Here is a 54,190-nt window from a genome sequence, read left to right as displayed (position 1 = left end):
GTGCTGCCGTCATCTGCCAATGGCCTGCGCCAGCCGGTACACGTGCAGGACCTGGCCGATGCGGCGGTGCAGGTGTTGTCCTCGCCGGCAACGGCGGGGCAGGCCTACGCATTGGGTGGTGGCGAAGTGCTGGGGTACAGCGAGATGGTGCGGCGGGTGCTCGCCGCGCTGCAGCCGCAACCGCGCCTGCTGCGCGTCCCTGCGCCATTGTTCCGCTTGGCGCTGCGTGGCGCCCATGCTGCAGGCCGCTTGCGTGGCATGAACGCGGCAGCGCTGGTGCGCATGCAGGAGCCGCTGGCGTTCGACATCGAACCGGCACGCCGGGATTTCGGCTACACGCCACGCCCGTTTCTGATCGAGCCGGGCATGGTCACCGCGCCGGGAAGCACGCCATCGTGATCCGAAAGCCCGGCAACGCTGGGTTTGCCCGGGCTATGGAGCAGTCGTGGCTCAGTAATGCCAACCAAACTGCCGGAACAACTTGGCCAGCACCCAGATCGGACCGATCAACAGATAGGTCAGATCGGTGAGGAAACTGGGGCGGCGGCCTTCGATCTTGTGGCCGATGAACTGTGCGATCCACGCCAGCACGAACACGCCGATGGCGATGCGCAGCAGCATCGGAATGCCGAGGCGGTCTTCCAGCAGCCGGCAGACGCAGCCGGCCACGAAGAACAGGATCAGCATGCCGATGCCCAGCGGGCGCGATAGACGGTTGTAGTAGGCCCAGGTGCCGAACATCGCCAGCGCGGCCCAGATGCCATGCTGGAACCACGGCAGCAGCGGTGGAATGCACCACAGCAGGGCGATCACGGACCACAGGATGGCCGGTACCGCGACCACATGTATGGCCTGGTTGGTGCTGTTGCGGTGGTCGCCGGAATAACTCGCGAAATAGCGGTCGACCGGTCGCGCGGTGCTCATGTCCATCGTCCCCTCCCGGGTTGGCTGACAGAGCATAACGCGGCTTCCCTACGGACGCGCACGGTGGCCCGGGCGCGTCCGTGAAGGGTGGGGCGTGCGGGCGTCAGTCGACGCTGATGCCGGCCAGCTTTTCCAGTGCCTCGGCGTACTTGGCGCGGGTGCGCTCGATCACTTCCGACGGCAGCTCCGGGCCCGGGGCGGTCTTGCCCCAGTCCAGCGTTTCCAGGTAATCCCGGATGAACTGTTTGTCATAGCTCGGCGGGCTGATGCCCACCTGGTACTCGTCGGCCGGCCAGTAACGCGAGGAATCCGGCGTCAGCATCTCGTCCATGATGTACAGGCGGCCATCGGCGTCGGTGCCGAACTCGAACTTGGTGTCGGCCAGCAGGATGCCGCGCTCGGCCGCGTATTCGGCGGCGAACTTGTAGATGCGCAGGGTGGCGTCGCGCACCTTTTCGGCCAGGTCCGCGCCCACTGCCTTGACCATCGCGTCGAAGTCGATGTTCTCGTCGTGGTCACCCACCGCCGCCTTGGTGGACGGAGTGAAGATCGCTTCCGGCAGCTTTTCGGCCTGCTGCAGGTTGTTGGGTAGCGGAATGCCGCTGACCTTGCCGGTGCGCTGGTAGTCCTTCCAGCCGCTACCAATCAGGTAGCCGCGGGCGATGGCCTCCACCGGAACCGGCTTGAGCTTCTTGGTCACCACCGCGCGCTTGGCGTACAGCGCCGGGTCCACACCGTCGGGCAGCACGCTGGCGACGTCGATGCCGGTGAGGTGGTTGGGCATCAGGTGCGCGGTCTTGGCGAACCAGAAGTTGGACACCTGGCACAGCATCTCGCCCTTGCCCGGGATCGGGTCGGGCAGCACCACGTCGAAGGCCGACAGGCGGTCGGTGGCAACGATAAGCAGGTATTCGCCCGGGGGGGTGCCGGCAGGCAGACGTTCGCGCGGGATATCGAACACATCACGCACCTTGCCGCGGTGGCGCAAGGGCAGGCCGGGAAGATCGGATTGCAACAGCGTGGTTGGCACGGGCACTCCTGGGACTTGGCTGTGAAGCCGCCGGCGTGGAGGACCCGTGGGGCCCGCGGCTGGTCGGCGGGCGGCCTAGTGTAAAGCCGGATTGGGCCGCTGTGGCATAAAATGCAAGGCCCTCCTGCCAAGACCCATTCACCTGCCCATGCGCTGGTACGGAAAATTACTTGGTTTTATCGCCGGCGCCCTGCTTTTCAGGCCCAATCCGCTGTTCGGGGCGGTCATCGGCCTGCTCCTGGGGCATGCGTTCGACAACGACTGGTTCCGCCTGGGCAAGGACCTGCCTTACCGCGAGCTGGGGGTCACCCGCGACGCCACCGACGCGGAAATCGACCTGGCCTACCGCCGTCTGATGTCCCAGTACCACCCCGACAAAGTGGCTGGCGCCGCGCCCGAGCTGCGCGCCCAGGCCGAAAAGAAGGCCCGGCAGATCAACGCCGCCTACGACCGCATCAAAACTCTGCGCAAACGCTGAAGGCCCTGCCATGTCCAACTGCATCATCGCCCCGTCCATCCTGTCGGCCAACTTCGCCAAGCTGGGTGAAGAGGTCGACAACGTCCTCGCTGCCGGCGCCGATTGGGTCCATTTCGATGTGATGGACAACCATTACGTGCCCAACCTGACGATCGGCCCGATGGTCTGCCAGGCACTGCGCAAGCACGGCGTGACCGCACCGATCGACGTGCACCTGATGGTGGAGCCGGTTGACCGCATTGTCCCGGACTTCGCCGAGGCCGGCGCCAGCCTCATCAGCTTCCATCCGGAAGCCAGCCGCCACGTCCACCGCACCATCCAGCTGATCAAGTCGCACGGCTGCAAGGCCGGCCTGGTGCTGAACCCGGCGACCCCGGTGGAAGTGCTGGACTGGGTGCTGGAAGACCTGGACCTGGTGCTGCTGATGTCGGTGAACCCGGGTTTCGGCGGCCAGGCCTTCATCCCCTCCACGCTGGACAAGCTGCGTGCGGTGCGGTCGATGATCGACAAGCTCGGCAAGCCGATCACGCTGGAAGTGGATGGCGGCGTGAAGGCTGACAACATCGGGGCCATCGCCGCTGCCGGTGCCGACGCCTTCGTCGCCGGTTCGGCGATTTTCAACGCTCCGGACTACGCCGGTGTGATCGCGCAGATGCGTGCCAATGTGGCTGCGGCACGGGGCTGAGTGATGACTGCGCCGGGTATCCACATTCGTCCCGCCAGCGCCGATGACGCAGGCCTGATCCTGCAGTTCATCCGCGAGCTGGCCATCTACGAAAAGGCTGAATCCTCGGTGCAGACCAACGAGGCGGGCATTCGCGCCAGCCTGTTTGGCGCCGATGCAAAGGCGCAGGCGCTGGTATGCGAGCGTGATGGCCGGGCGATTGGTTACGCGGTGTATTTCTACAATTACTCGACGTGGCTGGGCCGCAACGGCATCTATCTGGAAGACCTGTATGTGAGCCCGGAGCACCGCGGCAGTGGTGCCGGCAAGGCACTGCTGCAGCACATCGCCAGGCTCGCGGTGGAGCAGGGTTGCGGGCGTTTTGAGTGGTCGGTGCTGGACTGGAACACGCCGGCCATCGATTTCTACCGTGCCGCCGGCGCGTTGCCGCAGGACGAGTGGACTGTGTATCGCCTGCAGGGCGATGCGCTGCGACGTTTTGCCGAAGCCTGAAACCGCCGGGTAGTGCCGGGCCATGCTCGGCACGAACTTCCCCCGTACTGCTTCAACGCAGCAAAGCCGCGCTCGAGACGGGCAAAAAAAAGCCACAGTGTCGCCACTGCGGCCGGGGAATTCATCGGAGGCTGATCCTGCCTCCATCCATCGTCCCTGCTATGGCCTTTCATTCTCCGGATGCTTGATGACGGTGTCATGACATTCATCCAGCCCGCAGCGAGGGCTTGCTAGGCTGCGCCTCCCCTTGGGAGAAACGCATGGCCAACGCGCACTGGTATCTGGTCCTCAACGGTAAATCCGCAGGCGATGACGCTGTGCGCGAGGCGGTGAGGGTCATGCGCGAGCGGGGGCAGGAACTGTCGGTGCGGGTGACGTGGGAAGACGGTGATGCGGAACGTTACGTGCGCGAGGCCATTGCTGCGAACGCCGTGATGGTCGTTGCCGGCGGTGGTGACGGTACCTTGAGCGAAGTGGCCCAGGCGCTGGCCCATGCCGGACATGACGCGCTCGCATTACCTGCGTTGGCACTGATGCCATTGGGCACCGCCAATGATTTCGCCGCTGCGACCGGTATTCCCGTCGAGCCGCTGCCGGCGTTGCAGCTGGCCGCCCACAACCCGGCAGTGCCCATGGATCTGTTGCAGGTGGAAGGCGATGGTCAGGTGCACTGGTGCGCCAACCTGGCCAGCGGCGGCTTCGGCACGGATGTCACCGTGGAGACCCATGACGGCTTGAAGAAAGTGCTCGGTGGTCTGGCTTATGTCGTGACCGGCATTTCGCGACTGGGGCGGATCGAGCCGGTCAGTGCCCGCATCCATGGTGAGGGCTTCCACTGGGAAGGGAGCTTCATCGCCTTGGGCATCGGCAACGGCCGCCAGGCCGGTGGGGGCCAAGTGCTGTGCCCGGACGCCCTGCTGGACGATGGCCTGTTGGATCTGACCATCGTTCCCGAGCTGGCGGGCGAGTTGATGCCCACGCTCGGCACCCTGTTCAGTGAAGGCAGGCATGCGGCACTGGAGCAGGTGGCTGAACGCGCGCGGCTGGGCGAGCTGTGGATCGAGGCCGAACAGCCGATGACGCTGAACCTGGACGGCGAACCGCTGCAGGCGCGCCGCTTCCACGTGCGCTGCGCGCCAGCACGGGTGCGCATGCATCTGCCGGCCGGGTGCGGCCTGCTGGTCGGCTAGATCGTTGCCGCTGCAAGCAACTGACCATGTTGCAGATGCACACCGCCCGCCGATCTTGCGGTAAAGTTGCCCGGTGCCCATTCTGACGACCAAGCGTTCCCTTTCTTCCGCTCGCCGCTGGTGGCGATGGTGGCCCGTTGCCGTCGTCCGTCCCGCCACCGTCGTTTCCCGGAAGGAAAGCCGTCTTGATCACGCAAGAGCAGTTCCAGCAGCTGGCCGCTGAAGGCCACAGCGCACACCCGCATAATTTCGTACCCGTCGTCCGCGAAGTGCTGTCCGATCTGGACACGCCGCTTTCGGTCTATCTCAAGCTCGCCGACGGCCCCTATACGTATCTGTTCGAATCGGTCGAAGGCGGTGAACGCTTCGGGCGCTATTCGATCATTGGCCTGCCTGCGCGCCGCATCTACAGCTTTCGTGGCCATACGCTGGAAGTCAGCGAGTTGGGTGAGGTGGTCGAGCGTCGTGAGGTAGTCGATCCGCTGGCCGAAGTGGAAGTGCTGCGCAAGCAGTATTCGGTGCCACAGCTGGAAGGCCTGCCCGGTTTCACCGGTGGCCTGGTCGGCTGGTTCGGCTTTGAGTGCATCCAGTACATCGAGCCGCACCTGGGCGCGGGCGACAAGCCCGATGAGCTCGGCACGCCTGACATCCTGCTGATGCTGTCCGAAGAGCTGGCGGTATTCGACAACCTCAAGGGTCGTCTGTACCTGATCGTACATGCCGATCCGGCACAGCCGCAGGCCTGGGCCCGCGCCAACCGTCGCCTGGATGAACTGGCCCACCGGCTGCGTCAGGGCGGTGCCGGTTACCCGCAGGCGCAGGTCTCCGATGCCATCGATGAGCAGGATTTCCAGTCCTCGTTCACCCGCGAGGAGTACCACGCGGTGGTGCGCAAGGCGCAGGAATACGTGCGAGCCGGCGATATCTTCCAGGTCGTGCCAAGCCAGCGTCTGCGCGTGCCGTTCCGTGCGCGGCCGATCGACGTTTACCGCGCGCTGCGTGCGTTGAATCCGTCGCCGTACATGTATTTCATCGACGTTGGCGATACCCAGGTGGTCGGCTCGTCGCCGGAGATCCTCGCGCGCCTGCGCGATGGCGTGGTCACGGTGCGGCCGATCGCAGGCACCCGCCCGCGTGGTGCTACGCCCGAGCTGGACCAGGCACTGGAAGCCGAATTGCTGGCCGACCCGAAGGAACGCGCCGAGCACGTGATGCTGATCGACCTCGGTCGCAACGACGTCGGCCGCATCGCCGAGCCGGGCACGGTGAAGGTGGGCGAGCAGTTCGTGATCGAACGCTACAGTCACGTCATGCATATCGTCAGCGAAGTCACCGGCACCTTGAAGGCCGGGTTGAGCTACAGCGATGTGATGCGTGCGACCTTCCCGGCCGGCACCGTCAGCGGCGCACCGAAGATCCGCGCGCTGGAGATCATCCGCGAGCTGGAGCCGGTCAAGCGCAACGTCTATTCCGGCGCGGTCGGTTACATCGGCTGGAACGGCGATGCCGATACCGCCATCGCCATCCGTACGGCGGTGATCCAGGACGGTCACCTGTACGTGCAGGCGGGTGGTGGCGTCGTCTACGACTCCGACCCCGATGCCGAATGGCAGGAAACCATGAACAAGGGCCGCGCGCTGTTCCGCGCGGTGGCGCAGGCGGCGAAGGGGTTGTGAGCCGCGCGACGTTCGCGTTTGTTGAAATACAGATGTTTTCCTCACCATGACAAGGAGTGCCGCATGAAGCTGTTGAACATGTTGCTGTGGTCATCGTTGCTGGTCGCGGTCGCTCCGCAGGCGTTGGCGCAGGCCAACAGCCTGCCATCGCAGCCACACCTGCTGGTGAAGGGCCAGGCAAAGCAGGAGGTCCTGCCGGATCAGTTCGAGATCAGGGTCAACTTGAGTTCGACCGACAAGGATCCATCCGTTGCCAGGCAACGGGCACAGGCCAATGCGACGCAGGTGCTGTCCGCGTTCAAGGCTCAGCATGCTTTGCTGGACAGCGTGCAGGCATCCGCTTTGGCCGTTGCTCCTGAGTACACCTACACGAACAATGAGCGGGTGTTCGCCGGGACGAAGGTCGCGCGATCCCTGTCAGCCCGATTCGGTTCATTGGACGAAGTGCGTCGTTTGCTGGGTACCTTGAAGACCAGCGAGGAACTGCAGATTTCTGGTATCACCACCATCTTCAGTGGTGAAGCTACGGTGCGTGCCGAGCTGAAACGCCAGGCTGCGGAACAGACACGGGAAGCTGCACGGAAACTGGCCGATTCCTACGGGGTTCGACTGGGTGGCCTGTACACCATTTCCGAAGTTGCTCCCAACTTTGCTTATGGCATTCAGGCAGGCACGTGGCCAGGGGCATATGGGGCTGGCAACCTGCCTCCGATGCCTCCTACTGACGTGCAGATGCCGAGCCCGCGCGCGACCGATGTGGTTGCCGAATCCCTTGAAGCCGGCAGCATCACTCTTTCCGAAAACGTCTACGCAATCTTCCTGATCGCCCAATGAGCCTACTTACATGCTGTTGATGATCGACAACTACGACAGCTTCACCTTCAACCTCGTGCAGTACCTGCAGATGCTGGGTGCCGAGGTGAAGGTGGTGCGCAACGACGCGATGAGCGTCGAGCAGATCGCCGCCCTCAAGCCTTCGCATATCGTGGTTTCGCCCGGCCCGAAGACGCCGAACGAAGCCGGTGTGTCGCTGGAGGTGATCCGCCAGCTTGGCCCGACCATTCCGGTGTTCGGCGTGTGTCTGGGCCACCAGAGCATCGGCCAGGTCTATGGCGGTGATGTGATCCGCGCCAGCAACATCATGCACGGCAAGACCTCGCCGATCCGGCATGAAGGCAAGGGGGTGTTTGCCGGTCTTCCGGACCGCTACGACGCCACCCGCTACCACTCGTTGGTGGTGGACAAGAGCACCTTGCCGGCCGAACTGGAAATCACCGCCTGGACCGAGAACCCGGACGGTTCGATGGAGGAGATCATGGGCCTGCGTCACCGCCAGCATCCGGTGGAAGGCGTGCAGTTCCATCCCGAATCCATCCTCACCCAGCACGGCCACGCGCTGATGAAGAACTTCCTGGATCGCACCTCGTGATCGAGCCGTCGCAGCTGCTGCTGTTCATGCTGGCGGGTTGGGTGCTGAACCTGACCCCGGGTCCGGATGTGCTGTACATCATCAGCCGTTCACTGCGTGGTGGACGTCGTGCCGGTTTCGCTGCCATCGCCGGCATCAGCGCCGGTTGTCTGGTGCATGTAGCGCTGGCCTCACTGGGGCTGGGCATGTTGCTGGCGACTTCGGCCACGCTGTTCAGCGCCATCAAGTGGATCGGCGCGGCCTATCTGCTGTGGGTCGGCGTGCGCCTGCTGCGCAGCAAGGGTGGTCCGGACACCCTGCAGGAGGGCGTGGATGCGACCAGTGGCGGTGCGGGTTCGTGGTGGCAGGTGTTTGCCGGTGGCTTCCTGACCAACGTGCTCAACCCGAAGGTGGTGCTGTTCTTCCTGGCGTTCCTGCCGCAGTTCATCGCGCCTTCGGTGCAGAACAAGCCGCTGGCCTTCGCGATGCTGGGCTTGATATTCACCGTCAACGCTTTGCCGATCACGTCGATGTACGTGCTGCTGGCCGATCGCATGCGCACCAGTCGCTGGGCGGCGCGTGGCATGCAGTGGTTGGACAAGGTGGCCGGTGTGCTGTTCATCGGCTTCGGCGTGCGCTTGGCGATGAGTGCGAGGCCGATGCCGTGAGTGATGCCGATCTGCGCCTGTTCGTGGTGATGCTTGGTGGCCGTCATGCGCGCGCCAATACCGAAGTGCATGACGTGGTGTTCGCGGTTGCACCCACTATCGAGCAGAGCTACGAACAGCTGCGCCAGCAATGGTTCGGCGAACCGACCGGGCTGCATCTGGATTCGTGGATGACCGTGGATGGCGTCGAGCAATGGCAGGTACGTCTGTCCACTGAAGCACCGCCCGCTGATGCGCCGAAGCTCTACTTCGTGAATCTTGGTGGTTACGTTGCCGGTGCGTTCGGCGAAGACCATCGCTATCTGCTGGTGGTCGCCAGCGACACGGTCGAAGCCAAGCGCAAGGCGCTGCAGCAGGCGCAGGCGGAGTGGATCAAGCCGCACCGTGATGCGCTGCTGGAAGTGGACAGCTGCCTGCCACTGGGTCCCATCGGCGGCCTGCATGTGCAGTTGATCCCCGCTGCGCATGCCGGCATCACCAGTCAGAGCGATTACATCGTTATTTCCTGAGTTATCGGAGTTGTCATGACCATCACCGCGCAGGAAGCCCTGCAACGTACCATCGAGCACCGTGAGATCTTCTTCGACGAGATGGTCGATCTGATGCGCCAGATCATGCGCGGCGAAGTCTCGCCGACCATGACGGCTGCCATCCTTACCGGCCTGCGGGTGAAGAAGGAAACCGTCGGCGAGATTGCCGGTGCAGCCACGGTGATGCGCGAGTTCGCGTTGCCGGTTGCCGTTGCCGACAAGACCCACCTGGTCGATATCGTCGGTACCGGTGGCGATGGCTCGCATACCTTCAACATCTCCACCTGCTCGATGTTCGTGGTGGCTGCGGCGGGCGCCAAGGTTGCCAAGCACGGCAACCGCAGTGTGTCGTCCAAGTCCGGCAGTGCCGATGCGGTTGAAGCGCTGGGCGCGGTGATCGAGTTGAACCCGGCGCAGGTGGCGCAGATCATCGAACAGACCGGTATCGGCTTCATGTTCGCGCCGATGCACCATCCGGCAATGAAGGTGGTCGCACCGGTGCGCCGCGAGATGGGCGTGCGCACCATCTTCAACATCCTTGGCCCGCTGACCAACCCCGTCGGTGCCACCAACATCCTGATGGGCGTGTTCCATCCGGATCTGGTCGGTATCCAGGCGCGCGTGCTGCGCGAGCTGGGCGCCGAACGTGCGCTGGTGGTGTGGGGCCGCGACAACATGGATGAAATCTCGCTTGGCGCCGGCACCCTGGTCGGTGAGCTGCGCGACGGCAAGGTGCGCGAGTACGAAATCCATCCGGAGGATTTCGGCATCGCCATGTCCGCCAGCCGCAACCTGAAGGTCGCCAACCCCGAGGAATCCATCGCCATGCTGCGCGGCGTGCTCGACAACGTGGCGGGTCCGGCCAACGATATCGTCGCGCTCAATGCCGGCGCCGCGCTGTACGTTGCAGGCGTGGCCGACAGCATCGCCGACGGCCTGGCACGTGCCCGCGCGGTCATCGCCGACGGCAGCGCCCGCGCCCGCATGGAGCAGTACGTCGCCGCCAGTCGTGTGCTGGCTGCCACCCTTTGACCGTTCACTCCCGATCACCCGCGCAAGCAACGCCCGTCTTCCAGGAAGCAGAACCATGAGCGACATCCTCAACACCATCCTCGCCCGAAAGTTGCAGGAGGTGGCCGAGCGCAGCGCCCGCGTGCCATTGGCTGAACTGAGGGCGCGCGTGGCCGATGCTTCGCCGGTGCGCGGCTTCGCCAATGCACTGCACACGGCCATCGCCAACGGCGACCCGGCGGTGATCGCCGAGGTCAAGAAGGCCAGCCCATCCAAGGGCGTGATCCGTCCGGACTTCCGTCCGGCCGAGATCGCGGTGAGCTATGAATTCGGTGGCGCCAGCTGCCTGTCGGTGCTGACCGACGTGGATTTCTTCCAGGGTGCTGATGCCTATCTGCAGGAAGCACGCGAGGCCTGCACGTTGCCGGTGCTGCGCAAGGATTTCGTCATCGACCCGTACCAGGTGGTCGAAGCGCGCGTGCTGGGTGCGGACTGCATCCTGCTGATCGTCTCGGCGCTGGACGACCGCCAGCTGGCCGAGCTGTCCGACCTGGCCATGCAGCTGGGCATGGACGTGCTGGTCGAAGTGCACGACATCGATGAGCTGGAACGCGCCATCCAGGTGCCGGTGCCGCTGGTGGGCATCAACAACCGCAACCTGCGTACCTTCGAGGTCTCGCTGGACACCACCTTGTCGATGAAGAGCGCAGTGCCGCGCGATCGCCTGCTGGTCACCGAGAGCGGCATTCTGGGCCCGGATGACGTCAGGATCATGCGCGACGCCGGGGTCAATGCCTTCCTGGTGGGTGAGGCCTTCATGCGCGTGGAAGAGCCAGGCGAGGGTCTGCGTCAGCTATTCTTTACTGCATGACCACTTCTTACCCCGTTCCCCGGGACGACGCGCAACTGGTCGTCTTCGATTTCGATCACACCCTGTACGACGGCGATTCGGGCAGCCACCTGTTCGCCTGGCTGATCAAACGCAATCCCCTGCGGATGCTGGCGGCGCTGCTCATCACCCCTTTGTTCGGGCCGCTGGTGGCGATGTTGCCGACCCGCCGTTTCGGTATTTCCGGTTACGTGTGGATTGCCACCTTCGGCCTGCACAAGGCGCGCGAGTTCAACAGCATCATCGACCAGTACGTGCTCAAGCACGAACCCGAAATCCGCAGCAAATTGTTGCCGCATGCATTGGGCGTATTTGCCGCGCATCGCAGGGCCGGTGACCGTGTGGTCGTGGCGACCGGCGCTCCGCCGGAACTGGCCCGCGCCATCCTGGCTTTCGTCGCTCACCAGGGCGTGCCGGTGATCGGCAGTGAGGTCGGCCCGCGGCTGGGCGCGGTGGGCGCCACCCGCCACTGCCACAACGAAGAAAAGATGCGCATGTTGCGCGAGCGCGGTTATTGCGATATCGCGATCGCCTATTCCGACAGCACCGCCGACCTGCCGCTGCTCAAGGCGGCCAGGGCGCCGGTGGTGGTCAACCCCAAGCACTCACGCGTGGAGTACTTCCGCAAGGTGCTGCCGGCTGGTACGCCGATCCTCAACTGGGGCTGCGTCGGACGTGGTGGCGATCCGCTGGCGAACTAATCCAAAGCGGAGCTGGCATCGATCCAGCCGGAGCCGACATCCCTTCTCTCGCTTGCGGGAGAAGGTGCCCGAAGGGCGGATGAGGGGGCTTTTTGACTTGCCTTGGGAGCCTGGCCCTGCAAAAGCTGGGTGGGAAAGACCAAAAGCAAAAGCTGCCCTCACCCCAACCCCTCTCCCGCAGGCGGGAGAGGGCCTTTCAGAGCAAAATCGCCTCAACCCACCCGCAGCTTCATCAGCGCCGTGCCGATCTGGAACAGGCTGATCGACAACACCAGCACGCCCACCGCGATCAGTACCCAGCGTTCCTTCACGCGCTTGACCAGCAGCGCCGCCACCGGCGCGGCCATCATGCCGCCGACCAGCAGGCCGGCGACGATGGACAGGTGCTGCAGGCCCATCGATAGCAGGAAGGTGGCTGAAATCGACAGCGTCACCACGAACTCGGCCGCATTGACCGAGCCGATGGTGGTCCGTGCCAGGCCGCCCCGCGCCAGCAGGGTGGCGGTCGCCACCGGGCCCCAGCCGCCGCCACCGCTGGCGTCCAGCAGGCCGGCGAAGAAGCCCAGCAACGGTACCCGCTTCACTTCCTGGCGCGAGACGAACCGGCCAGCAGCGCGGGCCAGAATGAAGATCGCCAGCACCAGCAGATACAGATAGATGAAGGGCCGCACGACATCGCCGGGCAGCTGGGTCAGCACATAAGCACCGATGGCGCCGCCTATCGCGCCGGGGATGGCCAGGCGCAGGAACAGCCGCCTGTCGACATTGCCGGCGACCAGGTGCGACACGCCCGAAGCACCGGTGGTGAACACCTCGGCGGTATGGATGCTGGCGCTGACGGCCGCGGGTGGCAGGCCCATGCTGAGCAGAACCGAGGACGAAATGAGCCCGAATGCCATGCCCAGCGCGCCATCCACCAGCTGTGCACCCAGCCCGATCAGGATGAACCAATAAAATTCATTGCCAAATTCCATCCGCGCAGCCTGCGGGCAGGGCGCGGTGGGGTCAAGGCAAGCGGTCAGTCTTGATGACCTGGGGGCGAGGCCGCAAGGGCGTCACGTTGCCCGTGAGCAGCGAGCGGGGCGCTGGCTGCTTCAACCTTCCGGGGTGCGCGTGCTGGCGTCAGCGCGTCCCGTACAGAACCACGGTCTTGCCGCGGGCATGCAGGATGCCGTCGACCTGCAGCTTCTTCAGCACGCGGCCGGCCATTTCGCGCGAACAGCCCACCAGGCGGGCGATCTCCTGGCGGGAAACGCGCAACTGGGTGCCCTGCGGATGACTCATCGACTCCGGCTCCTTGGCCAGGTCGTGCAGGGTACGGATGATGCGGTCGGTCACATCCAGGAAGGCCAGGCGGCTGGCCTTGCGGCTGGTGTGCAGCAGGCGGCGCGAAATCTGTGAGCCGATGGCGTACAGCAGCTTCGGCGCGTCTACCGACAGCGGCCCCAGGAACAGCTGGTGCAGCCGCTCGTAGCTGATTTCGGCCAGCTCACACGGCGTTCGGGTGCGCAGGATGACTTCACGTTTTTCGGACTCGATGAATAGGCCCATTTCGCCGACGAACTCGCCAGAACCGAAGTAGCCCAACACAAGTTCGCGGTCGTCATCTTCCTCGGCGATGATGCTGACCGAGCCGCTGATCACGTAATACATGGTCCCGGCAGGGTCGCCCGGGCGGAACACGTCCGTCCGCGCGGGATAGCGCCGGCGGTGGCTGTGGGCCAGAAAACGGTCGATGGTGGCTATATCCAGAGCCAGCGGACTGGAGGCGAGTCGCACGTTGGACACTGTGTTGGCGTTCCCTGAGCTCATGATGGCGTTCACATAAAGAATGAACTTGCTTAACGGGCAAGCTTAACGAGGCCAATCATAAGCGGCAAACCCGGTTGACGGGGGACACGTTTCACAGGGGGGCACTTTGCCCCATACTTCCCCCTTTCCCACCATCTACAGGATCGACCGCCGTGGTCAAGCCGTTGCCTCGCCTGAGGTTGCAAGGATTCAACAACCTCACCAAGGCCTTGAGCTTCAACATCTATGACGTCTGCTATGCGCGTACAGAAGAAGAGCGCCAGCGTTATATCGAGTACATCGACGAAGAGTACAACGCCGATCGTCTCACGCAGATTCTCACTGATGTGGCCGAGATCATCGGCGCCAACATCCTGAACATCGCGCGTCAGGACTACGATCCCCAGGGTGCCTCGGTCACAATTCTCATTTCCGAGGAGCCGGTGATCGACAAGAAGGCTGCGGGCAAGGAGTTGATCTCCGATGCCGTGGTCGCCCACATGGACAAGTCGCACATCACGGTGCACACCTACCCGGAGACCCATCCGCAGGAAGGTATTGCAACGTTCCGTGCCGACATCGACGTGGCCACCTGTGGCGTCATTTCGCCGCTGAAGGCGCTGAACTACCTGATCGAGAGTCTGGAATCGGACATCGTGATCATGGACTACCGCGTGCGTGGCTTTACCCGTGATGTGAAGGGCAAGAAGCATTACATCGATCACAAGATCAACTCGATCCAGAACTTCCTGGCCAAGAACATCAAGTCGCGTTACGAGATGTTCGACGTCAACGTCTATCAGGAAAACATCTTCCACACGAAGATGCACCTGAAGGACTTCGACCTGGACCAGTACCTGTTTGAAGAGAAGGCCAAGAACCTTTCCTTCAAGGAGCGTATGAAGATCGAGGCGCTGCTGCGCCGTGAGATTGAAGAGCTGTTCCACGGCCGCAACCTGGCCGAGTAAGCATCAGCACGGTGGCGGGCCCTGGCCCGCTGCCGTGACAACAGGCGGGACGGCCCGCCCTGCATGCAACGCAGACGTTTGCCGACGGCGGCCCGGTGGAGACATCGGGCCGTCGTCTTTTTTTGGGTTGTAGAGGACGTACGGCAATGCCTTGGATCTACCTGCTGCTGGCAGGCGTGTTTGAAATTGGTTTCGCGTTGGGCCTGAAGTACAGCGAGGGTTTCACCCGCCTGTGGCCCAGTGTGATCACGGTGGTATTTGCCGCCATCAGTCTGTGGTTGCTGACCCAGGCGCTGCGCACTATTCCGGTGGGCACCGGTTATGCGGTGTGGACCGGCATCGGCGCAGTGGGCGTGGCAATCGCCGGTGTGTTTCTATTCGGCGACAGCGCCTCCTGGCCGCGACTGCTGTGCATCGGGCTGATTGTGGCCGGCGTGATGGGCCTGAAGCTGGTCAGCTGACCCGCAGTCCGGCCGTTGCCGAGCGATGCTCGGCAGCGGCTTCAACGATAACGCCTCGGCGGAGCCGGGCTCCGCCTTCTCAGATCCGATAGGCGATGGTCTTCATCGCCTTGGACGCCAGTGCCATCACCGATGGAATCGGGAAGGGCAGCTTGCGTGCGCCCGCATGTTCGGCGTGATCGGCGTGGCGGGCCTCGTCGACCTTCATCACCTTGAGGATCTCGCGGCTGCGCTGGTCGGCTGGCGGCAGAGTTTCCAGGTGTTCGTCCAGGTGAGCCTCCACCTGACGCTCCGTCTCCACCACGAAGCCCAGGTTCCAGCCATCCCCGCGCAGGCCGGCGAGGGTGCCGATGGTGTAGCTGCCGGCGTACCACAGGGGATTGAACAGGCTGGGGCGACTGCCCAGTTCGCGCAGGCGGTCGGCGCACCAGCTCAGGTGGTCGGTTTCCTCCTGCGCGGCTGCCAGCAGGTGCTCGCGGGTGGCCGGGTCGCGGGCCACTGCGGCCTGCCCGAAGTACAGCCCTTGCGCGCAGACCTCACCAACGTGATTGATGCGCATCAGCCCGGCGGCATGCCGGGTTTCCGTCGGCTCCAGCACGACTTCCGGTGTGTCGCCGGCGGGATTGGGGCGGGCGGCTGCGGGATTGCCGAAAACGGTGTCCAACGCACGCTGCGCCTCGGTGAGCAGGTGGTCCAGCGGGGTCTGTACGCGAGCGGTGGTCATGGCGGCAGCAGGGAGTGGGGTGTCCGGATTCTCGCCGCTGGCCCCCGGCCTGCCAAGGCCACCCATTCATGAAGGAGGAGGGCGAGTTGCGCCGACGCTGCTCGCCAAGTACAATTCCGCGCTTCTGTTTCACCTTCACAACGCGTGGCAGAGTTCCGGCAGTCCACCGCCGCAATGAGCCCGACCTACTAGAGTTCTTTATGAGCACTTTCACTGCAAAGAACGAGACCGTCCAGCGCGACTGGTACCTCGTTGACGCCGCCGGCAAGACGCTGGGCCGTCTGTCCACCGAGCTGGCTCGCCGCCTGCGTGGCAAGCACAAGCCGGTCTACACCCCGCATGTTGACACCGGTGATTACCTGGTCGTCATCAATGCCGACAAGATCACTGTTACCGGCAAGAAGCTGAAGGACAAGAAGTACCATCGCTTCACCGGCTACATCGGCAACCTGAAGACTGAGTCTCTGGAGCAGGCGCTTGAGCGTCACCCGGAGCGCGTGATCGAGATCGCCGTCAAGGGCATGCTGCCGAAGGGCCCGCTGGGCCGTCAGATGTACCGCAAGCTCAAGGTCTACGCCGGCACTGAGCATCCGCACGCCGCACAGCAGCCGCAGGTTCTGGATATCTAATCATGGCTATCACTCAAAACTACGGCACTGGCCGCCGCAAGTCCTCCACCGCTCGCGTGTTCCTGCGCAAGGGCGCCGGCAACATCACCGTCAATGGCCGTCCGCTGGACGAGTTCTTTGGCCGTGAGACCGCGCGCATGATCGTGCGTCAGCCGCTGGAACTGACCAAGAACACCGAAACCTTCGACATCCTGGTCACCGCCGCTGGCGGCGGCACCACCGGCCAGGCCGGTGCGATCCGTCTGGGTATCGCGCGTGCGCTGGTTGAATACGACGAAACCCTGAAGTCCGAGCTGCGCAAGGCTGGCTTCATGACCCGTGACGCCCGTGAAGTCGAGCGTAAGAAGGTCGGCCTGCACAAGGCACGTCGCGCCACCCAGTTCTCCAAGCGCTGATCCATCGCGTCTGGCGTGGGATTCTTCGGAATCCCGCTGGGAGGAAAGCAAAAGCCCGGCTTCGGCCGGGCTTTTGTCGTTTCCGGGTGTTGGAGTGTGGTGCTGGGTGGATTTCGGGTGTGGCTTGGCATGTTGTATCGACTTGTCTCGATCTCGCTGCGCGGTACTTCGCGTTGTCCTGTCTCATGTCGGTATTCATGACGTTGATTGCTGGCTCGCGTGATCGTGGTGTGGTTGCAGATGCCGGAGTTCATCAATGCTGTGTGGATGGCAGTTTCCGCTGACCACTGCCGGGGGGATGCATCGCCACGATCACGGTGGTTGTGGAATCGTGTGGAGGTCGTGGTCCCGCCAATAGGGGTCGCTCCGGTATTTGTCTTGCTTCTGTTGCGGTGACACAGGAGCTGAAAAGCCAGAGCGCGACTCCCGCCTGCGTGGGAGTGGCGACGAGAGGCGGTGGCGAGGGCAGTCGGATTGTGGCGGGCGGGTCCGGTCAAGCAGCCCGGAGGTGCTCTGCCTTGCGGCGCGTGAATCGCCTGGGATGAGGCAAAAGAAAAGGCCCGATCTTTCGATCGGGCCTTTCTATGTTTGGCTGCCCCGGATGGATTCGAACCACCGAATGCCTGAGTCAGAGTCAGGTGCCTTACCGCTTGGCGACGGGGCAAAGTAGGCGATTATTATCGCATTTCCCTGAGTGGATGCCAATGTCTGGCAACCGTGGTGGCTATGGGTGGACTCGAACCACCGACCCCAGCATTATGAGTGCTGTGCTCTAACCGGCTGAGCTACATAGCCTCAGGGAGCCGGCAATTCTGGGGATTTGAAGAAGAACTGTCAATAGTTTTTTCTTTGCTTGTGGCCCGGGCAAGGCCATGGCAGAGTCCCTGACAGTAGAAATTTTAGGAGTCCGCATCGTGATCGATCCGGACGGCTATCGACCGAACGTCGGCATTGTGCTGATGCGGGAGGACGGGCAGGTGTTCTGGGCACGACGTGTGCGCCGGGATGGCTGGCAGTTCCCGCAAGGCGGAATGAACACCGACGAGACGCCTGTCGAGGCCATGTACCGCGAGCTGCAGGAAGAAACCGGCCTGCTGCCCGAACACGTCGAAGTCCTAGGGGCGACCCCTGGCTGGCTTCGCTATCGGCTGCCCAGCAGGGCGATCCGCCGCAATGAGCGTCAGGTCTGCATCGGCCAGAAGCAGGTCTGGTTCCTGCTGCGCCTTACCGGTGACGAAGCCCATGTCCGCCTGGATCTTACCGAGACGCCAGAGTTTGATAGCTGGCGTTGGGTGGATTTCTGGTACCCGGTAGAGCATGTGGTGATGTTCAAGCGCGGGGTTTACGCACGCGCATTGAGGCATCTGGCACCGCTCGCACGCGGAATTGCCAGCGCGGATGTGCAGTCGATGCCGGCTGCCGCGCAGGAAGCCTGGTTGCCGGGCAACACCGCCGGGCATGACCGCCCACGCAAGCTGCAGCGGCGACAGGGTGGCTGGCGGAAGCAGAGTTAATAATGATTAACGCTCGAAATTGACAACCATTCGCATTTGCGTTTGAATGCCCTGCAGCCAACTCGGCTGCTTGAAGAGCACCGCACCGTGTACGTCTGTATCTGCAATGGGGTTACCGATCACCAGATCCGTGAAGCCGCGCTTGCCGGTTGTGACAGCGTGGCTGAGCTGACCATGCGCACCGGTTGTGGCTCCAATTGCGGGTCCTGCCTGGACATGGCAGCGGGCCTGCTGGACCAGGCGCGCGCCACCCGCGAGCTGCCGTTGCCTCTGTTGCGGGCCGCCTGAGCCTGCCTGCGCCGCGCCCAGCGGGTGCGGCGGCTAATGATCACGATTCGCGTTCCTTCATTGCCCGCCCGCAAGCGGTAAAGTGCGCCCGTTCCAATTGCGGGAGTGCGCACAATGAAAGGCGACGCCAAGGTCATCGAATTCCTCAACAAGGTCCTCTACAACGAGCTGACCGCGATCAACCAGTACTTCCTGCACGCCAAGATGCTGAAGAACTGGGGGCTGAAGGAATTGGCCGAACATGAGTACAAGGAATCCATCGACGAGATGAAGCACGCCGACGTGCTTTCAGATCGCATCCTGTTCCTTGAAGGCCTGCCGAACTTCCAGGCGCTGGGCAAGCTGCGCATCGGCGAGAACCCCACCGAGATCCTCAAGTGCGATCTGGCGCTGGAGACCGAAGGGGTGACGGTGCTGCGTGATGCGGTGGCGTATGCCGAGTTGATCGGGGATTACGTCAGCCGCGAGCTGTTCGTGAAGATCCTCGACTCCGAGGAAGAACATATCGACTGGCTGGAAACCCAGCTGGATCTGATCGAGCGTATCGGCGAGCCGAACTATCTGCTCACCAAGATCGACGACTGATCAGAAGTACGCCCGGCGCTGCTGCCGCATGTCCCGCAGCGCGGACTGAAATCCGGAAGCCATTCGCGCAGGAGCCGCCGTGCAAACGACGGTTCCTGCGGCGTTTCCTGGTGTCGCAGACTGATCTGCGTCGCGTCGCGTCGCGTCGCTCGGCGACGGCCTCCGCCGCGTGTTGGCGAGACGGCCAGCGCTGCTGCTCAGCCTTGCGGGAGCTGTTCGCCGCGCATGTCGGCTTGATAGCCGAGCAGCACCTGACGCGCGCGGGAGAACTCGGCGATGACCTGCGCCACCATGCTTGCCGGCTGCGCCAGCGTGCCGGTGCGCACCGCGTGCTCCAGCTGCCTGGCTGCTTCGGACAACGCCAGTGCGCCGACATTGGCGCTGGATGACTTGAGGCTGTGCGCTATTTCGCCCAGGCGACGCGGGTCGCTGTTGGCGGTCGCTGCCTGCAGCTGCTGCAACAGGATCGGTGTTTCATCGAGGAACAACTTGATGATCGTGTGCGTATCGTCACCGGCGATCTCCACCAGCTCGTCCAGCACCGTGCGTTCAAGCGTCGGGGCAGTGATGGCAGCAGGTGCTGCCGGAGCGCCGCTGGCAGCGCGTGCGTGGTCAAGGGGAGTGCTCATGGTGGCTACCGTGGGGCTGACAGGCGTTGCAGGTTTGAAAGCCTGCAGACAGGTCTGCAGCTGGCTGCGGGAAATGGGTTTGGAAAGATACTCGTCCATGCCGCTGTCCAGGCAGCGTTGGCGGTCGCCGGCCATGGCATTGGCGGTCATGGCGATGATCGGCAGGCGCGGGCTGCCGCTGTCAGCTTCGTGCTGACGCCAGCGCTGGGTAGCAGCATAGCCGTCGAGCACCGGCATCTGGCAATCCATCAGCACCGCGTCGTAGCGATGCTTGTGCATTTTTTCCAGTGCGATGGCGCCGTTCTCGGCGCGGTCCGGGTTGCAGCCGATGGCGCCGAGCAGCTTCTGCGCGACCAGCAGATTGATCGGGTTGTCTTCCACCACCAGCACCGACATGCCGGTCAGGTCGGCGTCGCCGGGTTTGTCGGTGAGATGGGGGGCATTGGCAGCCTCGACTGCTGCCGGCGATGCCTGGGGAGCCGAGGGCCCGCGGTTGGCGGTCAGGGCATTGCGCAGTTCGCTGTCCGGCAACTGGCGTGGCAACAGGGTGGCGTTCTCGCGCAACACATCGGGAACGGATGCGTCGCCATACAGCCACAGCATGCGCGGCATGTCGTCGTCCATGCGGTTGATGGCGCGCTGCAGTGCCGCGGCGCCGTGGCGCAGCGATCCAAGGTCGCCAATGACAGCGTGCCAGCCGCCGGACAGTGACGGATTGCGCAGGCGCTCAAGCGCCTCCTGCAGGTTGTTGGCGACGCGCGGCTGGTAGCCCCAGGTGGGCAGCACCAGCTCCAGGCGTTGTCGCAGGCGTGGTTCGGGCGTGACCAGCAGTACCTGGCGGGCGTTGCGCAGGTGCTCGGGGCGGTGCAGGTCGCCGATGACCTTCAACAACGGAATCTCGAACCAGAACGTCGAGCCGCGCCCCGGATGCGACTGCACACCGATGCTGCCGCGCATCAGCTCGATGATGCGCTTGCAGATGGCCAGGCCGAGACCGGTGCCGCCGTACAGACGGGTGGTGGAGGCGTCGGCCTGGGTGAAGGATTCGAACACCCGTTCGCCCTGGCTGCCATCCAGGCCGATGCCGGTGTCGCGCACTTCGAAGCGCAGGTGATGCTGCGCCGGTGTTTCGCCCAGCCGCTTGACCCGCACCTGGATGCTGCCGCGCTCGGTGAACTTGATGGCATTGACCAGCAGGTTGCCCAGCACCTGGCGCAGGCGCACCGGGTCGCCGCGCACCGACAGGCGCACGGAAGGGTCGATATGCAGCGAAATGTGCAGGCCCTTGTGCTCGGCGGAGCGCTGCATCAACAGCAACATGCCATCCAGCGTTTCGCGCAGATTGAAGGTGGTGACTTCCAGTTCCAGCCGGTTGGCTTCCAGCTTGGAGTAATCGAGGATGTCATCGACGATGCGGAACAGCTGGCGCGAGCTCTCGGTGGCGGTGGACAGCATGCTGCGCTGTTCCATATCCAGCGGTCCCTGGGCGACCAGCTCCAGCATCGGCAGGATGCCGTTGAGCGGAGTGCGGATCTCATGGCTCATGGTGGCCAGGAACTCGCCCTTGGCCAGCGTGGCGGCTTCGGCAACCTGTTTGGCCTGCAGCAGTTGTTGTTCCAGCCTGCTGTGGCCGACCTCGGCCTGACGCAGCTGCTTGCACTGCAGTTGCAGCTCTTCGCTGTGCAGCTGCAGGGCATGGCTGCGGCGGCGCTCAGCGCTGGCACGCCACGCGGCAAGCAGTGCGGCAAGCACGCTGGCCGAACCGGCAATGGTGCTGGCGACGGCTGGCAGCTGGGGCAGGAACGGCACAGCAACCGCCGTTGCGCCGCACGCTGCCGCCACCAGGGCCCAGTTCCGCGTCCCCCCCGAGACGCTCACTTCAGAGCACCGCGTTCTGGAAGTCGAAATTCAGTTCGTTGCCGGCCCGCTGCACGACGTTGCCCTGGATGAAATCCACACCGCCCATCCACATCGCCGCAGCCGCCTGCGGGTCTTCGATCTGCTGGCCGATGATCTGCAGGTTGGCCCGATGTGCGTGGTCGATGGCGTCGCGGAGTTCGTCGCGCAGCGTCTGGCTGGTGTGGCTGCCGGCATAGCGCGCGGCCATGCGGATGAAGCTCAGCGGCAGTTGGGTGAGCAGGGCATTGGCCTCGTCGCCCGGCTCGAACTGGCTCAGGCAGAACTGCACACCGGCCGGCATCAACTGCGCGCAGAACTGCTGCAGGCTGACGGCATGCACCAGGGCATCGGACAGGCGTACGTCGATCACCAGACCGTTGCCGGCCACCTGGCGCTCCTGCAGTGCCTTGAGCAGCCATTGCGCATACGCGCTGCGCGAAAGCGTGCGCAGCGACTGCGACACGAACAGGCGCAGCGGCGGTTGTGCGAACTGATACAGATGCAGCAGGCCCAGTGCATGCTCCACGACCTGCTGGTCCAGGTCGGCGATGCGGCCGGCTGCTTCGGCGGCCGGAATCACCTGCCCGGCGGAAAGCAGCGTGCCGTCGCTTTGGCGCAGCCGCAGCAGCACCTGGTATTGCGCGGTATCACCACCGGCAACGGCGACGATGGGCTGATACGCCAGCTCAAGCTGACCGTCCAGCAGGGCCAGGTGTTCGTCGTTGAGCGCGGCTTCTTCCGGCGTATATGCAGTGACGCCGTTGTTGCTCAGGCGTGCCTGCAGCGCGGTACGTTCCACCGCTTCCAGTGCGTTGTCCGCGTCGCTGAAACTGCCCGGCAGCGGTGCATGGCCGACGGCGCAACGCAGGAAGACCGATTCATCCTCGCGCGCAGCAAACGGCTGCGCCGACAGGCGCTCGCGGATGCGCTGGGCCAGCGGCTCGACCGCATCGGGCGCAATGCCCCGGGCCAGCAACAGGAAGCTGTTGTCGTTCAGGCGCGCCAGCAGGTGCGGCTCCAGGTTGTCGGCCAGGCGCTGTCCCGCCTGCACCATCAAACGCTCGAAGCTGGCGTAACCGTAGCGTTCACGCAGGCCCAGGGCGCTGGCGATCTCGATGAACATCAGCCCGCCGGGCTGCGGCCCGGTGAGGGTCGCCTGCAGTTGCCGCATCACGTTGTGGCGCGTGGGCAACCCGGTTTCCGGGTTGTTCAACATCGGCCCGTTGTCGATCTTGCCCTGTGCCTGCAGACGGTTGCGCCGGATGCGGTTGGCGACGGCGGCGACCAGATGGCGCGGCCGGATGGGTTTGACCAGTACGTCGTCGGCGCCGCAATCGAGCACTTCAAACTGCCGGTCCGGATCGGCCTCACCGGTGAGGAACACGATGGGCAGCAGTTGCTGATGCGGCTGCTGGCGGATCATCGCGGTCAGGCGCATGCCGTCCAGCCCGGGCATGTGCAGATCCATCAGGATCAGGTCCGGACGATGGGCGCTGATGGCCTGCTGCACGCCTTCGGCCTCCATCTGCACAAACGCCTGCATGCCGGCACCGTGCAGCACGCTCTGTGCGAACAGGGCCTGTGAGCGGTTGTCTTCGACGATCAACACGCGGTACGGCGTGTCGTCGGCGACCGACGGTGCGGCATCGGACGGTGCGCCCGTGCTGGCGGTCTTGAGCTGGGCCTGGACGACCTCGGCCGGCGGCGCATTGCGCACGCTCCAGCGCTGCCAGTAATCGGCAGGCGGGGTTTCCGCGCGGATCGGGCGGGCGCTGGGGTTGAGGGTGTCGGTGCTGGCCATCGGTACTCCCGGTTGACCGGGGATTATGCGTTCAAGGAGCGGGCGGGAGCGAATGGTCGCCGCCGCCCGTGAGCGTGGTTGCGGGGGATGTGGGTGCTGCAAAAAGACGTTTTATGCCGCGCCACAGCGTGCGCCACACCAGCCAGACCACCAGCGCGCCGATGATGCTGGTGCCCAGTACCAGAATAAGCGCCAGCCACGGGTGGGCCAGTGCCAACGCCAGGCCGCCCACCACCAGCCCGTCTTCGACGAGGGACGCCATCCAGTTGCTGGCCGGTTCCGGTGAGGTGTTGAGCAGTGCACGGGTTCCGGCCTTCAGGCCATGGCTTGCCAGCGCGACACCCGCGCCGGCCGCCAGCACCCCCGTGCTCAGTTGGCCGTCGGAGGAAAGCGTGGCCGCAGCGAGGAAGGCGCCGGCAGGCACGCGGGTGAGGGTCTGCAGCAGGTCCCAGATCGAATCCACGCCCGGAATCTTGTCGGCGAAGAATTCGGTGATCGCCAGCGCGCCCGAGGTGCCCAGCACCCACCACGACTCGGTGGCCTGCAGCGCTGGCGGCAGGTCGACCCAGCCCATCAGTCCGGCCACGCCCACGCCGAAGACGGTGAGGTAGACGCGGATGCCGGCCATCCAGGCCAACAGGATGCCGATGACGAAAACATGGGCTTCGGTCATGGGATTGGGCTCCGACGGGGGAACTGTGAGCAGGATCGCAACTATCGAGCATGGTTGCTGTGATTGCCAGATGTGATGACCCCGGAGCGCGGCCGGGGGATGGTCGTTTACACTGGCCCGTCGTTTCAGACGGAGCACAGGCACAGCCCTTGCCGGGCGATGCCGGAGCCTGCCATGACCCACCGATCTGCTTCACGTTTCCAAATCACGCCACGCGGCACCGGCGGTGCCCGCCCGGGCTGGGTGCCTGTCGCCCTCATCGCCGGGGCTTGGTTGTTGTCCCTGTTGCTGGTGGGCTGGCTGGCATCGCGCTATGCCTCGCCCGATGCCGGTGGGCTGCGCGAAAAACTGCGGCAGAGCGAGCAGCTGGTGGAACAGCAGCGCAGCCAGCTGGAAGAGCAACGCCAGCGGCAGGCCACGCTGGAGGCATCTGACAGGATCAGCCGTGCGGCCAACACCGAAGTGCAGGCCTCGCTGGCCGAGCGCGATGAGGAAATCGCCGGGTTGCGTGCCGATGTGGCGTTCTATGAACGTCTGGTGGGCTCGACCAGTCAGCGCAAGGGGCTGAATACGCATTCGGTGGAGTTCTCGCCCGAAGCCGCCGGTACCTGGCATTACAGCGTGGTGCTCACCCAGAACCTGAATCGCGGCGCCATCAGCCAAGGGCAGATGCGCTTCTCGGTCGAGGGCGTGAAAGACGGCAAGCTGACCACGGTCAGCTGGGATGACCTTCACCAGCGCAAATCGGTGCCGGGGCAGGAATATTCGTTCCGATATTTCCAGCAACTGGACGGTAGCGTGATGTTGCCCAGGGATTTCACACCGCAACGTGTGCGAGTCTCCCTGTCCGGGCCTGGGGGGGGCGCGACTCAGACATTTGATTGGAAACTCGCCGGCAACGGCAGAGGGGAGTAGGCATGTTCAAAAGTAAGTCCAAGAGCAGCGGCGAGCTGTCCGTGGATGCCCTGATCGGGTCCCAGGTCGAGATCCGTGGCGACGTGGTGTTCAGCGGTGGCCTGTATGTGGAAGGCCGCATCCTCGGCAAGGTCGTGGCCGCCGAAGGCAGCGAGGCAATGCTGACGCTGGCCGAGCAAGGCCACATCGAGGGCGAGATCCGCGCTGCTGTGGTGGTGCTCAGCGGCCGCATGGATGGCGATGTACACGCTACCGAGCGGGTCGAATTGACCCCGAGTGCACGGGTAAACGGCAACGTTCACTACCAGGTCGTGGAAATGAACGCCGGTGCACAGCTCAATGGCCGCCTGGTGCATACCGCCACCATGGCCGCCCTGCCAGCACCGGACGACAAGGCAACAGATCGGAAATCCAGGAAAGCTGAAGCCGCCGAAGCTTGAAACAGCCTCGGCACGCCCCCATGCTGAGCGCATGAGCACGCTAGTTTCCCTGCCCGGCGCAAAGCCGGCGCCTGATTACCAGTCCCTGGACCGGCCGTTGAACTTCACGGCGGCAGCAGCGGCCAAGGTGCATGAGCTGATCCAGGACGAAGGCAACGACGCCCTGGCATTGCGTGTGTACATCCAGGGCGGCGGCTGTTCGGGCTTCCAGTACGGTTTCGAGTTCGATGAAAACCGCGCTGACGATGATCTGGCCGTGGTCACCAATGAGGTGACCCTGCTGGTGGATCCGTTGAGCCTGCAGTACCTGATGGGGGCCGAGGTGGATTACAGCGAAAGCCTGACCGGGGCGCAGTTCGTGATCCGCAACCCCAATGCCCGTACCACCTGCGGTTGCGGCAGCAGCTTCTCGGTCTGATTCCTGTTTCGTACCAACGCGTTCTACATGCAAGCCAATCTCGAAGAACAGTTCCACGCTGCCATGCTGGGCATCCATGAGCAGGCCGCACGACTCAAGCCGCCGTACCGGGCCACGCGATTCCGGCAGCTGGTCCTGAGCAGTGGTGGCAAAGCGGCCGCTGACCAACTGTTGGCGGCGCCCAACGTGTCCGACGGTTTCACCGAGCTGTTCCTGCGCGGTCGCGAGCAACTCAAGCTCAGCGTCGAGTACCTGGTGCTGCAGGAACCGTGGTGTCCGTTGTTCAGCGACGAGCAGCTGGCCGTGGCGCGCAGGCGGCTTCACGACATGGGTGTCGAGCTTCCCGAAAGCGCAGCCTGAGCATCCACTGCCGGTTGCGTCATTGATGGGTGGCCTTCCGCGCTTGCGATGGACACGCTTTGGCGGCAGGCTCTGACGGATGTCCAATCCTGATCGTTCTTTCTCCGGATACTCCTTCGCCGGCGCGGCACTGAACCGGGCTGACGCGTTGCGTGACGACCCCGATGCCTTGAACCGGCTCTGGCCCGAGGCACAGGTGCTGGTGTTGGATGCTGACGGCACCGCGTTCGCCGATGCCCAGGGCCAGCCTTTCCTGATCCATGGTCGTGAACTGGGCGGTGGCCCGGGTGCGGCGGTGTTCCTGGGGCTGACGGCCGCTGGCCGCGGCTGGTTCGTGGCCGAGGCCAGCACTCTCACCGCACGCGCGCCGAACCGCATCGATCTGCGTCAGGCGGCAGCCACCTGGCCTGCTGAGGTGGCCGATGTGTTCTGTTATGCACGCGGTATGTCGTACTGGCATTCGCGCAACCGCTTCTGTGGCGTCTGCGGCGCGGCGGTGCGTTTTGGCCGGGCTGGCTTCATCGGCCATTGCGACCAGTGCGGCACCGAGCATTACCCGCGTGTCGATCCCGCGGTCATCGTTGCGGTGGAGAACAACAACCGGCTGCTGCTCGGCCGCCAGAGCAACTGGGTGGCGCGTCGTTACTCGGTGCTGGCCGGCTTCGTGGAGCCGGGCGAAACGTTCGAGCAGACCGTGGCCCGCGAGGTGTTCGAGGAGGCCAAGGTGCGGGTGACCGAGGCGCGCTACATGGGTACCCAGCCGTGGCCGTTCCCTGGAGCGTTGATGGTGGGCTTTTTTGCCATCGCCCAGGACGACACGCCGACGGTGAACGGTGAGCTGGAGGACGCGCGCTGGTTCAGCGTCGAAGAAGTGGGCGCTGCGATGCGCCGCGATGCCGACGACGATGGCCAGGGCATTCTGCTGCCACCGCGCATCTCCATCGCGCGGACCCTGATCAGCCACTGGTACCAGGGCAAGACGGCGTGACGATGCGCCACGACGGGCTTCCCCATGAAAGGCGTTGGCAGGGCCTACAATCGCAGGCCGGAGGAAACGCATGTTCACGACCTTGGTAGCAGTGATCGCGGCATTGGTGCTGGGCCATCTGGCCCCGGCGGCGATGGCGTCGCTGCGTGACTGGCGCTGGTACGGGCGTTGGCTGCAATGGTGGCAGGGCCACACCGGCGAGACCACGGGCAGCCGTTATGGGCTGGTCATGGCCATCGCCTTGTGCGTGCTGCTGGTGGCGCTGCTGCAATGGGCACTGGACGGACGCTTGTATGGCTTGCCGTCGTTGCTGTTCGGCATTGTCGTGTTGACCTTGTGCTGGGGGCCGCGTGACCTGGACCGCGATGTCGAGGCCGTGATCGATGCCGACGATGCGAGTGGTCGCGATGTCGCCATTTCCCACCTGCAGGCCGGCGGCGGCAGCATGCGTGAGGATGCGCCTTCGTTGGTCGAGGCGACGGCCGTGGATGCGTTGCGCCGCTGGTTCGCGCCGTTGTTCTGGTTCCTGCTGCTCGGGCCGTTTGGCGCCGTGCTCTACCGTTTGCTGGCGCAATCGCTGCAGGGCCCGCAATCGGCGCTGCTGTCCGATGCGGCGCGGCAGGGCGGTGCGGCCGCTCTGGCCTTGCTGGAATGGCCGGTGGCACAGCTGATGACGCTGTCGATGGCGCTGGTGGGCAATTTCGACACCGTGTTCTCCGCCTGGCGCGCTGCTGGCGGCAACCGTTTGGCCCTGGAGTTGGGCTTCCTCGCCCAGGCCGCACGCGCAAGTGTGGGTGCCGAGCTGGTGGAGGATGCCGACGAGGCTCGCCTGACCGGCATGGAGCCGGTGGACGAACGCTACCCCGAGCTGCGCGATGCGATGAGCCTGGTATGGCGGATGCTGCTGCTGTGGATGACGCTGCTGGCCCTGCTGGTGATAGCCGGCTGGGTGGGCTGAAACAGCTGCGGGAGCATCGGATGGTTGCGTAGGAGCGGCCTCGGCCGCGAAGCCATGGATGCACGGGCCGCTGCGCCGGAGGTCGGGGCTTTATGCCGCTCCAACGAGGAGCGAGGGCCTCAGCTCAACCCGGCGCGAGCAGGGTGAAGGGGAACCACGGCAGGTTGCGGGCGATCCAGTAGCTGGGCAACAGCACCAGCCAGAGTTTGGGCTCCATCACCCAGCGCATCAGCGGCTGCAACCAACGGGGCTGCCAACCTGCCGACCACAGCGTCATCAGCGGGATCAGCCCCAGGACGATCAGGCCCAGCGGGTTCATCGACAGTGCGCCGAGCACGTCACCGTGAACCAGCGCATGCAGGGCGCGGGTGAGCCCGCAGCCGATGCAGTAATGGCCGGTGATGGCGTAGAACATGCACGGCGGGAACGGATTGCCGGCGACGTTGGGATCAAACTTCCACAGCAATGCCACGCCGGCCGGGATGGCGACTGCCATCCCGGCCATTGCAAGCTTGTGGTTCGTTTTGAGCGTGAGCGCCAAGGTCTTACTGGTACTGCTGCAGCATTTCCATGTAGCCGGCGCTGCCAACCGTGGCGAAGTAGATGGCATTGATGATCAGGCCGAGGATGGCCAGACCGGTTGCCACCCAGCACCAGATCTTGGCGTTGTTGGAAGCACGGCGGGCGCCTTCGATATCACCCTGTGCCAACAGCGAATTCACCTTGCTGGAGAACACGATGGCGACGATGCCGACCAGACCCAGCGGGCAGCACAGGCAGGTGGCAAGAACGGTGGCGATGATCGACCACGCCAGGTGGTTGGGGATGCTGCTGGTGGGGTTGATGGTGTTCATCCATTTCTCCGGTTGATTTGCGAAACAGTCAGCGCGACTTGCAGGCATTTGCCGCGGTAAGCGGCGAAATGATCATGGCGGCCACCCAGCACAGCGGCCAGGTGATGAAGCCGATGAAGACAAAGCACAGCAGGATGTTGACGAACGTCAACGCCCAGTAGCCAAACATGAAGATCAGGCCGGTGCCGACATTGCCGGCGTACATGTGGCCGATGCCGAAGACCTGGAACAGGCCCGGAATCACTTCCAGCAGGGCGGCCACGCCGCCGGACTTCTCCGGATGGTGATAGTGGTGCACCACCTGCGGTGCGGCCGGCGCGTTGAAGGCAGGCGGCGACGGTGGTGCGGGTGGCGGCGGTGGCGTTGAACTATCCATGTACTCCCCAGAGGTTGGTGGCGTGCCGCCCGCTTCCCCGGCGACACGCAATGGACGGTAGCCTAGCTACTTGTCCTACTTCTGGAAAGCGTAAATCCCTACGCTTGATCGCCACGCAGTGCTCGCACCAGCGTTTCCAGCTGGGCGGCATCGGTGCTGGCGCCATCCACGGCGGGTGCTGCGACCACCTCGACATGCGCGCGGAAACGACGTGGTACCCGCATCCGTCCCAGCCGTGTATCGCGTCGGCTCCACATGCTCGACCACATGCCCTTGAGCGCCATCGGCACCACCGGCACCGGGCGCCGGGCCAGGATTTTCTCCACGCCGGACTTGAAGGTGGCCATCTCGCCGTCCTTGGTCAGCGCGCCCTCCGGGAAAATGCAGACCAGCTCACCCTCGGCCAATGCCGCATCCACCTCATCGAAGGCGCGCTGCATCAAGGCCGCGTTCTCCTTGGGGCTGGCGATGGGGATGGCCTTGGCGGTGGTGAAGATCCAGCGCATCACCGGGATGTTGAAGATCTTGTAATACATGACGAAGCGCACCGGGCGCGGGATCGTCGCCGACAGGATCAGCGCATCCATGTAGCTGACATGGTTGCACACGATCAGCGCGGCGCCTTCGTCGGGCACGTTGGCTTCCACGCCATGGACCCGCAGCCGGTACAAGGTGCGCACCATCACCCAGCTGAGGAAGCGCATCAGGAATTCGGGAACGATGCTGAAGATGTAGACCGCCACCAGCACATTGCCGATGGCCAATGCCAGGAACAGCTGCGGCACGCTCCAGCCGAGCAGGTTCTGGGTCAGCAGGCCCAGCACCGCGGCCAGCACGATGAAGCCGGAGTTCTGGATGTTGAGCGCGGCGAACACGCGCGACATCTCCGACTTGTCGGTGCGGCTCTGGATCAGCGCGAACAACGGCACCACGAAAAAGCCGGTGAACAGGCCGATACCGAGCAGGTCGATGACGATGCGCCAGCTGCCTGGTTGCTGCAGGAAGCTGAAACCATTCAAGTCACTGATCGTCACCGTGCCGGTGCGGGCGAAATACAGATCCAGCAGGAACGCGCTCATGCCGAATGCGCCCAGCGGCACCAGGCCGATCTCGACAATGCGCCCGGACAGCTTTTCGCACAGCAGCGAACCCACCCCGGTACCCAGCGAGAACAGCGCCAGCGCGAAGATGTACAGCGTCTCGTCGCCTCCCAGGTTGACCACCGCATAGGTCGGCAGCTGCGAGGTCAGCACGGTGCCGAAGAACCAGAACCAGGACACGCCGAGAATGGCGTTGCGCACGGCCTTGTGCTTCTTGGCCATGCGCAGCACCGCCAGCGATTCGGTCAGCGGGTTCCAGTTGATTTTCAGTGCGGGCGCGCCTGCATCCACGCGCGGGATCATGCGTGCGGTGATGTTGCCGAACAGCGCCAGCGCGATGATCGCCACTGCCGCGACCATGGGCCCGTGGCTGCCGGCCAGGGCGAAGATCATGCCGCCGGCGATCATGCCGGTGAGGATGGAAATGGATGTGCCCATCTCGACCAGGCCGTTGCCACCGGTCAGTTCCTCCGGCTTGAGGATCGAGGGCAGCACCGAGTACTTCACCGGGCCGAACAAGGTGGACTGCAGGCCGGTGCAGAACAGTGCGATCAGCAGCACCGGCATGTTCTGGGTGAGGAAGCCGATCGCGGCCAGCGACATGATCACGATTTCCATCGCGGTGGTGATCACGATCAGCCGCTGCTTCTCCAGCTTCTCGGCGATCTGCCCGGCCAGGGCGGAGAACAGGAAGTACGGCAGGATGAACAATGCCGGCGCCAGGTTGGTGTACAGCGTGCGCTCTTCGTCGCTGACGCCCAGATAGAACAGCAGGCCGATGATCGCCTGCCGATAGATGTTGTCGTTGAACGCGCCCAATGCCTGGACGATGAAGAACGGGAGGAAGCGCCGTTGCTTGAGCAGCGCGAATTGATTGTGGCCTGACATCGTGTCTCCTCGGTTCTGCGCGGCACCTTAGCAGACCGCGATCACGCTGCCAGCGGGGGCAGCAGCGCGAGCAGGGCGCGCGCGGCGGGGGTGGGATCGGCCCGCCATACCGCACAGGTACGGAAGTAAAAGGTTTCGGCCAGGGGCCGCACGCTCACGCCTTCCATGCGTTCGGCCATGCTGGCTGGCACTACCGCAACCGCCAGGCCGGCAGCCACCAGTTGCCGCTGGATTTCGCTGTGGGTGACTTCGTACTGCAGCTGTGGGCGGATACCACGGCCGACCAGCGCATCATCGACCATGCGGCGCACACCGGCACCGGCGACCAGTGCCGCCAGCGGGATTCCATCCAGGGCCTCCAGCGGAATGGTCCTGCGCGTGGTCAGTGCGTGATCCGGTGGCATTACCAGCGACAGGCCTTCCTCATGCAGCAACCGATGTTGTGGTGGCAGCGCCAGCTGCGGACCGACGCCGATCAGGGCGATGTCCAGTCGCCCCTCGTCCAGGTCAGCCAGCAGTGCTTCGCTCATGCCCACCCGCAGGTGCACGTCGACAGCGGGATGGGCGGCACGGAAAGTCGCCAGCAGCGCCGGCACATCGACCACGTTGAGCGAGGTGATCTGGCCGATGTTGATGCGGCCACGCACGGTGCCCAGTGCCAGTGCCATTTCCTCCTGCAGGCGGGCGGCCGCCTGCAGGGTAAGTCGGGCATTGCGTAGGAATACCTCGCCAGCGGCGGTAGCCCGCACCCGCCGAGGTCCACGCTCGAACAGGCGGGCCCCAAAGGCGTCCTCCAGCCGGGCCACCTGATGGCTCAGCGCCGACTGCACGGTGTGGCAACGGGCGGCGGCGGCGGTGAAGCTGCCTTCTTCGGCCACGGCGACGACGAATTCAAGCTGGCGCAGGGTGAACATGCCATCACTGAAACAGATGGCATGGATGAAAACAATGCATTTGTGTCATCCCTGCGCCGGGAACAGACTGGCGCCCGGTTTCCTGAATCCCCACTGCCATGTCCCCCAGAACTCCTGCCGCGCACGTCCTTCCCCAGTCGCGGGTACTGCTGCTGGCCATCGCCACCGGCTTGATCGTTGCCAGCAATTACTACGCCCAGCCGTTGTTGCAGTTGCTGGCCGGCGTGTTCGAGGTGAGTGCCGGCCAGGCCGGCTGGGTGGTCACCGTGGCGCAGTTGGCCTATGCCACCGGCCTGCTGTTGATCGTGCCGCTGGGCGACCGCCTGGAGCGGCGTCGGCTGATCGTCGGCCTGTTCGTGCTGGCTGCGGTGGGCCTGGTGATCAGCGCCACCGCCAGCGGTCTGACCCAACTGCTGCTTGGCACCGCCCTGAGCGGGCTGAGTGCGGTGGCGGCGCAGGTGATCATTCCGCACGCCGCGACACTGGCTGCCCCGGAGCAACGCGGGCGGGTGGTCGGCACGATCATGGCCGGCCTGCTGCTGGGCATCCTGCTGGCGCGTACGGCCTCGGGCGTGTTGGCCGGCATTGGTTCGTGGCACACCATCTATTCGGTGGCATGCGTGGCCTTGCTGTTGCTGGCGGTGGCGCTGGCGAAGCTGTTGCCCGCACATCAGCCGACGGCCACGTTGTCGTATCCGCGTCTGATCGGCTCGGTGCTGGCGTTGCTGCGTGACGAGCCGTTGCTGCGTCAGCGTTCGCTGCTGGGCGGGTTGCTGTTTGCCGGCTTCAGCGTGTTCTGGACGCCGCTGGCATTCCTGCTGTCGGGACCGGCCTACGGCTACTCCATCGCCACGATTGGGTTGTTCGGCCTGGTCGGTGCGGCCGGTGCCTTGGCCGCCAGCCGTGCCGGTCGCCTGAGTGACCGCGGCCTTGGCCGCTGGGTGGCCGGTGGCGGTCTGGTGATGCTGTTGCTGTCGTGGCTGGTGTTGGTGTGGGCGCCGGTGTCGCTGCTGGCCCTGGTCCTCGGCGTACTGCTGCTGGACATCGCGGTGCAAGCGGTGCACATCAACAACCAGAGCGTGATCTACCAGCTGGATGAAAGTGCACGCAGCCGCATCACATCGGCCTACATGACCTGCTATTTCATCGGGGGCGCCAGTGGTTCGGCGCTGGGCACCTCGGCGTGGACGCAGTACGGCTGGAATGGCGTATGTGTGTTGGGTGGCTTGCTGGCAGTGCTGGGATTGGTGGTGTTTTTCATGCCGTTGCGAGCGCCGCATCGTTGATGCGGCGTAGGAGCGGCCTTGGTCGCGAAGCCGGTGACGCATCGGTCAGGTGAGAACCTGCAATCGCGGAAAATTCAAACGGTGGTGGCGCCCCAACTCCTTGGCTTATGTGGCTGCTGCAACGGGCATTGCCGGGGTTTGCAGCTGGATTGCTTCAGCGGCGGTGGTTCGCAGTTTCGGAAGCAGCCGCAGCATCAGTGCCAACTGCGTGCGTACCAGTCGTGCTTTCTCGTCGATGTCATCGGGCAGTTGTTCCAGCGCATCGGCCAACGCGATTTCTTCTTCCTGCGGCGATGCGGCTTCGCGTTTGGACAACGCCTCGGCCAGCTCCGACAGCGACTGCTGCAACTGCTGATGACCGGCCGTGATCACCGGGTCTTCGGCCACCGGCGTTGACTGCGCGCGGTGCGCGCCCAGCGCCGACAGATAACCGAGCAGGGTGTTGGACAACGCCAGAAAGCGGAAGCCGCCCTCCAGGTTGCCGCGCGCGTAGCCGGGCTCGCGCAGCATGTGGGCCAGGGCGACGGACAGCGCCACGTCGGCGTTGTGCATGTCGCGTCGGGCAACGCGGTAAGGCAGGTCGTCGCGCATGCCGCTGCGGTACTGGCCCAGCACGGCGTCCAGGTAGGCGGTACTGGTGGCCACCACCTGCGCCATCACCCGGTGCAGGCGACGGCCCTGCCAGTCGGGCAGGATCAGCAGCGAGGCGATGGCGGCGATGGCGCAGCCGATCAGCGTGTCCAGCAGGCGCGGCCAGATCAGCACGAAGCCATCGCCCAGCAGGTTGAAGCACACCAGTGCCATCACCGTGATCGCGGCGGTGGCCAGCAGGTAGCGGTCGGTGCGGTTGAAGAAGAACACCAATGCCGCGGCCAGTGCCACCAGCAGCTGCAGATGGGTGCCGGGGAACAACTGCATCAGCGCCCACGTCGCGCCCAGGCCCACCAGCGTGCCGGCGATGCGCTCGACCAGCCGCCGTCGGGTGGCGCCGAAATGCGGGCGGCAGACGAACAGGATGGTCAGCAGGATCCAATATCCGTTTTCCGGGTGCACCAGTTTGAGCACGACGTAACCGGCAATCAGCGCCAGCGCGATACGCACGCCATGGCGGAACAGCAGCGAGCCCGGTGTCAGCGACTGGCGCAGGCGCGTGGCCATTTCGCGAAGGGTATGTGGCGAGGAATCGCGCAGGCGCGTATCGATGCCTTCCAGCGGGACGTCGGCCAGCGAGGCTTCGGAGAGCTGCCGCTCGATGCTGGACAGGTTGTGCGCCAGCAGCTGCAGCGAGCCGAGCAGACGCAGCCACTGCGGGCGCTGGTGTTCGCGCAGGTAGCGCAGCGATTCGGTCAGATCCTGGCCGGCCTGCAACGCCTGTTCGCCATAGACGAAAGGCTGGCGCAGGCGGATGGCCTGCCCCAACGCCTGGCAGGCCTTGCCCTGCAGCGACAGCAGCCGCCGGCAGCGGTACAGCACGTCGCTGTGGAAGAACGTGTCGGCCAGCGCTTCGTAGGGATAGTGCGAGGAGCTGGCGCGTTCGTGGAAATCCTGCGCCATGTAGTACAGGCGGAAATACAGGCCCGATTGCACGCCGGGCCGACCAGAGCGGCCGAAACGGCTGAGGATGGCGGTCTTGGCGGTGTTCAGGGTTTCGACCACGCGCACGTTCTGCTCGGCCAGCGCCAGCCGTCGCGCTTCCAGGTTGCCGTGCCGCACCGGCTCGAACAGATCGGCCTTGAGCTGCAGGTAATGGCCCAGTTCGAAGAACAGTCGCGCCAGCCGCTCGCGTACCGGACGGTTGGCGAACATCGCCGTCCACAGGATCGACAGCAGGCCGTACCACGCGGCGCCGATCAGCAGGTTGGCGACCTCATGCCACGCCATGTCCGGCGACTTGAGCTGGTCCATCGCCAGCATGGTGTAGATCGCCAGCGTCACCGTGGCCTGGCCGATGGAGGCGTAGCGTTCGCCCAGTGCGCCGAGCAGTGTCAGGCAGAACGCGGTCAATGCCAGTGCGGTGATGAAGGGCAGGGGATAGGCGAACAGCCACACCACCGAAGCGGCAGCCAGGCTGAAACACAGCAGCGACAGCAGTACGGATTTGGTGCGGCCCCACCAGTTGTCGTCGGTCTCGGCGATGGCGCTGGCAATGATCCCCAGGAACAAACCGGGAATCGCACCGATGCGGTCGTAGTACCAGCCGTAGGCCAGCACGCTGGTCAGCGCGATGAAAACGCGCAGGCCATAGCTGGCTTTTTCATGGGCCCAGAGCTGGCCCAGTTGGCGTTCGAGACGGGGCATGCCGGTGGTATGGCCTGATGTGTTCAAGGGAGGACCAGCTTGCGACGCGGTTGTTGCACAGGCAAGCGTGGGCAAGGCGGGGAGTGCATCATTTGAATGCCGCCGCATTGGCCGCGCGCATGAAATCGATGAACACCCGCAGCTTCGGCGCGAGGTGATCGCGCGAAGGGTAGTAAAGATGAAAACCGGCGAACGGAAGCTGCCACGCGTCCAGCACCCGCACCAGCCGGCCGGCATCCAGGTCGGCGCGCACGTTGTGCTCGAACACCTGCTGCAGGCCCAGTCCGGCGCGGGTGGCCTGCAATGCGAGGTGGCTGTCATTGAGCAGCAAGGGGCCGTCGACTTCGATGTAGAAGTCGTGGCCATCGCGGCTGAATTCCCACGGCATGATCCGGCCGTCGCTGTTGCGGTGGGGAATGCAGGCGTGGCCGACCAGCGCCTCGGGGCGATCCGGCACGCCGTGCCGGTGCAGATAGGCCGGGCTGGCGACCACCGCCAACCGCAGCGGCGGCCCCAGTGGCACCGCGATCATGCCGGCAGCCAGCGATTCACCCAGCCGGATCCCCGCGTCGAAACCTTCGGCGACCACGTCAACCATGGCCGGCTGGATCGACAGTTCGACTTTTACCAGCGGATAGCGCGCATGGAACTGGGGCAGGAACGGCAGCAGCAGGTGTTCGGCCGGATAGCGTGGCGTGGTGATGCGTAACTGGCCGGACGGAACGTCGCGGCTTTCTTCCATGGCCTGCAGCGCACTGCCGATGCGTGCCAGTGCCGGCACGGTTTCCTGCAGCAGCCGTTGGCCAGGTTCGGTCAGGCCCACCGTGCGGGTGGTTCGCTGCAACAGGCGCGTGCCCAGCCGGCGCTCCAGGTTGCGGATGGTCTGCGACAGCGCCGACGGCGAAACGCCCAGCTCGATGGCGGCTTGGCGGAAGCTGGCCTGCCGGGCCACGCAGGCGAAGGCGGCCAGCGCAGGCAGCAGAGCGGGGTCGATTGTGCGGTCAGGCTTCATGGTCAGTCCTGATTATGCGGGTTTATCCGGGTAGTGGTGCCGGCCTACAGTGGCCTCCCCTTCGTTGATGGATGCATGCAATGCAGACCCGCCTGTTGGGCCGTGACGGCCCGGTTGTTTCCGCCCTTGGCCTTGGCTGCATGGGCATGAGCGCCTTCTACGGTGGCCGCGGCGATGACGCTGCCTCGATCGCGGTCATCCACCGCGCGCTGGAGCGTGGTGTCACCTTGCTCGATACCGCCGACATGTACGGCCCGCACACCAATGAAGTGCTGGTCGGGCGCGCCATTGCGGATCGTCGCGAGCAGGTGTTCCTGGCGACCAAGTTCGGCGTGCTGCTCAGCCCGGGTGACCCGCAATCGCGTGGTGTCGATGGCCGCCCGGAATACGTGCAGGCTGCCTGCGAGGCGAGTCTGCAGCGGTTGGGCGTGGACCACATCGATCTGTACTACCAGCATCGCGTCGATCCGCAGGTGCCGATCGAAGACACCATCGGTGCGATGGCGCGGCTGGTCGAGCAGGGCAAGGTGCGTTACCTGGGGATGTCCGAAGCGGCACCGGAGACGATCCGACGCGCGCATGCGGTACATCCGATCACCGCCCTGCAGACCGAGTACTCGCTGTGGTCACGCGAGCCCGAACAGAACGGCGTGCTGGCAACGGTGCGCGAGCTGGGCATCGGCTTCGTGCCGTACTCGCCGCTGGGGCGCGGTTTCCTGACCGGTGCGATCCGTAGCCCGGCGGACTTTGAAGAAGGCGATTACCGCAGCAAGTCACCACGTTTCCAAGGTGAGAACTTTGCGCGCAACCTGGCGCTGGTGGAGCAGGTCAATGCGATTGCTGCCGACAAGGGCGTGACGCCCGGGCAGTTGGCATTGGCGTGGGTGCTGGCGCAGGGCGATGATCTGGTGCCGATTCCGGGCACCAAGCGGTTGGCGTATCTGGAAGAGAATCTGGGTGCGCTGGACGTGGTGCTGGATGCCGATGATCTGGCGCGGATTGATGCGGTGTTCCCGGTGGATGCGGCGGCAGGTGCGCGGTATCCGGCGGCGAGCATTGGTAGCGTGCATCGCTGAGGGGGGAAAAGAAGCAGAAGTGATGCAAGCGGCGCGTGACGCGCGATGGATTTCAATGACAAAGGGCGACCGCGAGGCCGCCCTTTGTGTCTCTTTCCGCGGGGATCGTGCATGGCCCAGAAGCCCGCTGGCCCCGGGGCTGGAAACCGTCAGTCCGGGCTATTGGTTTGAATGTTTCAAATGGACAAGCGGATAAGGCCTGCCTTGCCCATCGAGCGGCGACCGGCCCGTGCGCTTGAATCCCATTCTTTCGTAGAAGCCAACGGCCTGGCCGTTCTGCTCATTGACGTCGGTCGTCATGGTTGGATGAAGCGCGAGGCCGTGACGCACCAGCGCGGCACCGATACCCGTTCCGCGACATGCCGGGTCCACGAACAGTGCCTCCATGTGTCCGTTGTCAATGAACATGAAGGCGAGCGGGTAGTCATTGGCATCCACGGCAAGCCAGAGCGGTACTTTGGGCAGAAAGTCGCACACCATCACATCGATGGCGCTGCGATCCTGTGGCGACAGAAAATCATGCGTCGCATCGACTGCGCTCCGCCAGATTTCGACAGCGCGCTCAGCATCGACGGGGCGGGAAGATCTGATGGTGGTCATTGCGGTCTCGTCCCCAACCTCGGTGGAGGTGCGTCCTGTTGTGTCTCTGATGCGATCACAAGTAGACCCTTCAGGACGCCTCCCATCACATGCAGGGTTTACTGTTGCTCACGCGCAATCGCGCGCCAGCCGATGTCGTTGCGGTGGAACTCGTTGGCCCAATGGATCTTCGCAACGCCGGCATAGGCGTGCTGCTGCGCATCGGAAACACTGTCACCCAGCGCTGCCACGCACAGCACACGGCCACCGGCACTGATCACATTGCCGTCGGCATCCAAAGCGGTGCCGGCATGGAACACCTTGGCGCTGCCCGGCACATCGGCCAGGCCGCTGATCACATCACCCACGATCGGCGTTTCCGGGTACGGCTTGGCGGCGAGCACCACGCCCAGTGACGGACGCGGATCCCACTGCGCTTCCACGCCGGCCAGGGCGCCGTCGATGGCCGCTTCCAGCAGGTCGACCAGATCCGACTGCAGGCGCAGCATCACCGGCTGGGTTTCCGGGTCGCCGAAGCGCACGTTGAATTCGATCACCTTCGGTGCGCCATCCGCATCGATCATCAGCCCGGCATACAGGAAGCCGGTGAACGGTACGCCGTCGGCGATCATGCCGGCGACGGTCGGCTCGACCACTTCGCGCATCACCCGCGCATGCACGTCCGGCGTCACCACCGGGGCCGGCGAATACGCGCCCATGCCGCCGGTGTTGGGGCCGGTGTCGCCGTCGCCCACGCGCTTGTGATCCTGGCTGGTGGCCATCGGCAGCGCGATGCGGCCATCGACCATCGAGATGAAGCTGGCTTCCTCGCCGTCGAGGAATTCCTCGATCACCACGCGTGCACCGGCATCGCCGAAGGCGTTGCCGCTGAGCATGTCGTGCACGGCGGCTTCGGCTTCTTCCATCGTCATCGCCACGATCACACCCTTGCCGGCGGCAAGGCCATCGGCCTTGATCACGATGGGCGCGCCCTTCTCATGCAGATAAGCCAGCGCGGCCTCCACCTCGGTGTGCACGGCGTAGTACGCGGTGGGAATACCGTGGCGTGCAAGGAAATCCTTGGCGAATGCCTTGCTGCCTTCCAGCTGCGCGGCAGCGGCGGTCGGCCCGAAGATGCGCAGGCCCGCCGCCCGGAACGTATCCACCACGCCGGCTACCAGCGGCACTTCCGGGCCGACCACGGTCAGGCCGACGGCCTCGTCCTGCGCCAACTTCAGCAGCCCGGCGATATCGGTGACCTTGATCGCGACATTGCGGCACTTGCCTTCGGTGGCGGTGCCGGCATTGCCCGGGGCGACGATCACTTCGCTGACCTTCGCGGACTGGGCCAGCTTCCAGGCCAGGGCGTGTTCGCGGCCGCCGGCGCCGATGACGAGGATTTTCATGGGGTCAGTTCCTGTGGAGCGTTCAATGGGAAATGCAATGGGAAGACTTCAGCGTGACTTCGAAGAACACCGCGCCATTGGCATCGATGAAGCGGCGGCGCACACCACCACCAGCGGCGTAGACGGGCGCCAGCGTCGGGTTCGCGCACAGCTCGGTGATGGCTTCGTCTTCATCGCGGCGCAGGGCTTCAAACACTTCCGGCTTGGCCTTGGCCATGGCCACGGTCGCGTCGGGGGAGCGGATCATCTGCACCAGGTCATCGCCATGGCGGTGCACCGAGTCGATGATCAAACCATCGCGATACGGCGCAGGCAGTTGCTTGCTCATGCTGTCCACGGCGGTGCGCTGTGCGTCGGCAAGCTTGCCGTTGCCACAGCCGACAAGCAGGGCCGCGCAGGTGCCGGCGAGCAGGAGAATCAGAATGTTGCGCATCAGCTGCAGCCCTTTGCGTGAGTGGAAACGGGAATGCGGTAGTGCGTTGTTGCAATCGCGCGGCGTGTCGCCGGCAAGGTGTTGCGTGCTGCCAGATTGATAACGCCCTTGCGCGACATGCGGGCCCTGCAGACAGCTTGCCTGCAGGGCCGCAACGATCGGGAGCGATGTTGCCGATCACCCCGGCCGTCATGGCGCGTGTCAGTGACGGAAGTGACGCACGCCGGTGAACACCATGGCGATGCCGTGCTCATCGGCAGCGGCAATCACCTCGGCGTCGCGCATCGAACCGCCCGGCTGGATCACCGCGGTGATGCCGGCTTCGGCAGCGGCATCCAGGCCGTCACGGAACGGGAAGAACGCGTCGGACGCCATCACCGAGCCCGGCACCACCAGGCCCGCATCGGCGGCCTTGATGCCGGCGATGCGCGCCGAGTACACGCGGCTCATCTGGCCGGCGCCTACGCCAATCGTGCGCTCGTCTTTCGCATAGACGATCGCGTTGGACTTGACGTACTTGGCCACGCGCCAGGCGAACAGCAGGTCGCGCAGTTCGGTATCGCTCGGCGCGCGCTGGGTCACCGTCTTCAGTTCCTGCAGTGACATGCCGCGGTTGTCGGCGCTCTGGATCAGCAGGCCGGAACCCACGCGCTTGGTGTCGTAGTTGTTGCGCCCGTCACCGTTCGGAATGCGCAGCACGCGCACGTTGGCCTTCTTGGTGGCGTATTCCAGCGCGGCCGGCTCGTAGTCCGGGGCGATCAGTACTTCGACGAACTGACGGTCGAGGATGGCCTTGGCCGTCGCAACATCCAGCGTGCGGTTGAAAGCGAGGATGCCGCCGAACGCGCTGGTCGGGTCGGTGTTGTAGGCCATTTCATACGCAGCGCCGACGTCGGCAGCCACGGCCACGCCGCACGGGTTGGCGTGCTTGACGATGACGCAGGCCGGCACGTCGAACTGACGCACGCATTCCCACGCCGCGTCGGCGTCGGCCAGGTTGTTGTAGCTCAGCTCCTTGCCCTGCAGCTGCACGAAGGTGGCCAGCGTGCCCGGCACCGGGTACAGGTCGCGGTAGAACGCGCCGCTCTGGTGCGGGTTTTCGCCGTAGCGCAGGTCCATCACTTTCACGAAGGAGGAATTCATCTGCGCCGGGAATTCAGCACGCTCGGGCACCGCCGCATCGGTTGCGGTCACGGCCGACAGGTAGTTGCTGATCGCCGCGTCGTACTGGGCCACGCGGTTGAACGCAGCGACGGACAACGCGAAGCGCTGTGCCGCTGAGAGTTTGCCGTCGTTGCCATCGAGTTCGGCCAGAAGCGCCGCGTACTGGTCCGGGCTGGTGGCCACGGCCACGCGGGCGAAATTCTTGGCGGCGCTGCGCAGCATTGCCGGACCGCCGATGTCGATGTTCTCCACCGCATCGGCCAGCGTGCAATCGGCCTTGGCGGTGACCGACTCGAACGGATACAGGTTCAGCACCAGCAGGTCGATCGGCGCGATGCCGTGTTCGGCCATCACCGCATCGTCGGTACCGGCACGGCCGAGCAGGCCGCCATGCACCATCGGGTGCAGGGTCTTGACCCGGCCATCCATCATTTCCGGGAAGCCGGTGACGTCGGAGACATCCTTGACCGGCAGGCCGGCGTCGCGGATCGCCTTGGCGGTACCGCCGGTGGACAGCAGCTCGACATTGCGGGCGGCCAGGGCGCGGGCCAGTTCGACCAGACCGGTCTTGTCGGAAACAGACAGCAAGGCCCGGCGGACGGGCAGCAGATCAGCAGACATGGGGGCAGAAGGGGAAGCGGAAGCGGGCCGGTATTGTAGCCGCGTGGTCATATCCCTGCCCGGTGAACCCCGGTGGTGCCGAGTCATGCTCGGCGGGATGTTTCCCGGTTGTGCTTCAGCAGAGCGTGGCTCCGCTTTACAGCCAGGGTGGCTCAGGCCAGTCCGTACTCTTTGAGCTTCTTGCGCAGCGTGGCGCGGTGGATGCCCAGCAGCGCGGCGGCGCGGCTCTGGTTGCCTTCGCAGTGGTTGAGCACTTCCACGAACAACGGGATTTCCATTTCACGCAGGACGATCTCGTAGACATCGTCAGCATCACAGCCGTCCAGGTCACGCAGGTAGCGGCGCACGGACTGTGCGACGTGTTCGCGAAGCGGCGGCTTGGCGGCGCCACGACTGGTGTCAGGACGGGTGGGGGCAGCGTTCAAGGAAATTTCCCGGATTCAACAGAGTCGGGCCCAGTGGCCCGGCGTGGGGGGAGGAGTCTAGCGCGTGGGCCGCCGGCCTGCCACGCCATGCGCACGTGCTTAGTGAAATTCGAAGCTGAAGGCGACCGTTGCTGCAGCCGGTTCATGCAACTGGAACGACACCTGCGCGCTCTGCCCCTGTTCCAGTCGTGCCTGCGGGTCCGCCGTGGGCCCGAGGTACTCGGCCGGTTGGAAAGTGCGGCGGCCGATCACCCGGCCATCGGCATCGGACAAGGACAGACGCAGCGCCGGCCAGGCCTGCGCCCAGCGTGCGTCGTTGCGGAAACTGGCGTGCACCTGCAGCACGCCGGGCTGGCCCGGTGCCGGGCGGATGTCGCGGCTGAGCATGGTGTAGGCCGACGGCTCATGCCATGCCGGCAGCGAACAGCGCAGCACCGTGCACAACGCGCTGACCAGTGGTCGGGTCCCTGCGTCGGCGGCCAACCGTGCCCGGTCGGCGATCAGGATCTGGACACCCAGCAGCAATGCCAGACCCGCTACCAATGCCCACTGCCAACGCGGCGTGACATGCGCGGCAGCGCGGCTTGCACGTGCGCTGCGGCTGAAGCTGGGGGCGGGCCCGGAAGCGGCTTCGCTCTCGGCATCATCTGCAGTGTCGACGGGATCGACGACCTGCTCGCTCGCGGCGTCCCGCGCCACCGGATGGGCGATTTCCAACGGCTCGCTTACCGGCGCCTCCGGCTCGGAGGCAGGCAGCAGTTCTGCCGCTGGCGGTGTTGCCGCCTCATTGGCATCGACTGCAACGGCATCCTCCGGCTTGGGCGCCGGCTTGCCGTGCAGAAAAGTGGCCAGCGAGGGGCGAGAGGGCGTGGTTTCGTCGCTCATGTCAGGCGGTGCCGGGGCGTTGCGCCCATTCAAGCACGGCGCACGCCGGTGATGCGCATCCAGTCGCCGTCCTGTACCGCTTCAAGCTGGTCGAACCAGGCGGCGTAGCGTTCCAGCAGTTCGCCTTCCTGGCCATGCAGGATGCCCGACAGTGCGATGCGGCCACCGGGTGCCACGCGCGCGGCCAGCAGTTCGGCCAGTGCGTCCAGGGCCGAGGCCAGGATGTTGGCGACCACGACCGGGTACGTCGCCACCGGCTCGTCCTGCGGCAGGTAGGCGGCAATCTGCGTGCCGTTGCGCTCGCCGTTGTCGGCGGTGGCGATCAGTGCCTGCGGGTCGTTGTCCACCCCCACCGCGGCGGCCGCGCCCAGCTTGAGTGCGGCCAGGGCGAGGATGCCCGAGCCGCAGCCGAAATCGAGCACGGTCTTGCCGGCCAGTTCGCCGTCGGCGGCAAGCTGGTCCAGCCAGCGCAGGCACAGCGCAGTGGTCGGGTGGGTGCCCGAGCCGAATGCCAGGCCCGGGTCCAGCCGTACGATGGCGGCGTCGGCGGCCTGGGCTTCCTCGGGCAGTTCGTGGTTCCACGGCACGATCCAGGTCCGTTCACCGAAACGCATCGGCTGGAACTGGTCCAGCCAGGCGCGTTCCCAGTCTTCATCTTCGACCGCGCGGAAGCTGGCGTTTGCCCAGTCCAGGCCGGCATCGAAGGCTTCCAGTGCGGCCAGCAACGCCAGCGCGTTGGTGTCGGCCGGGAACAGCGCGGTCAGTACCAGGTCGTTCCACAACGGCGTTTCGCCCACGCCCGGCTCCAGAATCGCGCGCTCGTTGCTGGTGTCAGCGTCGGCGTCGAGCATGGTCACCGCCAGCGCACCCACGTCTTCGAGCGCGTTCTCGTAGCGGGGCTGGGTGGTTTCGGTGCAGCGCAGGGTCAATTCAAGGAAGGGCATGGCGGGGGACAGCAACGGCGGGACAGGGCACGCATCCTAGACGAGGCCGGGCTTGATTGCGCGCCCGCGCGCCCGGATTCATCGTCGTCAAGCGCTTGCTTGCTAGAATCCCCGGATCATCACCCGCCCTTTCGTGCCGGTTACCGATGCTTTCCCTGCTTGCCAGAAAACCCTGGTACCTGTTGGCACTGCCCGCGGCGGTGCTGCTTGCCGTGCTGGGTTTCCGCAGCGGTGGCGGTCTGCATGCAGCCGATAGCCAGGAAATGGCGGCGGCGATGAACGTATCGGTGGAACAGGTTTCCGACGCCACCGGCGCGGCGGCTGACAGCCAGCCGGGCGGGCGCGAACTGAGCGCTGCGGTCGGCCCGGGCCTGCCGCTGGACCTGCGCGCGGCCTTTGAAGGCGGGCGTGGCCTGTTCGAATACGCACGCCAGCTGCGTGCGGCCGCGGCGGCCGGTGATGCCGAGGCGGGCTGGATGGTCAGCCGCATTTATGACTATTGCGGGGTCTATGCCATGGATCCGCAGGGTTACGCGCTGGACAGCGCGACGCTGGCAAGCATGGGTTTGAAGGACGTGCCGGGCCTGACGGCGGCGCGTGAACAGGTCAGCCAGGGATGCGTGGGCTTTACCGCTGCCGATGGTCTGGGACGTGCGCTGATCTTGCAGCAACGGCGCAGCTCGGCCACCGCCGGCAACCTCGCTGCCGAGGCCGCGCTGCTGTCGATGGGCGAGCCGCTGCGCACGGATGCCGCATACCGCCGTGGTCTGGTGGAGCGGGTGTTGAATTCGCAGGACCCGGAGGCGTTTCTGGCCGTGTCCACGGCGATGGGTGTGGCCGCTGCCGGTGACAGCGCCTACAGCGGTCTGGTCGCCGGTGACCAGGCCGCGCAGCTGGCGTGGCAACTGGCGGCCTGCCAACTGGGCCTGGCGTGTGGGCCGGGCAGCGCATTGATGACCGGCTACTGCGCCAATGGCGGGATCTGTTCGCGCGATCCCGACCAGGACTTCGAGACGTTTGTGTACGACGCCGCGGTATCGCGGCAGGGTATGGAAAAAATGAACGAACTAGTCAAAAGCCTGCGCCGGGCGCGGGGAGGTAAACAATGAACTACCGTCGTCTCCTTCATGGAGCAAAATTCTGGATCTGGGTGGTGTTGTTTGTCGCCTACTCGGCAGGTGCCGTGGGCGTCGTGCTGATCGACACCTACGACGACCGTTACCGGGAAATGAGCAAGGTCAAACTGACCTCGGTGAAGTCCGATGCGGATCAGCGTCGCGCCGGTGCCAGCCAGGCGGCAGCCATTTACCGTGCACAGAGCGGCATGCCGTTCTCCACGCTGCAGCCGGGCAGCCGCTTCCAGATCGTCTGGCCGGATGGCTCGGTGGAAACGGTGACCGTGGTGGATCCGTCCTCGCCGCTGGGTACCGAGCCGGTCAAAGGCACCGCGGTGACCGCCGAGTAACGGCGCATCCGCAGGCCTGCCGGCGCGGCGCAAGCCGCCAGACGTGCGCGGCCTGCAGTGCGCCGGCTTCGAGGCAAAGAAGAGCGGGGTTTCCCCGCTTTTTCTTTGGGCGATCGCCAGCGGCTGAAAGATTTCCCGCCGCTGGCCGATACCGAGGCGACTTATCGGGTTTGTGTTGATGGATCTGCAATGTTGATTGCCACCTACGACCAGACGTTGGTCGTGTTTTCGATCGTAGTGGCCGTACTGGCCTCCTATACCGCTCTGGACATGGCCGGCCGCCTGGCAACCGCACAAGGCCGGGTGGCGCGCTGGTGGCTGGTCGGCGGTGCCGCAGCGATGGGCCTGGGCATCTGGTCCATGCATTTCATCGGCATGCTGGCGTTTGATCTGCCGATCCCGCTGGGCTACGACCTGGCCATCACGCTGTGGTCGCTGGCGGTATCGGTGGGCGCATCGGCCTATGCGCTGTGGCTGGTGTCGCGGCCCAGCCTGCCGGGCTGGCAGTTGCTGGCCGGTGCGGTGTTGATGGGCCTGGCCATCGCGGCCATGCATTACCTGGGCATGTCGGCACTGCGCATGCAGCCGGGCATCGACTATCACCTCGGCTGGTTCATCGCTTCCATCGCGCTGGCCATCGCCGCCTCGGGCGCGGCCCTGTGGATTGCCTTCCGCCTGCGCAACGAGCACCGCAGAACGCTGCGCATGCGTGGACTCGCCTCGTTGCTGATGGGGCTGGCCATCGTGGGCATGCATTACACCGGCATGGCCGCCGCGCGTTTCCCCGTGGGCAGCGTGTGCGGCGCGGTACGTACCGGCGGCATCGATACGCAGTGGCTGGCGGTGCTGGTCATCGTCACCACGGTGGCGACGCTGGGCATCGCGCTGATCGCCTCGCTGTTCGACCGTCGCATGCGTGAGCGCACCGGTGTGCTGGCAGACTCGCTGGCCGATGCCAACCAGAAACTGGTGCAGGCCGCACTGCACGACCCGCTGACCCAGTTGCCCAACCGCATGCTGCTGCAGGACCGCATGGAGCAGGCGATCAAGCGCGCGCAGCAGGAAGGCCGCGCGGTGGCGGTCATCTTCTGCGACCTGGATGGTTTCAAGACCATCAACGATGCCTACGGCCATCAGCTGGGTGATCGCCTGCTGATCGCCGTGGCGCGCCGCATCGGTGGCTTGCTGGGGCCGCAGGACACCTTCGCGCGGCTGGGCGGCGATGAGTTCGTCATGGCATTGACGGTGGACAGCCCGGACGATGCGCTGGTGATTGCCGAGCGGGTCGTGGAAGCGGCCGCACAGCCTTTCCTGATCGACACCGCCGAGCTGCAGGTCAGCGCCAGCCTCGGCATCGCGCTGTATCCCAGCGATGCCAGCAACGAGCGCGAGCTGATGGCGCATGCCGACGTGGCCATGTACCACACCAAGCAGCTCGGCCGGAACGGTTACACGTTTTTCACCGCGGCGATGCAGGTCAATGCCAATCGCCAACTACGGTTGCTGCAGGACCTGCGCAAGGCGGTGGAGCGCGGTGAGCTGGTGCTGCATTACCAGCCCAAGTTCGATGCCTCCGAGCAGGGCGTCATCGGCGCCGAAGCATTGCTGCGTTGGCAACACCCCGAGCTTGGCCTGCTGGCGCCGGATGTGTTCATCCCGATTGCCGAGCGCAGCGGCCTGATCCTGTCGATGGGTGACTGGGTGCTGGACCAGGCCTGCCGGCAGCTGCGGCAGTGGCACGACGCGGGTCATGCGCAGTGGTCGATGGCGGTGAACCTGTCGCCGCTGCAGTTCGATTCGCCGGCATTGGTGGCGACGGTGCGCAACATCATCGAACGCCATGGCATCGACGCGCGGTACCTGACGCTTGAGGTCACCGAGACCACGGCGATGAAGGACGTCGATGCCAGCCTGGAAGTGCTGAACAGCCTCACCGCGATGGGCGTCAAGATCGCCATCGACGATTTCGGCACCGGCTACTCCAGCCTGCTGTATCTCAAGCGCATGCCGGCGGCGGAACTGAAGATCGACCGCGCATTCGTGCGCGACCTGGAGAGCAACGAGGAAGATGCGGCCATCGTTTCGTCGATCATCGCCCTGGCCCGCGCGTTGAACATCAAAGTGGTGGCCGAGGGAGTTGAAACCGCCGCGCAGCGCGAGTTCCTGCTGTCGCTGGGGTGCGACACGCTGCAGGGATTTTTCCTGGGGCGTCCTGCAACGGCGGAGGCGTTTGGCAGTTACAGGGATCAGGCGGCAGCGTGAGTGTGCAAGGTCAGGTGATCTGCATTGGCTTCACCTGCGACCACAAACGCCGGACAAAGAAAAAGGCGGGTTTCCCCGCCTTCTTCCATGCCTGTCGCCGCACTTGATCAGGTCAAGGCGATCGACTGGTTCTTGCGCTCGGCCAGACGCTTTTCCAGGTAGTGGATGTTCTGTCCACCGGCCTGGAAGCCCTTGTCACGCATGATGCGCTGCTGCAGGGCGACGTTGGTCTTGATGCCGTCCACGACCATCTCACTCAACGCCACGCGCATGCGCGCGATGGCGGTGTCGCGGTCCGGGCCGTGCACGATCAGCTTGCCGATCATCGAATCGTAGTTCGGCGGCACCTTGTAGCCGGCGTAGATGTGCGTATCCACGCGCACACCCGGGCCACCCGGCGGGTAGAAGCCGGTGATCAGGCCGGGGCTCGGAATGAAGGTTTCCGCGTCCTCGGCGTTGATGCGGCACTCGATGGCATGACCATGCAGCACCACGTCGCTCTGCTTGATGGTCAGCTTCTGGCCCGAGGCGATGCGCAGCTGCTCGGCGACCAGGTCGATGCCGGTCACCATCTCCGTCACCGGATGTTCCACCTGCACGCGGGTGTTCATTTCGATGAAGTAGAACTTGCCGTCCTCGAACAGGAACTCGAACGTGCCGGCGCCGCGGTAGCCGATGCGGATGCAGGCTTCCACGCAGACCTTGCCGATCTGCTCGCGCAGCTCGGCGGTGATGCCCGGTGCCGGTGCTTCTTCCACCACCTTCTGGTGACGGCGCTGCATCGAGCAGTCGCGCTCACCCAGGTGGATGGCGTTGCCCTGGCCATCGGCCAGCACCTGGATTTCCACGTGACGCGGATTCTCCAGGTACTTCTCCATGTAGACCTCGCCATTGCCGAACGCGGCCTTGGCTTCGGACTTGGTGGTTTCGATGGAGGCCTTCAACGAGGCTTCGACATGCACCACGCGCATGCCGCGGCCGCCGCCGCCGCCCGATGCCTTGATGATGACCGGGTAGCCGATCTCACGGGCGATCTTGGTGTTGGCGACGATATCCTCACCCAGCGGGCCGCCCGAGCCGGGCACGCACGGCACGCCGGCAGCCTTCATCGCGCGGATTGCTTCCACCTTGTCGCCCATCAGGCGGATGGTTTCCGCACGCGGGCCGATGAAGATGAAGCCGGACTGCTCCACGCGCTCGGCAAAGTCGGCGTTCTCGGAGAGGAAGCCGTAACCGGGGTGGATGGCCTGGGCGTCGGTGACCTCGGCCGCGGCGATCAGTGCCGGGATGTTGAGGTAGCTTTCCGACGACGGTGCCGGGCCGATGCAGACCGACTCGTCGGCCATGGCCACGTGCTTGAGATTGCGGTCGACGGTGGAGTGCACCGCGACCGTGCGGATGCCAAGGGTGTGGCACGCGCGCAGAATGCGCAGCGCGATTTCACCCCGGTTGGCGATAACGACCTTGTCGAGCATGGCCGGCGCCTCAGGCAATCACGAACAGCGGCTGGTCGAATTCCACCGGGCTGCCGTTCTCGCCAAGGATGGCCACCACGGTGCCGGACACTTCGGCCTCGATCGGGTTGAACATCTTCATCGCCTCGATGATGGCCAGGGTTTCACCGGCCTTGACGGTCTGGCCGACGCTGACGAATGCCGGCTTGTCCGGCGACGAGGACGAGTAGAAGGTGCCGACCATCGGCGCGCGCTGCACGTGGCCTTCCGGCAGGGCGTTGCCCGGCTTGGCGGTGCCGCCGGTGGAGGCTTCGGTCGGGCCGCTCATCGGCATGGCCGGGGCGGCAGCGGCCGGCGCGGCGTAGACCGGTGCCGGTGCGGCGACATAGGTGCCAACCGGATTGCGCGACAGGCGCACCGATTCTTCACCTTCCTTGATCTCGATCTCGGCCAGGTTCGATTCTTCCAGCAGGTCGATGAGCTTCTTGATTTTGCGCAGATCCATGAGGGCCTCTTTCGTTCTATTAAGCGGTAAGGAGAAGGCGCGGTGCGCCCGGGTCAAAGTTCGTAGAAATCGCGCAGCTGCCGCGTACGGTCCTGCGCGTGGGTGGTGAGACAGTGCATCCGCGCGCCGTTGCGCGAGGTGCCATCGGCATGAAAGGCGTACACCGCGTCGCAATCCTTGTCGCGCAGCTGGATCCAGGCGCGCTGCGCGACAACCAGCTGCTGCTCGGCGTCGGTGCAATGCGTGCAGCTGCCGTCTGCGGCCTGCTGCCGCAACTGCTGGCGGGCCTGGCCGTAAGCAGTGTTCAACAAGGCGTCGGCGTCTTCGGCGCGGTCAGATGCGCACAGATCGTGTTCCATCGTGCTGGTAGCGGTCGCGCAATCGATGCCTTCGGCAGCGCGGTCAACGCTGCCGGCCTGTGCCGCCGCAAGCGGCAGGCAGCCCAACGCCAGGGCGGTCAGCCATTGCCGCACGGGCTTCATGCGGCCGCCACCAGGCGCGTCAATGCCGCATCCATGGCGTAGCGGTAGCTGTCGGCGCCAAAGCCGCAGATCACGCCTACCGCCTTGTCGCTGAGATAGCTGTGCTGGCGGAACGGCTCACGGGTGTGCGGGTTGGACAGGTGGATCTCGATGAACGGGATGGCCACCGCTGCCAACGCATCGCGCAGGGCGACCGAGGTATGCGTGAAGGCCGCCGGGTTGATCAGGATGAAAGCGGTTCCATCGCCACGCGCGGCCTGCACACGATCCACCAGCACATGCTCGGCGTTGGATTGCAGGTGCTCGACCTGGTGCCCCGCCTGCTGCGCCTGCGCCGCCAGCGCCGCGTCGATCTGCGGCAGCGTGGTGTGGCCGTAGACATCCGGTTCGCGGGTGCCCAGCAGGTTCAGATTGGGGCCATGGAGGACCAACAGTTTTGCCATGATCCAGCGGTCGGCGGGAAAGGGCGGCAGTGTGAGGGAAGCCGGGAATGCTGTCCAGTTCGACGAAATTAGCCTCGTTTTAATCGTTTGTTTGAATTTTGACGGGGTTCCGGGTTTGTATGTGCGGCAGTGCCTGGGAGCCGGGTGGGGAGGGGCTTTGTCTGGTTGGCAGTTGGGATGGGGCGGTAGGCCGGCAAATGTGGGGCGGCCTGATGCGCGGGTTTTGCCGGGAAATGAGCGAAGTTGGGGAGCAGGGCATTTGCCTTGGCCCCTCTCCCTTTGCGGGAGAGGGGTTGGGAGAGGGTAGATCGAAGCCGGTCTGGTGAAGTTCTCATGGTCCAAACCAAAGCCAAAGCCTCAAAGCCCCCCTCTTCCACCCTCCGGGGCACCTTCTCCCGCAGGGAAGAAGGGGGCGTCCATGCACACTCTTCCCTATTCCGTCACCGGTGCCTTCACCAGCTCTGTCGGCCTCGGCCAGCGCAGCTCTCGCCGAACGCAAACCCCACCAGCCCAGTAATCCACCATTTAATCCACCATTAATAGACGACCGGTCTATTCGGAGTACAGTTCACCCCATGAACCTCTCTCCCAAAGCCCAGGCAACCCGCCAGCACATCCTTGATACCGGCTACCGGCTGGTCCTGCAGAAGGGCTTTGCCGCGCTGGGTCTGCAGGAAATTCTCAAGGCCTGCGCGGTGCCCAAGGGCTCGTTCTATCACTACTTCTCGTCCAAGGAAGCGTTCGGCTGCGAGCTGCTGCAACAGTACGTAGACGACTACGGGCGCAAGCTGGAGCTGCTGCTGGCCGAGGGCGGCAACGGCCAGCAGCGGTTGATGCGCTACTGGGATGCCTGGGCGCGTGACCCGGCCGATCCGGCGCAGGGCTGGGCCGAGGAATGCCTGGTGGTGAAGCTTGCCGCCGAGGTCGCGGACCTGTCCGAGGACATGCGGCGCGTGCTCGACGATGGTGTGCAGCGCCTGCTGCAGCGCATCGCCGCGCTGGTCGAGGAAGGCCGCACCGATGGCTCGCTGCCCGCCGGCAAAGCCGCGCTCGATGTCGCGCGCGTGCTCTATCAGATGTGGCTGGGCGCGGCGCTGCTGTCCAAGCTCAGTCAGGACCGTCTGCCGCTGCGGCAGGCGCGTGAGGCCACCGAACACCTGCTGACGTGCGGCAACACCGCCGCGCGCCTTTCTCCCCCCAACGATTGAAGGTACTGCCATGAAAGTCCTGTTCGTACTGACTTCGCACGACCAGCTCGGCGACACCGGGCGCAAGACCGGTTTCTGGCTGGAGGAGTTCGCCGCACCTTATTACGTGTTCAAGGATGCCGGCGCCGAAATCACCCTGGCATCGCCGGCGGGCGGCCAGCCGCCGCTGGATCCGCACAGCGACGCGCCTGATGCGCAGACACCCGCCACCGAGCGCTTCCGCAAGGACAGCGCCGCGCAGCAGCACCTGGCGACGACGTTGCCGCTGAAGCAGATCGACCCCGCGCAGTTCGACGCGGTGTTCTACCCGGGCGGCCACGGGCCGCTGTGGGATCTGGCGCGTGATGCCGATTCCATCGCGTTGATCGAAACCTTCGACCGCGCCAACAAGCCGCTGGGGCTGGTCTGCCACGCGCCCGGTGCATTGATCGCCGCACGCAGCGCTGACGGCAAACCACTGGTCGCCGGCCGCAAGGTCACCGGCTTCTCCAACAGCGAGGAAGACGCGGTAGGCCTGAGCGCGGTGGTGCCGTTCCTGATCGAAGACGAGTTCGCGCGCCTCGGCGGCAACTACGCCAAGGGGCCGGATTGGCAGTCGTTCGTGCTGACCGACGGTCATCTGGTGACCGGGCAGAACCCGGCCAGCTCTGAAGCCGTCGCCAAGGCCTTGCTCGCGCAGTTGGCCTGAGCATCCGTAATCCCGCAGTCGGCTTGATGGGTGTTGTGCCGAGCGCAACACCCGCAACACCGTCACTTTCATTGAAGCAATCCGCTGGGTAGCCCATGCCACTCCATCGCATCGGCCGCACCCACATTCCCCCAAGGAACCGGTAATGAAAATCTTCTACAAAACCCGCGCCACTTCCACCGGTGGCCGCGCTGGCCGCACCGCACTGGACGACGGCAGCCTCACGCTCGACCTCGCCTTGCCGGGCTCCGGCAAGGCCGGCGCCAACCCCGAGCAGCTGTTCGCACTGGGCTACGCTGCCTGCTTCGACAACGCCTTGCCGGTGGCCGCCAAGAAGCTGCAACTGCAGCCCAGCGGCACGGCAACGTCGGTGGAAGTGGGCATCGGCCAGACCGCCGAAGGCGGCTACGCGCTGGACATCGACCTGCACGTTGAAGTGAAGGGCCTGGACCAGGCCGATGCGCAGCGCCTGGTCGAAGCCGCGCACCACATCTGCCCGTACTCCAATGCCACACGCGGCAACATCGACGTGCGCCTGCACGTCACTGCCGTCTGAACCCTACCGGAGACCATCATGCGCAGCGCCATCCACACCACCTTTGGTGAACCGGCCGACGTGCTGGCATTGGGCGAGAGCCCGGTGCCGCAGCCCGGCGCGGGCGAAGTGCGGATCAAGACGATCCTCGCGCCCATCCACAACCACGACCTGTGGACCATCCGCGGCAAGTACGGTTACAAGCCCACGTTGCCGGCCATCGGCGGCAGTGAAGCGGTGGGCACCGTCGATGCCTTGGGCGAGGGCGTTGAAGGCATCGCCATCGGCCAGCGCGTGATGGCGGCCTCGGTGCACGGCACCTGGGCGGAGCACTTCATCGCACCGGCGCGGATGGTCATCCCCGTGCCGGACGCCATCGCCGACGAAGCGGCAGCGCAGTTGATCGCCATGCCGCTGAGTGCGCTGATGCTGCTGGAATTCCTGCAGGCCGAACCCGGGCAATGGATTGTGCAGAACACCGCCAACGGCGCGGTCGGCAAGACCCTGGCGATGCTCGCCGCCGCGCGCGGCGGCGAGCATCGCCAGGGTCTTGCCGACCGCGCCGTTGGCGGTGTTCTGCCCAATCCATTGCCCGCGTTCGGCCTGCAGGAATTCCAGCCGCACCAGCGCACTCAGCGGCATGCCGATCCACTGCGCTGCCGCTCCGTCGGCGCTGGCGTGCGGCACGGGGAGGACCATCCGCGCCGGTCCGAGCACGTGCTGCGCCCAGGTGACGTGCACCGAGGCCTCCATCACGCGCTGGTCGATG

61 protein-coding genes and 2 tRNA genes (1 of these 63 cut by a window edge) are annotated in these 54,190 nt (G+C 65.0%); 35 read left to right on the top strand and 28 right to left on the bottom strand.

The window, feature by feature from the left end; all coding sequences use genetic code 11:
• Positions 1–399, top strand: the 3' portion of a protein-coding gene (locus ABB26_RS00315; RefSeq protein ID WP_057631558.1) for an NAD-dependent epimerase/dehydratase family protein. The gene continues 507 nt to the left of window position 1, outside the view; 399 of the gene's 906 nt are visible here — the last part of the coding sequence; its start codon lies beyond the left edge, outside the window; the stop codon is at positions 397–399.
• A gap of 51 nt (positions 400–450) precedes the next feature.
• On the opposite strand, the gene ABB26_RS00310 is transcribed toward ABB26_RS00315, so the two are convergent.
• Both ABB26_RS00310 and ABB26_RS00305 read right to left on the bottom strand, forming a co-directional pair.
• Complete coding sequence (locus ABB26_RS00310) at positions 451–930, bottom strand: Mpo1 family 2-hydroxy fatty acid dioxygenase (protein ID WP_057631556.1); 480 nt, start codon at positions 928–930, stop codon at positions 451–453.
• 97 nt (positions 931–1,027) lie between these two features.
• Entirely contained in the window at positions 1,028–1,954 is a 927-nt protein-coding gene (locus ABB26_RS00305; RefSeq protein ID WP_057631554.1) for a phosphoribosylaminoimidazolesuccinocarboxamide synthase, read from the bottom strand.
• A 148-nt stretch (positions 1,955–2,102) separates the two neighbouring features.
• Here ABB26_RS00305 and ABB26_RS00300 point away from each other — a divergent pair, with 148 nt between their 5' ends.
• The 12 genes from ABB26_RS00300 to ABB26_RS00245 all read left to right on the top strand — a co-directional run bounded on the left by ABB26_RS00300 (position 2,103) and on the right by ABB26_RS00245 (position 11,682).
• Entirely contained in the window at positions 2,103–2,432 is a 330-nt protein-coding gene (locus ABB26_RS00300; RefSeq protein WP_057631552.1) for a J domain-containing protein, read from the top strand.
• A 10-nt stretch (positions 2,433–2,442) separates the two neighbouring features.
• The gene (gene rpe, locus ABB26_RS00295) at positions 2,443–3,117 is read left to right on the top strand and encodes a ribulose-phosphate 3-epimerase (protein WP_057631549.1); all 675 of its coding nucleotides are present in this window, start codon (positions 2,443–2,445) and stop codon (positions 3,115–3,117) included.
• A gap of 3 nt (positions 3,118–3,120) precedes the next feature.
• On the top strand, positions 3,121–3,609 hold the full coding sequence (locus ABB26_RS00290; protein WP_057631547.1) for a GNAT family N-acetyltransferase: 489 nt from the start codon (positions 3,121–3,123) through the stop codon (positions 3,607–3,609).
• A gap of 260 nt (positions 3,610–3,869) precedes the next feature.
• Entirely contained in the window at positions 3,870–4,799 is a 930-nt protein-coding gene (yegS, locus tag ABB26_RS00285; RefSeq protein WP_057631545.1) for a lipid kinase YegS, read from the top strand.
• Between the two features lie 185 nt (positions 4,800–4,984).
• On the top strand, positions 4,985–6,475 hold the full coding sequence (gene trpE, locus ABB26_RS00280) for an anthranilate synthase component I (protein ID WP_057631544.1): 1,491 nt from the start codon (positions 4,985–4,987) through the stop codon (positions 6,473–6,475).
• Between the two features lie 63 nt (positions 6,476–6,538).
• Complete coding sequence (locus tag ABB26_RS00275; RefSeq protein WP_057631541.1) at positions 6,539–7,309, top strand: SIMPL domain-containing protein; 771 nt, start codon at positions 6,539–6,541, stop codon at positions 7,307–7,309.
• A gap of 10 nt (positions 7,310–7,319) precedes the next feature.
• The gene (locus tag ABB26_RS00270; protein WP_057631538.1) at positions 7,320–7,904 is read left to right on the top strand and encodes an anthranilate synthase component II; all 585 of its coding nucleotides are present in this window, start codon (positions 7,320–7,322) and stop codon (positions 7,902–7,904) included.
• On the top strand, positions 7,901–8,551 hold the full coding sequence (locus ABB26_RS00265) for a LysE family translocator (RefSeq protein WP_211261925.1): 651 nt from the start codon (positions 7,901–7,903) through the stop codon (positions 8,549–8,551). Before ABB26_RS00270 ends, ABB26_RS00265 begins: the two co-directional genes overlap by 4 nt.
• Positions 8,548–9,060 (top strand): DUF1543 domain-containing protein, encoded by a 513-nt coding sequence (locus tag ABB26_RS00260; RefSeq protein ID WP_245626098.1) that lies wholly within the window; start codon positions 8,548–8,550, stop codon positions 9,058–9,060. Before ABB26_RS00265 ends, ABB26_RS00260 begins: the two co-directional genes overlap by 4 nt.
• A 15-nt stretch (positions 9,061–9,075) precedes the next feature.
• Positions 9,076–10,113, top strand: coding sequence for an anthranilate phosphoribosyltransferase (gene trpD, locus ABB26_RS00255; protein WP_057631537.1), 1,038 nt, complete (start codon positions 9,076–9,078; stop codon positions 10,111–10,113).
• Between the two features lie 55 nt (positions 10,114–10,168).
• On the top strand, positions 10,169–10,963 hold the full coding sequence (trpC, locus tag ABB26_RS00250) for an indole-3-glycerol phosphate synthase TrpC (protein ID WP_057631535.1): 795 nt from the start codon (positions 10,169–10,171) through the stop codon (positions 10,961–10,963).
• Entirely contained in the window at positions 10,960–11,682 is a 723-nt protein-coding gene (locus tag ABB26_RS00245; protein WP_057631533.1) for a haloacid dehalogenase-like hydrolase, read from the top strand. Before trpC ends, ABB26_RS00245 begins: the two co-directional genes overlap by 4 nt.
• Positions 11,683–11,894: 212 nt before the next feature.
• On the opposite strand, the gene ABB26_RS00240 is transcribed toward ABB26_RS00245, so the two are convergent.
• Both ABB26_RS00240 and crp read right to left on the bottom strand, forming a co-directional pair.
• Positions 11,895–12,656 carry a sulfite exporter TauE/SafE family protein gene (locus tag ABB26_RS00240; protein WP_057631532.1) on the bottom strand — a complete coding sequence of 254 codons (762 nt, stop codon included), beginning with the start codon at positions 12,654–12,656 and terminating at the stop codon, positions 11,895–11,897.
• A 148-nt stretch (positions 12,657–12,804) separates the two neighbouring features.
• Positions 12,805–13,494 carry a cAMP-activated global transcriptional regulator CRP gene (gene crp / locus ABB26_RS00235; protein WP_057631588.1) on the bottom strand — a complete coding sequence of 230 codons (690 nt, stop codon included), beginning with the start codon at positions 13,492–13,494 and terminating at the stop codon, positions 12,805–12,807.
• 152 nt (positions 13,495–13,646) lie between these two features.
• Here crp and speD point away from each other — a divergent pair, with 152 nt between their 5' ends.
• Both speD and sugE read left to right on the top strand, forming a co-directional pair.
• Positions 13,647–14,441, top strand: coding sequence for an adenosylmethionine decarboxylase (gene speD, locus ABB26_RS00230; protein WP_057506052.1), 795 nt, complete (start codon positions 13,647–13,649; stop codon positions 14,439–14,441).
• Between the two features lie 146 nt (positions 14,442–14,587).
• Positions 14,588–14,902, top strand: a complete 315-nt coding sequence (sugE, locus tag ABB26_RS00225; protein ID WP_057631530.1) for a quaternary ammonium compound efflux SMR transporter SugE — start codon at positions 14,588–14,590, stop codon at positions 14,900–14,902.
• Positions 14,903–14,981: 79 nt separating this feature from the next.
• Here the strand turns inward: sugE and coq7 are convergent, their stop codons facing one another.
• Positions 14,982–15,626, bottom strand: a complete 645-nt coding sequence (gene coq7 / locus ABB26_RS00220) for a 2-polyprenyl-3-methyl-6-methoxy-1,4-benzoquinone monooxygenase (RefSeq protein ID WP_057631528.1) — start codon at positions 15,624–15,626, stop codon at positions 14,982–14,984.
• Positions 15,627–15,826: 200 nt separating this feature from the next.
• Here coq7 and rplM point away from each other — a divergent pair, with 200 nt between their 5' ends.
• Both rplM and rpsI read left to right on the top strand, forming a co-directional pair.
• Positions 15,827–16,255 (top strand): 50S ribosomal protein L13, encoded by a 429-nt coding sequence (gene rplM / locus ABB26_RS00215; RefSeq protein WP_057626427.1) that lies wholly within the window; start codon positions 15,827–15,829, stop codon positions 16,253–16,255.
• Between the two features lie 2 nt (positions 16,256–16,257).
• Positions 16,258–16,650: a 30S ribosomal protein S9 gene (gene rpsI / locus ABB26_RS00210; protein ID WP_057631526.1), complete on the top strand. Its 393-nt coding sequence runs from the start codon at positions 16,258–16,260 to the stop codon at positions 16,648–16,650.
• A 589-nt stretch (positions 16,651–17,239) separates the two neighbouring features.
• On the opposite strand, the gene ABB26_RS00205 is transcribed toward rpsI, so the two are convergent.
• Both ABB26_RS00205 and ABB26_RS00200 read right to left on the bottom strand, forming a co-directional pair.
• Positions 17,240–17,314, bottom strand: a tRNA-Gln gene (locus ABB26_RS00205).
• 54 nt (positions 17,315–17,368) lie between these two features.
• A tRNA-Met gene (locus tag ABB26_RS00200) sits at positions 17,369–17,445 on the bottom strand.
• A 119-nt stretch (positions 17,446–17,564) separates the two neighbouring features.
• Here ABB26_RS00200 and ABB26_RS00195 point away from each other — a divergent pair.
• The 3 genes from ABB26_RS00195 to bfr all read left to right on the top strand — a co-directional run bounded on the left by ABB26_RS00195 (position 17,565) and on the right by bfr (position 19,037).
• Complete coding sequence (locus ABB26_RS00195; protein WP_152982481.1) at positions 17,565–18,164, top strand: RNA pyrophosphohydrolase; 600 nt, start codon at positions 17,565–17,567, stop codon at positions 18,162–18,164.
• Positions 18,165–18,251: 87 nt separating this feature from the next.
• A complete protein-coding gene (locus ABB26_RS00190) occupies positions 18,252–18,452 on the top strand; it encodes a (2Fe-2S)-binding protein (protein ID WP_057631586.1) in 201 nt (66 codons plus the stop codon).
• 114 nt (positions 18,453–18,566) lie between these two features.
• Positions 18,567–19,037: a bacterioferritin gene (bfr, locus tag ABB26_RS00185; protein ID WP_057631524.1), complete on the top strand. Its 471-nt coding sequence runs from the start codon at positions 18,567–18,569 to the stop codon at positions 19,035–19,037.
• A 197-nt stretch (positions 19,038–19,234) separates the two neighbouring features.
• Here the strand turns inward: bfr and ABB26_RS00180 are convergent, their stop codons facing one another.
• The 3 genes from ABB26_RS00180 to ABB26_RS00170 form a co-directional block, all read right to left on the bottom strand.
• A complete protein-coding gene (locus ABB26_RS00180) occupies positions 19,235–21,475 on the bottom strand; it encodes an ATP-binding protein (RefSeq protein ID WP_245626097.1) in 2,241 nt (746 codons plus the stop codon).
• Between the two features lie 70 nt (positions 21,476–21,545).
• Entirely contained in the window at positions 21,546–23,366 is a 1,821-nt protein-coding gene (locus ABB26_RS00175) for an EAL domain-containing protein (RefSeq protein WP_057631519.1), read from the bottom strand.
• 31 nt (positions 23,367–23,397) lie between these two features.
• Positions 23,398–24,039 carry a DUF4126 domain-containing protein gene (locus ABB26_RS00170; protein WP_057631517.1) on the bottom strand — a complete coding sequence of 214 codons (642 nt, stop codon included), beginning with the start codon at positions 24,037–24,039 and terminating at the stop codon, positions 23,398–23,400.
• A gap of 174 nt (positions 24,040–24,213) precedes the next feature.
• Here ABB26_RS00170 and ABB26_RS00165 point away from each other — a divergent pair, with 174 nt between their 5' ends.
• The 6 genes from ABB26_RS00165 to ampE all read left to right on the top strand — a co-directional run bounded on the left by ABB26_RS00165 (position 24,214) and on the right by ampE (position 28,118).
• The gene (locus ABB26_RS00165) at positions 24,214–24,954 is read left to right on the top strand and encodes a DUF6776 family protein (protein ID WP_057631584.1); all 741 of its coding nucleotides are present in this window, start codon (positions 24,214–24,216) and stop codon (positions 24,952–24,954) included.
• 2 nt (positions 24,955–24,956) lie between these two features.
• Entirely contained in the window at positions 24,957–25,394 is a 438-nt protein-coding gene (locus tag ABB26_RS00160; RefSeq protein ID WP_057631515.1) for a bactofilin family protein, read from the top strand.
• Positions 25,395–25,425: 31 nt separating this feature from the next.
• Positions 25,426–25,812 carry an iron-sulfur cluster insertion protein ErpA gene (gene erpA / locus ABB26_RS00155; RefSeq protein WP_057631514.1) on the top strand — a complete coding sequence of 129 codons (387 nt, stop codon included), beginning with the start codon at positions 25,426–25,428 and terminating at the stop codon, positions 25,810–25,812.
• 27 nt (positions 25,813–25,839) lie between these two features.
• Positions 25,840–26,172 (top strand): hypothetical protein, encoded by a 333-nt coding sequence (locus ABB26_RS00150; RefSeq protein ID WP_057631512.1) that lies wholly within the window; start codon positions 25,840–25,842, stop codon positions 26,170–26,172.
• Between the two features lie 79 nt (positions 26,173–26,251).
• Positions 26,252–27,160, top strand: a complete 909-nt coding sequence (gene nudC / locus ABB26_RS00145) for an NAD(+) diphosphatase (protein ID WP_057631510.1) — start codon at positions 26,252–26,254, stop codon at positions 27,158–27,160.
• Between the two features lie 70 nt (positions 27,161–27,230).
• Positions 27,231–28,118, top strand: coding sequence for a regulatory signaling modulator protein AmpE (gene ampE / locus ABB26_RS00140; RefSeq protein WP_057631509.1), 888 nt, complete (start codon positions 27,231–27,233; stop codon positions 28,116–28,118).
• 124 nt (positions 28,119–28,242) lie between these two features.
• On the opposite strand, the gene ABB26_RS00135 is transcribed toward ampE, so the two are convergent.
• The 5 genes from ABB26_RS00135 to ABB26_RS00115 all read right to left on the bottom strand — a co-directional run bounded on the left by ABB26_RS00135 (position 28,243) and on the right by ABB26_RS00115 (position 32,250).
• Positions 28,243–28,623: a DUF2752 domain-containing protein gene (locus tag ABB26_RS00135; RefSeq protein WP_057631507.1), complete on the bottom strand. Its 381-nt coding sequence runs from the start codon at positions 28,621–28,623 to the stop codon at positions 28,243–28,245.
• A gap of 40 nt (positions 28,624–28,663) precedes the next feature.
• Entirely contained in the window at positions 28,664–28,972 is a 309-nt protein-coding gene (locus tag ABB26_RS00130) for a CD225/dispanin family protein (protein ID WP_057631505.1), read from the bottom strand.
• 28 nt (positions 28,973–29,000) lie between these two features.
• Positions 29,001–29,348, bottom strand: coding sequence for a hypothetical protein (locus ABB26_RS00125; protein ID WP_057631503.1), 348 nt, complete (start codon positions 29,346–29,348; stop codon positions 29,001–29,003).
• 98 nt (positions 29,349–29,446) lie between these two features.
• Positions 29,447–31,336, bottom strand: a complete 1,890-nt coding sequence (locus tag ABB26_RS00120; RefSeq protein ID WP_057631502.1) for an MFS transporter — start codon at positions 31,334–31,336, stop codon at positions 29,447–29,449.
• 41 nt (positions 31,337–31,377) lie between these two features.
• Positions 31,378–32,250: a LysR family transcriptional regulator gene (locus ABB26_RS00115; protein WP_057631500.1), complete on the bottom strand. Its 873-nt coding sequence runs from the start codon at positions 32,248–32,250 to the stop codon at positions 31,378–31,380.
• A gap of 98 nt (positions 32,251–32,348) precedes the next feature.
• On the opposite strand from ABB26_RS00115, the gene ABB26_RS00110 reads away from it, so the two are divergent.
• Positions 32,349–33,536 (top strand): MFS transporter, encoded by a 1,188-nt coding sequence (locus ABB26_RS00110; protein WP_057631498.1) that lies wholly within the window; start codon positions 32,349–32,351, stop codon positions 33,534–33,536.
• Positions 33,537–33,641: 105 nt separating this feature from the next.
• Here the strand turns inward: ABB26_RS00110 and yccS are convergent, their stop codons facing one another.
• Together yccS and ABB26_RS00100 are read right to left on the bottom strand one after the other, a co-directional pair.
• On the bottom strand, positions 33,642–35,834 hold the full coding sequence (gene yccS / locus ABB26_RS00105) for a YccS family putative transporter (protein ID WP_057631496.1): 2,193 nt from the start codon (positions 35,832–35,834) through the stop codon (positions 33,642–33,644).
• Positions 35,835–35,922: 88 nt separating this feature from the next.
• Positions 35,923–36,846 carry a LysR family transcriptional regulator gene (locus ABB26_RS00100; RefSeq protein WP_211261924.1) on the bottom strand — a complete coding sequence of 308 codons (924 nt, stop codon included), beginning with the start codon at positions 36,844–36,846 and terminating at the stop codon, positions 35,923–35,925.
• Positions 36,847–36,926: 80 nt separating this feature from the next.
• Here ABB26_RS00100 and ABB26_RS00095 point away from each other — a divergent pair, with 80 nt between their 5' ends.
• Complete coding sequence (locus tag ABB26_RS00095) at positions 36,927–37,922, top strand: aldo/keto reductase (RefSeq protein WP_057631494.1); 996 nt, start codon at positions 36,927–36,929, stop codon at positions 37,920–37,922.
• Between the two features lie 159 nt (positions 37,923–38,081).
• Here ABB26_RS00095 and ABB26_RS00090 read toward each other — a convergent pair whose 3' ends face one another.
• The 7 genes from ABB26_RS00090 to prmA form a co-directional block, all read right to left on the bottom strand.
• Positions 38,082–38,522 carry an acetyltransferase gene (locus ABB26_RS00090; protein ID WP_057631493.1) on the bottom strand — a complete coding sequence of 147 codons (441 nt, stop codon included), beginning with the start codon at positions 38,520–38,522 and terminating at the stop codon, positions 38,082–38,084.
• 98 nt (positions 38,523–38,620) lie between these two features.
• On the bottom strand, positions 38,621–39,907 hold the full coding sequence (gene purD, locus ABB26_RS00085; protein WP_057631491.1) for a phosphoribosylamine--glycine ligase: 1,287 nt from the start codon (positions 39,905–39,907) through the stop codon (positions 38,621–38,623).
• Between the two features lie 22 nt (positions 39,908–39,929).
• Entirely contained in the window at positions 39,930–40,340 is a 411-nt protein-coding gene (locus ABB26_RS00080; protein WP_057631488.1) for a hypothetical protein, read from the bottom strand.
• 201 nt (positions 40,341–40,541) lie between these two features.
• Positions 40,542–42,125, bottom strand: a complete 1,584-nt coding sequence (gene purH, locus ABB26_RS00075) for a bifunctional phosphoribosylaminoimidazolecarboxamide formyltransferase/IMP cyclohydrolase (protein ID WP_057631485.1) — start codon at positions 42,123–42,125, stop codon at positions 40,542–40,544.
• A 152-nt stretch (positions 42,126–42,277) separates the two neighbouring features.
• Positions 42,278–42,550: a DNA-binding transcriptional regulator Fis gene (gene fis, locus ABB26_RS00070; protein WP_057631483.1), complete on the bottom strand. Its 273-nt coding sequence runs from the start codon at positions 42,548–42,550 to the stop codon at positions 42,278–42,280.
• A gap of 99 nt (positions 42,551–42,649) precedes the next feature.
• Positions 42,650–43,435, bottom strand: coding sequence for a DUF3426 domain-containing protein (locus tag ABB26_RS00065; protein ID WP_057631482.1), 786 nt, complete (start codon positions 43,433–43,435; stop codon positions 42,650–42,652).
• A gap of 29 nt (positions 43,436–43,464) precedes the next feature.
• The gene (gene prmA / locus ABB26_RS00060; RefSeq protein WP_057631480.1) at positions 43,465–44,379 is read right to left on the bottom strand and encodes a 50S ribosomal protein L11 methyltransferase; all 915 of its coding nucleotides are present in this window, start codon (positions 44,377–44,379) and stop codon (positions 43,465–43,467) included.
• A gap of 146 nt (positions 44,380–44,525) precedes the next feature.
• Between prmA and ABB26_RS00055 the strand changes: the two genes are divergently transcribed.
• The 3 genes from ABB26_RS00055 to ABB26_RS00045 all read left to right on the top strand — a co-directional run bounded on the left by ABB26_RS00055 (position 44,526) and on the right by ABB26_RS00045 (position 48,106).
• The gene (locus ABB26_RS00055; protein WP_057631478.1) at positions 44,526–45,488 is read left to right on the top strand and encodes a hypothetical protein; all 963 of its coding nucleotides are present in this window, start codon (positions 44,526–44,528) and stop codon (positions 45,486–45,488) included.
• Complete coding sequence (locus tag ABB26_RS00050; protein ID WP_057631476.1) at positions 45,485–45,844, top strand: hypothetical protein; 360 nt, start codon at positions 45,485–45,487, stop codon at positions 45,842–45,844. Before ABB26_RS00055 ends, ABB26_RS00050 begins: the two co-directional genes overlap by 4 nt.
• 189 nt (positions 45,845–46,033) lie before the next feature.
• The gene (locus ABB26_RS00045) at positions 46,034–48,106 is read left to right on the top strand and encodes a putative bifunctional diguanylate cyclase/phosphodiesterase (protein ID WP_057631474.1); all 2,073 of its coding nucleotides are present in this window, start codon (positions 46,034–46,036) and stop codon (positions 48,104–48,106) included.
• Between the two features lie 107 nt (positions 48,107–48,213).
• Here ABB26_RS00045 and accC read toward each other — a convergent pair whose 3' ends face one another.
• Genes accC through aroQ form a run of 4 tightly spaced genes read right to left on the bottom strand, consistent with a single transcriptional unit; the run spans position 48,214 to position 50,990 of the window.
• Positions 48,214–49,581 (bottom strand): acetyl-CoA carboxylase biotin carboxylase subunit, encoded by a 1,368-nt coding sequence (gene accC / locus ABB26_RS00040; protein WP_057631472.1) that lies wholly within the window; start codon positions 49,579–49,581, stop codon positions 48,214–48,216.
• 10 nt (positions 49,582–49,591) lie between these two features.
• Complete coding sequence (accB, locus tag ABB26_RS00035) at positions 49,592–50,065, bottom strand: acetyl-CoA carboxylase biotin carboxyl carrier protein (protein ID WP_057631470.1); 474 nt, start codon at positions 50,063–50,065, stop codon at positions 49,592–49,594.
• Between the two features lie 53 nt (positions 50,066–50,118).
• A complete protein-coding gene (locus tag ABB26_RS00030) occupies positions 50,119–50,547 on the bottom strand; it encodes a lysozyme inhibitor LprI family protein (RefSeq protein WP_083490602.1) in 429 nt (142 codons plus the stop codon).
• Positions 50,544–50,990, bottom strand: a complete 447-nt coding sequence (gene aroQ, locus ABB26_RS00025; protein ID WP_057631469.1) for a type II 3-dehydroquinate dehydratase — start codon at positions 50,988–50,990, stop codon at positions 50,544–50,546. The genes ABB26_RS00030 and aroQ overlap by 4 nt, the downstream gene beginning before the upstream one ends.
• A gap of 575 nt (positions 50,991–51,565) precedes the next feature.
• Here aroQ and ABB26_RS00020 point away from each other — a divergent pair.
• The 4 genes from ABB26_RS00020 to ABB26_RS00005 all read left to right on the top strand — a co-directional run.
• Positions 51,566–52,198: a TetR/AcrR family transcriptional regulator gene (locus ABB26_RS00020; protein WP_057631467.1), complete on the top strand. Its 633-nt coding sequence runs from the start codon at positions 51,566–51,568 to the stop codon at positions 52,196–52,198.
• Positions 52,199–52,208: 10 nt separating this feature from the next.
• Positions 52,209–52,886 (top strand): type 1 glutamine amidotransferase domain-containing protein, encoded by a 678-nt coding sequence (locus ABB26_RS00015; protein WP_057631465.1) that lies wholly within the window; start codon positions 52,209–52,211, stop codon positions 52,884–52,886.
• Positions 52,887–53,031: 145 nt separating this feature from the next.
• Positions 53,032–53,442 (top strand): organic hydroperoxide resistance protein, encoded by a 411-nt coding sequence (locus ABB26_RS00010; RefSeq protein WP_057631463.1) that lies wholly within the window; start codon positions 53,032–53,034, stop codon positions 53,440–53,442.
• Between the two features lie 18 nt (positions 53,443–53,460).
• Positions 53,461–54,190, top strand: a 730-nt coding sequence (locus tag ABB26_RS00005; RefSeq protein ID WP_152982480.1) for an alcohol dehydrogenase catalytic domain-containing protein, incomplete at its 3' end; no start/stop codon positions are given.

The sequence above is a fragment of the Stenotrophomonas humi genome (assembly GCF_001431415.1).
Taxonomy (GTDB): Bacteria; Pseudomonadota; Gammaproteobacteria; order Xanthomonadales; family Xanthomonadaceae; genus Stenotrophomonas; species Stenotrophomonas humi.
The sequence above is the reverse complement of the archived record's forward strand: the minus strand, read 5'-3'. Positions and strand labels throughout refer to the sequence as shown.

Bases quoted from the DNA above. Each gene is read 5' to 3' on its own strand.
- ABB26_RS00130 (WP_057631505.1), bottom strand. From the start codon at position 28,972: ATGAACACCATCAACCCCACCAGCAGCATCCCCAACCACCTGGCGTGG.
- yccS (WP_057631496.1), bottom strand. From the start codon at position 35,834: ATGCCCCGTCTCGAACGCCAACTGGGCCAGCTCTGGGCCCATGAAAAA.
- ampE (WP_057631509.1), top strand. From the start codon at position 27,231: ATGTTCACGACCTTGGTAGCAGTGATCGCGGCATTGGTGCTGGGCCAT.
- ABB26_RS00170 (WP_057631517.1), bottom strand. From the start codon at position 24,039: ATGACCGAAGCCCATGTTTTCGTCATCGGCATCCTGTTGGCCTGGATG.
- rplM (WP_057626427.1), top strand. From the start codon at position 15,827: ATGAGCACTTTCACTGCAAAGAACGAGACCGTCCAGCGCGACTGGTAC.
- coq7 (WP_057631528.1), bottom strand. From the start codon at position 15,626: ATGACCACCGCTCGCGTACAGACCCCGCTGGACCACCTGCTCACCGAG.
- ABB26_RS00030 (WP_083490602.1), bottom strand. From the start codon at position 50,547: ATGAAGCCCGTGCGGCAATGGCTGACCGCCCTGGCGTTGGGCTGCCTG.
- ABB26_RS00175 (WP_057631519.1), bottom strand. From the start codon at position 23,366: ATGGCCAGCACCGACACCCTCAACCCCAGCGCCCGCCCGATCCGCGCG.
- ABB26_RS00080 (WP_057631488.1), bottom strand. From the start codon at position 40,340: ATGCGCAACATTCTGATTCTCCTGCTCGCCGGCACCTGCGCGGCCCTG.
- ABB26_RS00245 (WP_057631533.1), top strand. From the start codon at position 10,960: ATGACCACTTCTTACCCCGTTCCCCGGGACGACGCGCAACTGGTCGTC.
- prmA (WP_057631480.1), bottom strand. From the start codon at position 44,379: ATGCCCTTCCTTGAATTGACCCTGCGCTGCACCGAAACCACCCAGCCC.
- accC (WP_057631472.1), bottom strand. From the start codon at position 49,581: ATGCTCGACAAGGTCGTTATCGCCAACCGGGGTGAAATCGCGCTGCGC.
- ABB26_RS00275 (WP_057631541.1), top strand. From the start codon at position 6,539: ATGAAGCTGTTGAACATGTTGCTGTGGTCATCGTTGCTGGTCGCGGTC.
- ABB26_RS00160 (WP_057631515.1), top strand. From the start codon at position 24,957: ATGTTCAAAAGTAAGTCCAAGAGCAGCGGCGAGCTGTCCGTGGATGCC.
- ABB26_RS00055 (WP_057631478.1), top strand. From the start codon at position 44,526: ATGCTTTCCCTGCTTGCCAGAAAACCCTGGTACCTGTTGGCACTGCCC.
- nudC (WP_057631510.1), top strand. From the start codon at position 26,252: ATGTCCAATCCTGATCGTTCTTTCTCCGGATACTCCTTCGCCGGCGCG.
- accB (WP_057631470.1), bottom strand. From the start codon at position 50,065: ATGGATCTGCGCAAAATCAAGAAGCTCATCGACCTGCTGGAAGAATCG.
- ABB26_RS00050 (WP_057631476.1), top strand. From the start codon at position 45,485: ATGAACTACCGTCGTCTCCTTCATGGAGCAAAATTCTGGATCTGGGTG.
- erpA (WP_057631514.1), top strand. From the start codon at position 25,426: ATGAGCACGCTAGTTTCCCTGCCCGGCGCAAAGCCGGCGCCTGATTAC.
- ABB26_RS00100 (WP_211261924.1), bottom strand. From the start codon at position 36,846: ATGAAGCCTGACCGCACAATCGACCCCGCTCTGCTGCCTGCGCTGGCC.
- ABB26_RS00090 (WP_057631493.1), bottom strand. From the start codon at position 38,522: ATGACCACCATCAGATCTTCCCGCCCCGTCGATGCTGAGCGCGCTGTC.
- aroQ (WP_057631469.1), bottom strand. From the start codon at position 50,990: ATGGCAAAACTGTTGGTCCTCCATGGCCCCAATCTGAACCTGCTGGGC.
- ABB26_RS00165 (WP_057631584.1), top strand. From the start codon at position 24,214: ATGACCCACCGATCTGCTTCACGTTTCCAAATCACGCCACGCGGCACC.
- ABB26_RS00065 (WP_057631482.1), bottom strand. From the start codon at position 43,435: ATGAGCGACGAAACCACGCCCTCTCGCCCCTCGCTGGCCACTTTTCTG.
- purH (WP_057631485.1), bottom strand. From the start codon at position 42,125: ATGTCTGCTGATCTGCTGCCCGTCCGCCGGGCCTTGCTGTCTGTTTCC.
- ABB26_RS00110 (WP_057631498.1), top strand. From the start codon at position 32,349: ATGTCCCCCAGAACTCCTGCCGCGCACGTCCTTCCCCAGTCGCGGGTA.
- ABB26_RS00115 (WP_057631500.1), bottom strand. From the start codon at position 32,250: ATGTTCACCCTGCGCCAGCTTGAATTCGTCGTCGCCGTGGCCGAAGAA.
- crp (WP_057631588.1), bottom strand. From the start codon at position 13,494: ATGAGCTCAGGGAACGCCAACACAGTGTCCAACGTGCGACTCGCCTCC.
- rpe (WP_057631549.1), top strand. From the start codon at position 2,443: ATGTCCAACTGCATCATCGCCCCGTCCATCCTGTCGGCCAACTTCGCC.
- ABB26_RS00120 (WP_057631502.1), bottom strand. From the start codon at position 31,336: ATGTCAGGCCACAATCAATTCGCGCTGCTCAAGCAACGGCGCTTCCTC.
- sugE (WP_057631530.1), top strand. From the start codon at position 14,588: ATGCCTTGGATCTACCTGCTGCTGGCAGGCGTGTTTGAAATTGGTTTC.
- purD (WP_057631491.1), bottom strand. From the start codon at position 39,907: ATGAAAATCCTCGTCATCGGCGCCGGCGGCCGCGAACACGCCCTGGCC.
- ABB26_RS00095 (WP_057631494.1), top strand. From the start codon at position 36,927: ATGCAGACCCGCCTGTTGGGCCGTGACGGCCCGGTTGTTTCCGCCCTT.
- trpC (WP_057631535.1), top strand. From the start codon at position 10,169: ATGAGCGACATCCTCAACACCATCCTCGCCCGAAAGTTGCAGGAGGTG.
- ABB26_RS00020 (WP_057631467.1), top strand. From the start codon at position 51,566: ATGAACCTCTCTCCCAAAGCCCAGGCAACCCGCCAGCACATCCTTGAT.
- ABB26_RS00135 (WP_057631507.1), bottom strand. From the start codon at position 28,623: ATGGCCGGGATGGCAGTCGCCATCCCGGCCGGCGTGGCATTGCTGTGG.
- ABB26_RS00015 (WP_057631465.1), top strand. From the start codon at position 52,209: ATGAAAGTCCTGTTCGTACTGACTTCGCACGACCAGCTCGGCGACACC.
- ABB26_RS00125 (WP_057631503.1), bottom strand. From the start codon at position 29,348: ATGGATAGTTCAACGCCACCGCCGCCACCCGCACCACCGTCGCCGCCT.
- ABB26_RS00010 (WP_057631463.1), top strand. From the start codon at position 53,032: ATGAAAATCTTCTACAAAACCCGCGCCACTTCCACCGGTGGCCGCGCT.
- rpsI (WP_057631526.1), top strand. From the start codon at position 16,258: ATGGCTATCACTCAAAACTACGGCACTGGCCGCCGCAAGTCCTCCACC.
- ABB26_RS00270 (WP_057631538.1), top strand. From the start codon at position 7,320: ATGCTGTTGATGATCGACAACTACGACAGCTTCACCTTCAACCTCGTG.
- ABB26_RS00290 (WP_057631547.1), top strand. From the start codon at position 3,121: ATGACTGCGCCGGGTATCCACATTCGTCCCGCCAGCGCCGATGACGCA.
- ABB26_RS00240 (WP_057631532.1), bottom strand. From the start codon at position 12,656: ATGGAATTTGGCAATGAATTTTATTGGTTCATCCTGATCGGGCTGGGT.
- yegS (WP_057631545.1), top strand. From the start codon at position 3,870: ATGGCCAACGCGCACTGGTATCTGGTCCTCAACGGTAAATCCGCAGGC.
- trpD (WP_057631537.1), top strand. From the start codon at position 9,076: ATGACCATCACCGCGCAGGAAGCCCTGCAACGTACCATCGAGCACCGT.
- ABB26_RS00045 (WP_057631474.1), top strand. From the start codon at position 46,034: ATGTTGATTGCCACCTACGACCAGACGTTGGTCGTGTTTTCGATCGTA.
- ABB26_RS00310 (WP_057631556.1), bottom strand. From the start codon at position 930: ATGGACATGAGCACCGCGCGACCGGTCGACCGCTATTTCGCGAGTTAT.
- ABB26_RS00300 (WP_057631552.1), top strand. From the start codon at position 2,103: ATGCGCTGGTACGGAAAATTACTTGGTTTTATCGCCGGCGCCCTGCTT.
- bfr (WP_057631524.1), top strand. From the start codon at position 18,567: ATGAAAGGCGACGCCAAGGTCATCGAATTCCTCAACAAGGTCCTCTAC.
- ABB26_RS00150 (WP_057631512.1), top strand. From the start codon at position 25,840: ATGCAAGCCAATCTCGAAGAACAGTTCCACGCTGCCATGCTGGGCATC.